This is a genomic window from Amycolatopsis echigonensis (assembly GCF_014174495.1).
GTDB lineage: Bacteria > Actinomycetota > Actinomycetes > Mycobacteriales > Pseudonocardiaceae > Amycolatopsis > Amycolatopsis echigonensis.
In genome coordinates this window covers 1-57,671 of the sequence record NZ_JACJHR010000023.1, presented here as the reverse complement: position 1 = coordinate 57,671, position 57,671 = coordinate 1, and the positions used below count along the sequence as shown (strand labels likewise).

The 57,671-nt window shown below is 70.1% G+C and carries 51 protein-coding genes and 1 pseudogene (1 of these 52 running past the window's edge); 20 read left to right on the top strand and 32 right to left on the bottom strand.

The window, feature by feature from the left end:
- On the bottom strand, positions 1-18 hold the 5' portion of the coding sequence (gene groES / locus H5411_RS17960) for a co-chaperone GroES (RefSeq protein WP_009072407.1). Its footprint begins 276 nt before the window's first position; only the first 18 of its 294 coding nucleotides appear in the window; its start codon is at positions 16-18; its stop codon lies beyond the left edge, outside the window.
- A gap of 349 nt (positions 19-367) precedes the next feature.
- Between groES and H5411_RS17955 the strand changes: the two genes are divergently transcribed.
- Complete coding sequence (locus H5411_RS17955; protein ID WP_183124377.1) at positions 368-2,290, top strand: peptidoglycan recognition protein family protein; 1,923 nt, start codon at positions 368-370, stop codon at positions 2,288-2,290.
- Between the two features lie 46 nt (positions 2,291-2,336).
- Here H5411_RS17955 and H5411_RS17950 read toward each other — a convergent pair whose 3' ends face one another.
- Together H5411_RS17950 and xrtP are read right to left on the bottom strand one after the other, a co-directional pair.
- A complete protein-coding gene (locus H5411_RS17950) occupies positions 2,337-3,665 on the bottom strand; it encodes a glycosyltransferase (RefSeq protein ID WP_183124410.1) in 1,329 nt (442 codons plus the stop codon).
- Positions 3,666-3,718: 53 nt separating this feature from the next.
- A complete protein-coding gene (xrtP, locus tag H5411_RS17945) occupies positions 3,719-4,225 on the bottom strand; it encodes an exosortase P (RefSeq protein ID WP_101435968.1) in 507 nt (168 codons plus the stop codon).
- Positions 4,226-4,615: 390 nt separating this feature from the next.
- Here xrtP and H5411_RS17940 point away from each other — a divergent pair, with 390 nt between their 5' ends.
- The 3 genes from H5411_RS17940 to wecB all read left to right on the top strand — a co-directional run bounded on the left by H5411_RS17940 (position 4,616) and on the right by wecB (position 6,802).
- A complete protein-coding gene (locus H5411_RS17940) occupies positions 4,616-5,368 on the top strand; it encodes a choice-of-anchor P family protein (protein ID WP_312878394.1) in 753 nt (250 codons plus the stop codon).
- A 21-nt stretch (positions 5,369-5,389) separates the two neighbouring features.
- Positions 5,390-5,569: an LPXTG cell wall anchor domain-containing protein gene (locus tag H5411_RS17935; RefSeq protein ID WP_101435970.1), complete on the top strand. Its 180-nt coding sequence runs from the start codon at positions 5,390-5,392 to the stop codon at positions 5,567-5,569.
- A gap of 69 nt (positions 5,570-5,638) precedes the next feature.
- Positions 5,639-6,802 (top strand): non-hydrolyzing UDP-N-acetylglucosamine 2-epimerase, encoded by a 1,164-nt coding sequence (wecB, locus tag H5411_RS17930; protein ID WP_183124408.1) that lies wholly within the window; start codon positions 5,639-5,641, stop codon positions 6,800-6,802.
- Here wecB and tsaD read toward each other — a convergent pair.
- Genes tsaD through tsaB form a run of 3 tightly spaced genes read right to left on the bottom strand, consistent with a single transcriptional unit; the run spans position 6,783 to position 8,973 of the window.
- The gene (gene tsaD / locus H5411_RS17925) at positions 6,783-7,829 is read right to left on the bottom strand and encodes a tRNA (adenosine(37)-N6)-threonylcarbamoyltransferase complex transferase subunit TsaD (protein ID WP_101435971.1); all 1,047 of its coding nucleotides are present in this window, start codon (positions 7,827-7,829) and stop codon (positions 6,783-6,785) included. The genes wecB and tsaD overlap by 20 nt on opposite strands.
- A complete protein-coding gene (gene rimI / locus H5411_RS17920; RefSeq protein ID WP_183124376.1) occupies positions 7,829-8,311 on the bottom strand; it encodes a ribosomal protein S18-alanine N-acetyltransferase in 483 nt (160 codons plus the stop codon). The genes tsaD and rimI overlap by 1 nt, the downstream gene beginning before the upstream one ends.
- Positions 8,308-8,973: a tRNA (adenosine(37)-N6)-threonylcarbamoyltransferase complex dimerization subunit type 1 TsaB gene (tsaB, locus tag H5411_RS17915; RefSeq protein WP_183124375.1), complete on the bottom strand. Its 666-nt coding sequence runs from the start codon at positions 8,971-8,973 to the stop codon at positions 8,308-8,310. The genes rimI and tsaB overlap by 4 nt, the downstream gene beginning before the upstream one ends.
- Positions 8,974-9,470: 497 nt before the next feature.
- On the opposite strand from tsaB, the gene H5411_RS48965 reads away from it, so the two are divergent.
- The 8 genes from H5411_RS48965 to H5411_RS17875 all read left to right on the top strand — a co-directional run bounded on the left by H5411_RS48965 (position 9,471) and on the right by H5411_RS17875 (position 17,956).
- Positions 9,471-9,962, top strand: coding sequence for a type VII secretion target (locus H5411_RS48965; RefSeq protein ID WP_183124374.1), 492 nt, complete (start codon positions 9,471-9,473; stop codon positions 9,960-9,962).
- Positions 9,963-9,966: 4 nt separating this feature from the next.
- Positions 9,967-10,557 carry a DUF3558 domain-containing protein gene (locus H5411_RS17905; RefSeq protein ID WP_101435974.1) on the top strand — a complete coding sequence of 197 codons (591 nt, stop codon included), beginning with the start codon at positions 9,967-9,969 and terminating at the stop codon, positions 10,555-10,557.
- Entirely contained in the window at positions 10,557-11,201 is a 645-nt protein-coding gene (locus H5411_RS17900; RefSeq protein WP_101435975.1) for a DUF3558 domain-containing protein, read from the top strand. The genes H5411_RS17905 and H5411_RS17900 overlap by 1 nt, the downstream gene beginning before the upstream one ends.
- Complete coding sequence (locus H5411_RS17895; RefSeq protein ID WP_220817074.1) at positions 11,201-12,586, top strand: hypothetical protein; 1,386 nt, start codon at positions 11,201-11,203, stop codon at positions 12,584-12,586. Before H5411_RS17900 ends, H5411_RS17895 begins: the two co-directional genes overlap by 1 nt.
- 2 nt (positions 12,587-12,588) lie before the next feature.
- Positions 12,589-13,335 (top strand): ESX secretion-associated protein EspG, encoded by a 747-nt coding sequence (locus H5411_RS17890; RefSeq protein WP_101435977.1) that lies wholly within the window; start codon positions 12,589-12,591, stop codon positions 13,333-13,335.
- Between the two features lie 109 nt (positions 13,336-13,444).
- The gene (locus tag H5411_RS17885) at positions 13,445-14,866 is read left to right on the top strand and encodes an acyl-CoA synthetase (RefSeq protein WP_183124407.1); all 1,422 of its coding nucleotides are present in this window, start codon (positions 13,445-13,447) and stop codon (positions 14,864-14,866) included.
- Complete coding sequence (locus H5411_RS17880; protein ID WP_183124372.1) at positions 14,863-16,179, top strand: carboxyl transferase domain-containing protein; 1,317 nt, start codon at positions 14,863-14,865, stop codon at positions 16,177-16,179. The genes H5411_RS17885 and H5411_RS17880 overlap by 4 nt, the downstream gene beginning before the upstream one ends.
- A 364-nt stretch (positions 16,180-16,543) precedes the next feature.
- Positions 16,544-17,956, top strand: coding sequence for an MFS transporter (locus tag H5411_RS17875; protein WP_101435979.1), 1,413 nt, complete (start codon positions 16,544-16,546; stop codon positions 17,954-17,956).
- A gap of 141 nt (positions 17,957-18,097) precedes the next feature.
- Here H5411_RS17875 and H5411_RS17870 read toward each other — a convergent pair whose 3' ends face one another.
- Complete coding sequence (locus H5411_RS17870) at positions 18,098-19,195, bottom strand: neutral zinc metallopeptidase (RefSeq protein WP_312878392.1); 1,098 nt, start codon at positions 19,193-19,195, stop codon at positions 18,098-18,100.
- 367 nt (positions 19,196-19,562) lie between these two features.
- On the opposite strand from H5411_RS17870, the gene H5411_RS17865 reads away from it, so the two are divergent.
- Positions 19,563-21,221, top strand: coding sequence for a DUF2207 domain-containing protein (locus H5411_RS17865; RefSeq protein WP_183124371.1), 1,659 nt, complete (start codon positions 19,563-19,565; stop codon positions 21,219-21,221).
- Positions 21,222-21,242: 21 nt separating this feature from the next.
- Here H5411_RS17865 and tsaE read toward each other — a convergent pair whose 3' ends face one another.
- From tsaE to glmS, 8 genes are read right to left on the bottom strand one after another with little or no spacing between them, the layout of a single operon-like run.
- A complete protein-coding gene (gene tsaE, locus H5411_RS17860) occupies positions 21,243-21,698 on the bottom strand; it encodes a tRNA (adenosine(37)-N6)-threonylcarbamoyltransferase complex ATPase subunit type 1 TsaE (RefSeq protein ID WP_279630330.1) in 456 nt (151 codons plus the stop codon).
- Positions 21,695-22,783 (bottom strand): alpha/beta fold hydrolase, encoded by a 1,089-nt coding sequence (locus H5411_RS17855; protein WP_167441906.1) that lies wholly within the window; start codon positions 22,781-22,783, stop codon positions 21,695-21,697. The genes tsaE and H5411_RS17855 overlap by 4 nt, the downstream gene beginning before the upstream one ends.
- A complete protein-coding gene (alr, locus tag H5411_RS17850; RefSeq protein ID WP_183124370.1) occupies positions 22,780-23,901 on the bottom strand; it encodes an alanine racemase in 1,122 nt (373 codons plus the stop codon). The genes H5411_RS17855 and alr overlap by 4 nt, the downstream gene beginning before the upstream one ends.
- Positions 23,902-23,930: 29 nt before the next feature.
- Positions 23,931-25,031 carry an ABC transporter ATP-binding protein gene (locus tag H5411_RS17845; RefSeq protein WP_183124369.1) on the bottom strand — a complete coding sequence of 367 codons (1,101 nt, stop codon included), beginning with the start codon at positions 25,029-25,031 and terminating at the stop codon, positions 23,931-23,933.
- 3 nt (positions 25,032-25,034) lie between these two features.
- The gene (gene xylB, locus H5411_RS17840; protein ID WP_183124368.1) at positions 25,035-26,468 is read right to left on the bottom strand and encodes a xylulokinase; all 1,434 of its coding nucleotides are present in this window, start codon (positions 26,466-26,468) and stop codon (positions 25,035-25,037) included.
- Positions 26,458-27,282 (bottom strand): DeoR/GlpR family DNA-binding transcription regulator, encoded by an 825-nt coding sequence (locus tag H5411_RS17835; RefSeq protein ID WP_183124367.1) that lies wholly within the window; start codon positions 27,280-27,282, stop codon positions 26,458-26,460. The genes xylB and H5411_RS17835 overlap by 11 nt, the downstream gene beginning before the upstream one ends.
- Positions 27,283-27,332: 50 nt before the next feature.
- Complete coding sequence (locus tag H5411_RS17830; protein WP_183124366.1) at positions 27,333-28,775, bottom strand: NAD(P)H-hydrate dehydratase; 1,443 nt, start codon at positions 28,773-28,775, stop codon at positions 27,333-27,335.
- Positions 28,776-28,786: 11 nt separating this feature from the next.
- Positions 28,787-30,649 (bottom strand): glutamine--fructose-6-phosphate transaminase (isomerizing), encoded by a 1,863-nt coding sequence (glmS, locus tag H5411_RS17825; protein WP_183124365.1) that lies wholly within the window; start codon positions 30,647-30,649, stop codon positions 28,787-28,789.
- Between the two features lie 194 nt (positions 30,650-30,843).
- Between glmS and H5411_RS17820 the strand changes: the two genes are divergently transcribed.
- Positions 30,844-31,680, top strand: coding sequence for a poly(ethylene terephthalate) hydrolase family protein (locus tag H5411_RS17820; RefSeq protein WP_183124364.1), 837 nt, complete (start codon positions 30,844-30,846; stop codon positions 31,678-31,680).
- On the opposite strand, the gene H5411_RS17815 is transcribed toward H5411_RS17820, so the two are convergent.
- The 6 genes from H5411_RS17815 to rplM form a co-directional block, all read right to left on the bottom strand.
- Positions 31,681-34,134: a WXG100 family type VII secretion target gene (locus H5411_RS17815; protein WP_101435990.1), complete on the bottom strand. Its 2,454-nt coding sequence runs from the start codon at positions 34,132-34,134 to the stop codon at positions 31,681-31,683. It abuts the gene before it with no gap.
- 2 nt (positions 34,135-34,136) lie between these two features.
- The gene (locus H5411_RS17810; protein WP_101435991.1) at positions 34,137-34,454 is read right to left on the bottom strand and encodes a hypothetical protein; all 318 of its coding nucleotides are present in this window, start codon (positions 34,452-34,454) and stop codon (positions 34,137-34,139) included.
- Positions 34,455-34,481: 27 nt separating this feature from the next.
- Positions 34,482-34,922 (bottom strand): hypothetical protein, encoded by a 441-nt coding sequence (locus H5411_RS17805; RefSeq protein ID WP_101435992.1) that lies wholly within the window; start codon positions 34,920-34,922, stop codon positions 34,482-34,484.
- Positions 34,923-35,001: 79 nt separating this feature from the next.
- On the bottom strand, positions 35,002-36,339 hold the full coding sequence (gene glmM, locus H5411_RS17800) for a phosphoglucosamine mutase (RefSeq protein WP_101435993.1): 1,338 nt from the start codon (positions 36,337-36,339) through the stop codon (positions 35,002-35,004).
- A 202-nt stretch (positions 36,340-36,541) separates the two neighbouring features.
- A complete protein-coding gene (gene rpsI / locus H5411_RS17795) occupies positions 36,542-37,030 on the bottom strand; it encodes a 30S ribosomal protein S9 (protein WP_009072362.1) in 489 nt (162 codons plus the stop codon).
- Positions 37,031-37,041: 11 nt separating this feature from the next.
- On the bottom strand, positions 37,042-37,494 hold the full coding sequence (rplM, locus tag H5411_RS17790) for a 50S ribosomal protein L13 (protein ID WP_009072361.1): 453 nt from the start codon (positions 37,492-37,494) through the stop codon (positions 37,042-37,044).
- A 254-nt stretch (positions 37,495-37,748) separates the two neighbouring features.
- Between rplM and H5411_RS17785 the strand changes: the two genes are divergently transcribed.
- Together H5411_RS17785 and H5411_RS17780 are read left to right on the top strand one after the other, a co-directional pair.
- Positions 37,749-38,654 (top strand): hypothetical protein, encoded by a 906-nt coding sequence (locus H5411_RS17785; protein ID WP_167441907.1) that lies wholly within the window; start codon positions 37,749-37,751, stop codon positions 38,652-38,654.
- 52 nt (positions 38,655-38,706) lie between these two features.
- The gene (locus H5411_RS17780; RefSeq protein ID WP_101435995.1) at positions 38,707-39,372 is read left to right on the top strand and encodes a DUF4333 domain-containing protein; all 666 of its coding nucleotides are present in this window, start codon (positions 38,707-38,709) and stop codon (positions 39,370-39,372) included.
- 85 nt (positions 39,373-39,457) lie between these two features.
- On the opposite strand, the gene H5411_RS17775 is transcribed toward H5411_RS17780, so the two are convergent.
- The 5 genes from H5411_RS17775 to eccCa form a co-directional block, all read right to left on the bottom strand.
- Positions 39,458-39,748, bottom strand: coding sequence for a WXG100 family type VII secretion target (locus tag H5411_RS17775; protein WP_101435996.1), 291 nt, complete (start codon positions 39,746-39,748; stop codon positions 39,458-39,460).
- Between the two features lie 65 nt (positions 39,749-39,813).
- On the bottom strand, positions 39,814-40,137 hold the full coding sequence (locus H5411_RS17770) for a WXG100 family type VII secretion target (RefSeq protein WP_101435997.1): 324 nt from the start codon (positions 40,135-40,137) through the stop codon (positions 39,814-39,816).
- A 242-nt stretch (positions 40,138-40,379) separates the two neighbouring features.
- Positions 40,380-40,739, bottom strand: a complete 360-nt coding sequence (locus H5411_RS17765; RefSeq protein ID WP_101435998.1) for a hypothetical protein — start codon at positions 40,737-40,739, stop codon at positions 40,380-40,382.
- A 10-nt stretch (positions 40,740-40,749) separates the two neighbouring features.
- Positions 40,750-42,762, bottom strand: a complete 2,013-nt coding sequence (locus H5411_RS17760) for a type VII secretion-associated protein (RefSeq protein ID WP_101435999.1) — start codon at positions 42,760-42,762, stop codon at positions 40,750-40,752.
- 40 nt (positions 42,763-42,802) lie between these two features.
- Positions 42,803-46,816 carry a type VII secretion protein EccCa gene (gene eccCa / locus H5411_RS17755; protein WP_101436000.1) on the bottom strand — a complete coding sequence of 1,338 codons (4,014 nt, stop codon included), beginning with the start codon at positions 46,814-46,816 and terminating at the stop codon, positions 42,803-42,805.
- 327 nt (positions 46,817-47,143) lie between these two features.
- Between eccCa and eccD the strand changes: the two genes are divergently transcribed.
- A complete protein-coding gene (gene eccD / locus H5411_RS17750) occupies positions 47,144-48,544 on the top strand; it encodes a type VII secretion integral membrane protein EccD (RefSeq protein ID WP_183124363.1) in 1,401 nt (466 codons plus the stop codon).
- An 8-nt stretch (positions 48,545-48,552) separates the two neighbouring features.
- Positions 48,553-50,187, top strand: a complete 1,635-nt coding sequence (locus H5411_RS17745; protein ID WP_101436002.1) for a type VII secretion-associated serine protease mycosin — start codon at positions 48,553-48,555, stop codon at positions 50,185-50,187.
- Between the two features lie 114 nt (positions 50,188-50,301).
- On the opposite strand, the gene H5411_RS17740 is transcribed toward H5411_RS17745, so the two are convergent.
- The 3 genes from H5411_RS17740 to eccB all read right to left on the bottom strand — a co-directional run bounded on the left by H5411_RS17740 (position 50,302) and on the right by eccB (position 53,352).
- Complete coding sequence (locus tag H5411_RS17740) at positions 50,302-51,327, bottom strand: WXG100 family type VII secretion target (protein ID WP_183124362.1); 1,026 nt, start codon at positions 51,325-51,327, stop codon at positions 50,302-50,304.
- Positions 51,324-51,632 carry a hypothetical protein gene (locus tag H5411_RS17735; RefSeq protein WP_183124361.1) on the bottom strand — a complete coding sequence of 103 codons (309 nt, stop codon included), beginning with the start codon at positions 51,630-51,632 and terminating at the stop codon, positions 51,324-51,326. The genes H5411_RS17740 and H5411_RS17735 overlap by 4 nt, the downstream gene beginning before the upstream one ends.
- Before the next feature lie 91 nt (positions 51,633-51,723).
- Complete coding sequence (eccB, locus tag H5411_RS17730; RefSeq protein ID WP_101436005.1) at positions 51,724-53,352, bottom strand: type VII secretion protein EccB; 1,629 nt, start codon at positions 53,350-53,352, stop codon at positions 51,724-51,726.
- A gap of 771 nt (positions 53,353-54,123) precedes the next feature.
- Between eccB and eccE the strand changes: the two genes are divergently transcribed.
- Positions 54,124-55,356, top strand: coding sequence for a type VII secretion protein EccE (gene eccE, locus H5411_RS17725; protein ID WP_101440822.1), 1,233 nt, complete (start codon positions 54,124-54,126; stop codon positions 55,354-55,356).
- Positions 55,357-55,438: 82 nt separating this feature from the next.
- Entirely contained in the window at positions 55,439-56,158 is a 720-nt protein-coding gene (locus tag H5411_RS17720) for a hypothetical protein (protein WP_101436006.1), read from the top strand.
- Between the two features lie 52 nt (positions 56,159-56,210).
- Here H5411_RS17720 and H5411_RS49795 read toward each other — a convergent pair.
- The 3 genes and pseudogenes from H5411_RS49795 to truA all read right to left on the bottom strand — a co-directional run.
- Positions 56,211-56,635 (bottom strand): annotated as a pseudogene (locus tag H5411_RS49795) (type II toxin-antitoxin system death-on-curing family toxin).
- Positions 56,632-56,778, bottom strand: coding sequence for a CopG family transcriptional regulator (locus H5411_RS17710; RefSeq protein WP_183124360.1), 147 nt, complete (start codon positions 56,776-56,778; stop codon positions 56,632-56,634). Before H5411_RS17710 ends, H5411_RS49795 begins: the two are co-directional and overlap by 4 nt.
- A gap of 58 nt (positions 56,779-56,836) precedes the next feature.
- Positions 56,837-57,671, bottom strand: an 835-nt coding sequence (truA, locus tag H5411_RS17705; protein ID WP_183124359.1) for a tRNA pseudouridine(38-40) synthase TruA, incomplete at its 5' end; no start/stop codon positions are given.

Genomic DNA, 57,671 nt, shown 5'->3' with positions numbered 1-57,671 from the left:
CTTGATGTTCACGCTCACCGGGTTGACCTCCACGGTCGTCGAAAGCGTCGGCATGATGACTGGTTACGGCTCATACCACCCCCGCCGTCGCGGGTGCCGGGGCGTGTCCGGGCCGTTCGATTAGCACTCTAGCCATGTGAGTGCCAGCTTCGCAAGGAGGGTCCGCCGGACCTGGCGAATCGGGTGACGGAACCCGCTGACCGGCCCGTTTGTTCCAGGCCGCGCGACGAGCGCCCGCCGCGGGGCGGCAGGCGGCCAGGGCAGCGCCGCGTGCCCGTTCGGCCCCATCCGGCGGAAAAAGCCCACCAGCTCCCCCTGCTCCTGGTTGGATCCGGACAGACAGGCATCTCACTCCTGGAGTCCTCCTATGCCCCGCTCACTCCCGTGGCGCCTGGCCGCCGCCACCACCGGGCTGCTGGCGTTGGCCGCGATCGCGGTCGCCGTGCCCGCTTCCGCGCAGCCGGCCAACGAAGCCCGCCAGCGTGCCTTCGCCGACGCCGCGTCCGAATTCGGTGTCCCGACGGACGTGCTGCTGGCCGTCTCGTACCTCGAATCCCGCTGGGACACCCATTCCGGCGCGCCCAGCACTGCCGCCGGGTACGGCCCGATGCACCTCACCGACGTCCGCACCACCGGCTTGCGCAGCAGCGAGTTCGACAACCCCGACGAAGACCCCCGAGGCGACGACTCGCGCCCGACCCTGCGCCTGCGTGCGCTCGAACCCTCGGCTCCCCCGCCCGGCAGCCAAACCATCGACAAGGCCGCCGAGCTCCTGCACACCGACGCGGCGAAGCTCCGTACCGACCCCGAAGCGAACATCCGCGGCGGCGCGGCACTGCTGGCCGAGTACCAGCGAGAGCTGGGCGTCAAGAGCGACAACGCGAAGGACTGGTACGGAGCTGTCGCGCGATACAGCGGCTCCGAAGACGTCACCGGCGCACGCACCTTCGCCGACGAGGTCTTCGCCACGATCAACAGCGGCATCGCGCGTACGACCGACGACGGCCAGGCCGTCAAACTCGCCGCGACCTCCGGCGTCACCCCGGACCGGGCGCAGGTGGACCGTCTCGGCCTGCGTGCCGGAGAGCCGCCGGCGACCGAGTGCCCGAGGTCGCTGTCCTGCGAATCGGTGCCCGCGCCGTTCCAGAAGATCGGCGACAGCTACGGCAACTACGACAAGGCTGACCGGCCGCGCGACCAGACGATCGACTACATCGTCATCCACGACACCGAGGGCACCTGGGACTCGGTCATGAAGCAGGCCCAGACCCCGGGCCAGACCGCGTGGCACTACACGGTCCGCTCCTCGGACGGCCAGGTCGCCCAGCACGTGCCGACCAAGGACGTCGGCTGGCACGCCGGGAACTGGTACCTGAACGAGAAATCCCTCGGCGTCGAGCACGAAGGCTTCGCCGCACAGGGCACCTGGTTCACCGAGGCGATGTACCGCCAGTCCGCGAAGCTCGTGCGCTACCTCGCCCACCGCTTCGGCGTTCCGCTGGACCGGGCGCACATCCTCGGCCACGACAACGTGCCCGGACCGAACGCGGACAAGATCAAGAGCATGCACTGGGACCCGGGTCCGTACTGGGACTGGGCGCACTACTTCGACCTGCTCGGCGCCCCGCTGGAGCACGAAGGCGAACCGGATTCCGGCCTGGTCATGATCGACCCGGAGTTCTCCGCCAACCGTCCGGTGTTCACCGGCTGCGACAAGATCGGGTCCGGGAATCCGTGCCCGGAGCGGGGTTCGGGATCCGTCGTGCTGCATACAGAACCGGACGAATCCGCGCCTCTGCTGTCCGATGTGGGCATGCACGGCCCTAACCCGTCCACAATGGACGTCGCGGACATCGGCAGCCGCGCGGCCACCGGCCAGAAGTACGCCGTCGCGGACACCCAGGCCGATTGGACCGCGATCTGGTACCTCGGCCAGAAGGGCTGGTTCCGCAACCCGGACGACGCGCCCACCGCGTACCCGGCCGACGGATTCGTCGCGACGCCCAAGGAGGGCAAGGCGACCGTGCCAGTCTACGGAAGCGCGTACCCGGAAGCCGCGGCGTACCCGAAGGACATTCCGGTGCAGGAACTCAAGCCGTTGCCGTATCAGCTCGGCGCGGGCCAGAAGTATTCGGTCGGCGGGCTGACCGGGTCGGAGTACTACTCGGCGTCCTTCGACGTCGCGACCAACAAGGTCGTGAAGGGCAAGGCGAAGTACGTGGAAATCCAGCTCGGCCACCGCGTGGCGTACGTCAGCCGCGACGACGTCGACCTCGAACCGGCGTCCTGACCTCAGCTCGCTGAATGCCCGGGCCGCCCGCGTGCGGCCCGGGCATTCACGCGTCCAGGGCCACTTTCACGCCGGCGCTGGCCTCGGTGTTGCGCCGGGTTTTGGCCCAGCCGTTGCGACCGCGCACGAGCCGGAACAGCGCACGCCAGGACGTGATGTAGAAGGTGTAGATGTAGGCCGCGTACAACAGGCCCATGCCGATGCCGCGGAAAATGTTCTTGCTGCGCAAGCATTTCATCTGGTAGATCGGGCCCCATACCACGAACGGCAGCAGCCCGAACGAACCGTAGATGGCGAACAGGATCCACGCGCCGCCGGTGAACCACGTCCACACCTGGCCCGGATCGCCCGCGGTCGTCACGAGAAGCATGATGAACGGAACCGGGTACAGCAGCGAGCCGAGCAGCTGCATCCACGGCTGCGCCAGGTAGTACATCATCTCCGCGGCGCCCAAAGTGGACAGATGCGGCGAGTCCCAGATCCGGCGCAGGTACCGCATGCACTGCATGGTCCCCTGCCCCCAGCGCGTGCGTTGCACCAGGAACCGGCGGAGGCTGTACAGACCTTCTTGCGCCACATACGAATCCGGCGTGAATCCGGTGCGCCAGCCCGCGGTGAGCAGGTGCACGCCGAGTTCGAAGTCCTCCAGCAGCGAACCGCGCCACGGGGCCAGCTCGTCCCCGGCGATCGAGTCCAATGCGGACAGCCGGGTGAACTGCCCGTTGCCACCCATGGAGATCGTGCCGGTGAAGCCGCGCGACGTCTGGATCGCCGCGATCGCGGTACGGAACTCCAAGTCCTGCAACTGGGCGAGCTTGAGCCCGAAGGCACGGGAGAACCACGTGCGGCCGGGCGGACGGCTGCGGGCGTTGCTCATCCGGACGTCAAGCTGGACCGCGCCCATGGTTTCGTCGCCGAACAGGTGGTCCGCCGCGCACACTTCGAGACAGTTGGGCGCGGGGCGGCCGTCCGCGTCGACCACCACGACCACCACCTGGTCCCGATCCGCGTCCGGGCCGAGCCACTCGTCCAGCTCGCGGTACGCGGCGTTGAGCGCGTCTCCCTTGCCCGTGCGCGCTTCCGGTCGCTGACGGGCGACCAGGTGGAGATTCGGGTCGTAGCCGCCGTTGCGTCGCCACACCGAGCGCACGACGCGGGCGGTGCGGTCGTCGGAATCGTCGTCCACGACCCACACGTGCGCGTGGCGGAACGTGCCGCGCAAGTACTTCACCGTCTCGCGGATCACCACTTCCTCGTCGCGGCAGGGGACGAAGAAGTGCCACGAGAAGTCGTCCGGGTCGCCGACCGGAGCAGGCTTGCGGCGCAGGTACGGCACGACGATCGCCACGACGTACACGAGGAACGCGACGCTCATGGTGAGCGCGAACGCCTGCGTGACCGACAGCAGGATCTTCAGGCCGGAGTCGCTCACGCCGCGGCCCGTTTCTCGGCCTTCGTCTTCCGCGTCGACAACCAGACGAACAGCACCAGCGAGATCGCGCCGCCGATGACGCTGACCAGCGAGCCGAGCAGGGTGTGGCCCCAGTAGTAGCCCTCGTCGGTGCCGAGGCCGTTGACCAGCCCGACGATGGTGAGAATCCGTAACTGATTAACCAAAATCACCGCGATCGCGGAAATTCCCAGCGAGAAAAAGAGCCGGCGGGCATTTTGCGGCCGGAACCACAGAAGAGCGGCCGTCACTAATAGCAACGGTAGAAGAAGGAATACCGACGAGCATTCCGGAGTCATCCGCAACCCGAATGGAGTATCGCCAGACAACCCGAAGTAGACCGATTCCCGGTTTCCGGCCACATAGACCCCCGATGAGGTGACAACCCGGAGGATGACCCCGGCCAGCTGCACCTCCAGCTCCCGGTACCCGCGTTCCACGAGCACCAGCACCACCCCCGCGGCGAGCACCCCGAACACCGCCATACGCAGCGGAAACCGGGGTGCGCCGGACACCGGCGCGTTGACTGCTGTCACGACGACCCTCTCGAGAAGAACCCAGCGGAACCGGGGCGGACCCGGCCGCGGTCGTGTCCGCGACGGTTTCCGCCCTTCGCCGGGCAGCCCCTTTGCGGGGACACCCGAGCAGCTTTCGGCATATTCTTACGCACACTTGCTAGTCCGTTCGGGTGATACTTCATCCAACCTGGGGAAAAGCGAATTCTTATCACCCGATATGGTGATCCAGCGAAAAATCTGTGCCATTTCTGGAACGTCCGCCGATAACCGATCCGCGTGCCGACTCTTGCTCAGCGGGATTCGTCCGTGCAGCGGCTCGCCCTGAGAAAAATCGGAGGACCAGTGAAGAGACACCTCGTGCGACGAGGCGGAATGCTCGCCGTCGTCGTGGCGAGCATCGCCTTGGCCGGAGCCGCTCCGGCCAGCGCCGCTCCCGGTGACGGGTCGGCCTACGGCGTCAACGTCAACGTGACGCTGCTCGGCCAGCCCGCGGTGCACGTCGGCCCGCTCGCGGCCGCGAACACCAATGGCCCGAAGGAAAACACCGCGGTCTCCGCGAACGTGCCCGGCGTGCTGACCACCGGCGTGATCACCACGTCCGCGGTGCGCGACGACAACTCCGGCGCGGTCACGTCGAAGGCGTCCGTCGCCGACGTCGGGCTCCCGCTGCTCAAGCCCGCGGTGGGCGATGTCGGCGCGAAGGCGATCGAAGCCGTCTGCACCGCGACGCAGGAAGGCGTCAAGGGCAGCACCACGCTGGTCGGCGCGAACCTCGGCAGCCTCGGCCAGGTCGACGCCAACCCGGCGCCGAACACCGAACTGCAGGTCCAGGTCGGCCCGCTGCACGTGGCGACGCTGATCCTGAACGAGCAGATCAAGAACAGCGACGGCAGCCTCACGGTCAACGCCCTGCACCTGAAGCTGCTCGGCGGCCAGGCGCTCGGCTCGCTCGGCTCGGGCGACGTGATCCTGTCGTCGGCGACCTGCGGTCCGGCCGCTCCGCCGATGCCGCTCGCCTCGGGCGCCGGCATGTGGATCGGCTTCGGCGTGCTCGCCGCGATCGCGGTGCCGGTCGGCCTGCGCTTCACCCGGCGTCGTTCGGCCGCCTGACCCCGGTGAGGTGATGCAGCGATGTACAAGATGCCTGGTGCCGGGGTCGGCGTCGCCGGTGGCGGGGTGGGCACCCTCGCCGCCACCGGTGCCGACGTCGGCTGGTGGCTCGCGGTCGGCCTGGCGCTGGTGATCCTCGGGATCGTCGCGCTGGTCGCCGTCCGCCGCCGGAATCGGCGGCTCGCCCGCCTGGACGGCTGAAGAATCCGGGCTGCCGGCGTTGTCCCGCCGGCAGCCCGGTTTTCCGGGACACTCGAAAGGGTGGAAACGTTGGACGTGATGCTGCTGGCCGGGACGCGCCCGGAGGCGGTCAAGCTCGCCCCGCTCGCGCTGGCCCTGGAGGCACGCCCCGGGCTGCGGCCGCTCGTCGTGCACAGCGGTCAGCACCAGGGCATGGTCGAACAGGCGCTGGCCCCGTTCGAGGTCGAGATCGACGCGTGGCTCGACGTGCCGCCGCGGGTGTCGGGCACCCAAGCGGAACTGGTGTCCGGCCTGCTGCCCGCGCTCGACGCCGCGCTGCGCCGCTACCAGCCGTCGGCGGTCGTCGTGCAAGGCGACACCACCACCGGACTGGCCGGTGCGCTCGCCGCGTTCTGGCTCGGTATTCCGGTGGTACACCTCGAAGCCGGACTGCGTACGCACGATTTGGCGTCGCCGTTCCCCGAGGAAGGCACACGGCAGATGATCTCGCGGATCGCCGCGCTGCACCTGGTCCCGACGGCGGCCGCGGGCGCGGCGTTGCTGGCCGAGGGCGTGCCTTCGGACCGGATCACGCTCACTGGCAACACCGTCGTGGACGCCGTGCTAGCGGTGGCCGCGCGCGATTTGCCCGCCCGTGATCCGGCGCTTGCCTTGCTGGAGATGGGAATCGCCGAAGCGGGTGAGCAACTGGTGCTGGTGACGTCGCACCGCCGCGAGTCGTGGGGCGAGCCGTTGACGCGCACGCTGACCGCGGTGCGGCAGATCGTCGACGCGCATCCGCGGGTGCAGGTGCTGTTCCCGGTGCACCCGAATCCGGCTGTGCGGCAACAGGTTGAGGACGTGCTGGGCGGGGTCGCGCGGGTGACGGTCACCGAGCCTCTGGAGTACCCGGACCTTGTGCGCGCACTGCGGTTGGCGTCGCTCGTGTTGACGGATTCCGGTGGTATCCAAGAAGAAGCGCCGACGTTTGGCACGCCAGTGCTCGTGCTGCGTGACACTACGGAACGCCCGGAGGCCGTCGAGGCCGGTTGCGCTTGGCTGGTCGGCACCGACACCGAGCTGATCACGGACACCGCCGCACGAATTCTTCGCGGCGAGATGAGTGCTGCTGTGTCAGCGAATCCCTATGGAAACGGCTCCGCCGCCGCGCTGTCGGCTTCGGCGATCGAGGCGTTGCTGGGGGTGTCCGCCCACTCCGCCGCTCTCGTGAGTCCTAAAGGGACACAATGTTGACCGGCAGGCCCGGGTTCGCCGAGAAGTCCAGCGGTGCCACCGATCGGCCTGCCGCCACCACATGCGCGCCCAACGCCGCGATCATCGCACCGTTGTCCGTGCACAAGCGGGGCCGCGGCACGCGCAGCTCGATGCCAGCCTCCGCGCACCGCTCAGCCGCCAGCTCGGAAAGCCGCGAATTCGCTGCCACGCCACCGGAAATCACCAGCGTTCCAATGTTTTGTTCGCGCGCGGCACGGATCGCCTTCGCGGTGAGCACGTCCGCGACCGCTTCCTGAAAGGACGCCGCGACGTCGTTCACCGGCACCTCGTCGCCAGCACGCTCGGCGTTCTCCACCCAGCGTGCCACCGCCGTTTTCAAGCCGGAGAAGGAAAAGTCGAACTTCGCGTCGCGCGGACCGGTCATCCCGCGCGGGAACGCGATCGCCTTCGGGTTGCCCTGCTTGGCCGCCTTGTCGATCGGCGGCCCGCCCGGGTACGGCAGCTCAAGCACGCGCGCGACTTTGTCGTACGCCTCGCCCGCCGCGTCGTCCACAGTGGACCCAAGCTCGGTGATGCTGGACGCGATGTCGTCCACTCGCAACAGTTGCGTGTGGCCGCCGGAAACCAGCAACGCCAACACCGGCGTCGGCAACGGGCCGTGCTGCAACGTGTCCACCGCGATGTGCCCGGCCAGGTGATTCACGCCGTACAGCGGCACATCCAACGCGGTCGCGTACGCCTTCGCCGCCGAAACGCCCACCAGCAACGCGCCGGCGAGACCCGGCCCCGCCGTCACGGCGATCGCGTCCACATCGGACAGTTTCAGGCCAGCCGTGGCGAACGCGCGTTCCGCGGTCGGCACCATCGCTTCGAGATGCGCTCGGCTGGCGACCTCCGGCACAACCCCGCCGAAGCGAGCGTGCTGGTCCACACTGGACGCGACCTCGTCGGCGAGCAGTTCCACCGTGCCGTCGTCGTGCAGGCGGACGAGGCCGACTCCAGTCTCGTCGCAGGAGCTTTCGATGCCCATGATGACGCGCGCCATCAGCCGGCCACCTCGTCTCGTGCCGGGGCCTGCGCGGGGCGGGCCATGGTGAACGCGTCGGCGCCGGAGGGCTGGTAGTAACGCTTCCGGATGCCAAGTTTTTGGAAGCCGTGCGCTTCGTACAGCTTCACGGCCGGGTCGTTGTCCGTGCGTACTTCGAGGAAGACCGCCGCTTGCAGCTCGTCGGCGCGCGCCAGCAACGCACGCAGCAACGCCTTGCCGATGCCCTGTCCCTGCGCCTCCGGAACCACGCCGATCGTGTGGACGCTCGCTTCGTAATCTCCGCGTCGACCGACCACTGCGAGCCCCGCGTAGCCCAGCAGGGTTTGCCCGTCGTCCGACCGCGCGGCCAAGTAGTAATGCCCCTGGTCCAGCTCGGAATGGAACGCGCGCGCACTCCACGGGTCGTCGCCGGGGAAGAGGATCTTCTCGATCTCCGCGCACCTCGCGACGTCAGCGCGGCGCAACTGGTCGAGCTTCACAGTACGGTCACCCTCTTGCGCGCCGTGGGCTCCACAGCGTCCGGACGGCGCAGGTACAGCGGCGTCAACGGCTCCGGCTCCGCGCGTCCGAGAAGCGCCGTACGCGCGACGCGCACCAACCCAGCCGGCGACGGAAACCGCGGCTCGATCGGCACCACGCCCACCGCTGCCGCGTACTGCAACGCTCCGTCGCCCGCCGCAACCCGGATGTCAGTGTCGATGTCCGCGGGGCGCTGTACGTGGGGACCGTCCGTGCGCGCGCCCGAAGCGTCGTACGCAGCCCAGTAGACCTCGCGGCGCCGCGCGTCCGTGAAGACGAGAAACGGCTTCTCCGTGCGCACGACGTCAGCCGCGATCGCGTCGAGACTGCACACCGGGTACGCCGGGATGCCGAGCGCGTGCGCGTACGCAGCCGCCGTGGCCATGCCAGCGCGCAGGCCGGTGAAGGGCCCAGGCCCGACGCCGCACACGATCGCGTCGAGTTCGCGCAACGTGACCCCAGCCGCCTCCGCGGCAGCCAGCGCGTGCGGGGCGATCAGCTCGCCGTGCGCCCGAGGATCCACCGTGACGCGGTCCGCCCGGGTGACAAGCTCAGCCTCGTCGACGGCAACGATGCCCGCCGTTACCGCCGGAGTAGCCGTGTCGATCGCCAATACCAGCACGATTTCCCAGGATAGCCCGGGTCCGCCGGGGACCGGGGAGCGGGTTTGGGGGTCCGGGAAGATACGTTCCGTGACGAAACTGCCTTTCGCGGCCGCGCTGGGCGGGGCGCTGGTTCTGGCGGGTTGTTCAGCCGCTCCCGCCCCGGCTGGGCCAGTGGTGTCTTCGGAGCCGTCCGCCGTGCGCGGGTGACCGAGCAGCGTCGAAAGAGCACCGGACACCGTCGGTTACCCGACCGTGCTCCCGCCCCGCCGACGACCGCGAACAAAGCGGCTGTCAGGCATCGTCGGCGTGAAGAACGACGAGACCTCCACCAGTTCGGCCATCCTGTGCACTGGCGATCAGGCCGCCGCAGCAGCCCTGACCACCATCAAGACCGGTTCCTGGCCCCTGCCCGGCTTGGGGGATTTTGTCCACACGAGGAACCTCGACCGATTAAGCTCAGTCCAAGCGGCGGCAGTCGGAGACAGTGCCGCCGGGAGCGAGGGGGAGCGTCATCGTGGGCAATGGGCAGTCGTCCAGCAGCAGCCAGCCAGTGGACGGGCGCGCCGGATACGTCGACCCGGAGGAACAGGCCAGGCGCGACCGCCAGGACAAGCAGTTCGGCGAAGCGATGAACTCCAACGGCACGCGCATCTACCAACAGCGCGCGGCCGAGGACGAAAAGGTCAACGCCGCGGCGGCTGGTGGCGGATTCAAGATGGACATCGCGGCGATGCGGAAGCTGCAGCCGAAATGGCAGGAGATCGCGGACAAGCTCGATGGCATGATCCAAACTGCGAGCCAGTTGAAAGTCGTGCCCCCGCCAGCCGACGATCCGGCCAGCACGCTGCAGAAAAAGGCCGCTGACGGCCACGCTGACGCGTATGTGGCCAGCCTCCAGCAGCAGCGGGATTACGCACAGGGCTACGCGGACAAGCTGAAAGACGCCATCTCCAAGTACGAGAATCAAGACCACGCCAACACCAATAGCCTGCGCAAGCAAGGATGAACCGGTGAAGCCCTTCGCTCTCGCCGCGACCGGCGGCCTCGTTCTGCTCGCCGTTACCGCCTGCTCGACCCCGGGCACCCCGGTCCCAGCGACGCCCGAGTCGTCGTCGGCACCGACGAGCACCTCGCGCAGCGTGCCCAAGGTCAGCAACCCGCTCGACGCCACCAAATACGAGCAAAACCCCTGCGCTCTCCTCAGCCAATCCCAGGCGACCGAGGTCATCAACGCCGTCCGCAACCGCCAAAGCCAGGGCCTCGTCGCGCCCATCTGCAGCTGGTACGACGCCGACAACAACCGGGTGGGCCTCGGGCTGCTTCCCGGGCAGGGCGGCCTCGCCGGCGCCTACACCAACAGCGACAGCGAATCCGGATACTTCGAGGCCGCGCCCGACGTCAACGGCTACCCCGCCGTCTTCGCCGGCACCACCGACGACCGCAAACGCGGCGGCTGCCAAATCGCCGTCGGAATCAAAGACGACGAAACGTTCACCAGTTCCGTCGCGCTCCGGTCTGCGTCGCCCCTGTACAACGACCCGTGCTCGCTCGCGGTGAAAACGGCTGCGGCTGCCATCACGACGATCAAAGCAGGTACGTGATGGCGACCTGCACCGTACTGGACGTCATCCGCCTGTCTAGAGCAGCAGAATCCGCGAAGCCCGCGCTCACTGCGACCGGCAGCCTCCTCCTACTCGCCGTGACGGGCTGTTCGTCTGCCACCGAAACACCGATCCAGACGGCCCCGGAGTCGTCGTCGGCACCGACGAGCGCCTCGCGCAGCGTGCCCAAGGTGAGCAACCCGCTCGACGCCGCCAAATACGAGCAGAACCCCGGCGCGCTGCTCAGCCAAGCCCAAGCGACTCAGCTCATCAACGCCGTCCGCCGCCGCCAAGGCCAAGGCCTCGTCGCGCCCAGCTGCGCCTGGTACGACGACAGGGACAACAGCGTCGGCCTCGGCCTGCTGCCTGGACAGGGTGGCCTCGGCGGCGCGTACACGAAAGGCGACAGCGAATCCGGATACTTCGAGGTCGCACCTGACCTCAACGGCTACCCCGGCGTCTTCGCGGGTACCACCGACGACCGCAGATGCGGCGGCTGCCAAATCGCCGTCGGAATCAAAGACGACGAGGTCTTCACCGCCTCCGTGATGCTCGACAAATCATTTCCCGGCCACCACGACCCGTGCGCACTGGCAGCTCAAACAGCGGCCGCTGCCGTCACCACTCTCAAGGCAGGTGCTTGATGGCTAACCTCAGCCCGCAGGAAATCGTTCACCTGGTCAAAACGGGCAAGGGTTCCGGCGGCATGTTCCACGGTTCCGACCAGTCGGCGGCCCTCTCCGCTCAGCACGAGGACATCGCGAGCGAGATGCGGCAGCTTCAGAGCTCGATGGACGAGTACTGGAAGGGCGACGCCGCCGGCCGGGCCTACGTCGGGGCCGGACCGCTGGTCCAGGCTTCCCAGACCAGTGGCCAGCACCTCGCGCAAGCCGAGGCGCTCTACTCCGGCCAGGGCAGTTCCTTCGACGGGCTGCGCAGCAAAATCGCGTCCGTCGGCGATCTCGGGGACAAACCGGCGGACGACTGGGTCAGCGACACTCCCCTGTCGTTCATGTCCAACCGGGCCGACGAAATCGACGCGTGGAACAAGAAGGCGCAAGAAGTCGTCAGCAGTTACGAGTCCTATCACGGGGAATCGACGGAAAACTCCGCCCGCTGGGCGGACCCGTCGCAATACGGGCAGCTTGCGATGCCCTCCGCGGGCGGTGACTTCACCATCACCCAGCCCGGCGGCACCGGCACCGCGCATTTGCCCGCGCACTACACCCCGGGCGGTCCCGGCGGCACCGCTGGCACGTACTCCGCTGGCACGTACTCCGAGGACGGCTACGTCGGCGACAACACCGGCAGCACCGACGGCACGAGCAGCAGCCCGAGCAGCAGCACCAGCCACCGCGACCACACCAACGATCGCACTGGGCCGCCGGGGGTGATGCCTCCTTCGGATACCCACGATTGGGGTCCGGGCCGCTACACGCCGCCGCACAGCAACCCGCCGGATGGGCCGGGTCAGTACGTTCCGCCGCACGACAGCAACCTGCCGGACGACACTCGTACGTCCAGTTATGTTCCGCCGGACCTGACGAGCACCAACAATCCCAGCTACACCGGCAATCCCAACTCCTGGTCGCTCAACACCAGCAACCCCGGCGCTGGTAATCCCAACGGCGGCGGCAGCAGTCTGTACACGCCAGGGTTCCCGGGCATCGGCGGCACTCCAGGCAGCGGCAACGCAGGCACCCCAGGCGGCAACGCGGGCAGCGGCACAGGCGGCAACGCGGGCAGCGGCACAGGCGGCAACGCGGGCAACAACGTCGGCCGAGGAGGGGGAACCGGCACCGGCCCCATCAGCAACGCCGAAACCGCCGGGCGAGGCGGAGCTACCGCCGGGGCCAACGGGCGCGCGGGTGCACCGGGCATGGGCGGCGGCGCGATGGGTCGCGGCGAGAAGGGCGAGGGTGAAGACGACCTTGTGCACGAGACCGCCGACTACCTGGTCGAGCAGGACCCGGACGCGGCGCTCATCGGTGACCTTCCCAAGGCGGTTCCGCCGGTGATCGGGCTCTGACGATGCTCGTGCTCGCCCGCGAGGTGGTGCTCCCGGCCGATTGCCTGCCCCTCGCGGCGGAGTTGGCTGGGGTTTCGCTCCCGACCGCACTCGCTCCCGACCCGCTCTGGCGCGACCCCGAGGAGGCGCGCGCTCACCGCGAAGCCGCGGTGAGCGCCATGGCCGACCAGGGCGTCTGGGGTCGCGGTGGTCTGGACGAGACGTTCGCCCGGACCATGACCGTGTTGTGCCGCGGGGCCAGCGAGTTGTCGGCGACCGTCGAGAGCGGGCGGGACCGGCGGTATCGGCTGGTCGTCGCGGCGTTGCGGAAGGACGCGGTGCTCGCCTGTCACATGCCGTCCACCAGCACGGTGGTGTTGCGGCCTGCGCGGCCCGAGGCGCTGGTTGAGGATTTGATTCAGGAGCTGCCGCGCGTCCGGCCCGCGCAGGGCCAAGCGGTGTCGGTGCCAGAATCGGCCTTGAATCTGGCGATCGACGGCGGTCCGGCGAGGCAGGACGTCCGGCATCTGCTCGACATCGCGGCGTTGCCTCGGGCCGGCGGCGGCCAGATCACCGCGGCGGTGCGCGACGGGCTCGGCGGACGGCGGATCAACGGGCGCGACATCTGCACGTACTACGACACCGAGCACGGGCGCTACCTGTTCTCGTTCTCCGAAACCGACGGCGGCGAACGGTACGTGAACGTCGCCCCGGCCCGGCACGAAACGATGGTCGAACGGGTGCGCGCGCTGCTCGATAATCTCGCCTGACCCCGGGGTACCCCTGACAATCGATAGCTGTGAATCGCGTCGCAGGTGGCGATCGCCACTAGGCGGTACGGTGCGGTTCCAGGTGCCGGTGACGCAGGAGGTCCGCGAAGTGCCCGATCCGCTGTTTCCCGCAGTCGCCGCCGGATCCGGCAAGGAAGCGCTGCGCTTCGGCGACCGAAAACTCACCTACGCCGAACTCGGCGCGGTCGCCGGGGCGCTGGCCGCCGACCTGCCCAAGGACCGTCGGGTCGCGGTGTGGGCGACGCCGACGCTGCACACGAGCGTCGCAGTGGTCGCCGCGTTGCTCGCCGGGGTTCCGGTGGTGCCGCTGAACCCCAAGATCGGCGAACGCGAACTCGGCCACATCCTCGCCGACAGCGAGCCCGCGCTGGTGCTCGCCGAGCCCGGCGTCGAACTGCCCGCCGCGCTCGATCTGCCGCGGCGCGACATTCCGCTGGAGGGCGACGGGAAGCCGCCGGCCAGCGAGCCGGACGCCGAGGCTCCCGCGTTCATCGTCTACACCTCCGGCACGACCGGCCCGCCGAAGGGCGTCGTCCTGCCTCGCCGCGCGATTTCGAGCACGCTCGACGCGCTAGAGGACGCCTGGCAGTGGACCGCCGACGACGTGCTCGTCCACGGTCTGCCGCTGTTCCACGTGCACGGCCTGATCCTCGGCATCCTCGGCCCGCTGCGCCGCGGCGGAACCGTCCGGCACCTGGGCCGGTTCTCGCTCGAAGGCGTCACCGAGGAACTCGCGAACGGCGCGACGATGCTGTTCGGCGTCCCGACGATGTACCACCGGATCGCCGAAGCGGTCGCGACCGACGAAGCCCTCGCCTCCGCGCTCAAGTCCGCGCGGCTGCTCGTCTCCGGCTCGGCAGCGCTGCCGGTGCACGACCACCAGCGGATCACCGCCGCGACCGGACAGCAGGTCGTCGAGCGCTACGGCATGACCGAGACCCTGATGAACACCAGCGTCCGCGCCGACGGCGAGCGCAAGCCGGGTTCGGTCGGAGTCCCGCTCGCCGGGGTCGACCTGCGGCTCGTCGACGAGTCCGGGGCCGAAGTCACCGAGCCGGACGCGGTCGGCGAGATCCAGGTCCGCGGACCGAATCTGTTCACCGAATACCTCAACCGGCCGGACGCGACCGCCGCCGCGCTCGACGGCGGCTGGTTCCGCACCGGCGACATGGCCACCCGCGACCCCGACGGCTACGTCCGGATCGTCGGCCGCAAGGCCACCGACCTGATCAAGAGCGGCGGCTACAAGATCGGCGCGGGCGAGATCGAGAACGCGTTGCTGGAACACCCGAACGTCGCCGAGGTGGCGGTCACCGGCGAACCGGACGACGACCTCGGCGAGCGGATCGTCGCGTGGGTCGTCCCGGACGGCGCGCGCCCGACCGTCGAGGACCTCGCCGACCACGTGTCGAAGCTGCTCGCCCCGCACAAGCGGCCGAGGGTCGTGCGGTACCTGGATGCCTTGCCGCGCAACGACATGGGCAAAGTCATGAAACGAGCGCTGGGATGAGGCCCACCGCGCGCGAACTGCTGGCCGCCATCTCCGCTGAGTTCACCGACCTGTCCCTTCCGGACGCTCCGGCCGACGATCCGCTCGGCTGGCCGGGATATCCGGAAGCCCGGGCGGCAGCCGCCGCGCGCACCGGCGAGACCGAGTCGGTGGTCGTCGGACAGGCCCGGATCGGCGACGTGCCCACGGTGCTGATCGCCTGGGAGTTCGGCTTCCTCGGCGGATCGATCGGACAGCAGACCGGCGACCGCGTCGAGGCCGCCTTCGCCCACGCGAAGGAACGAGGCCTGCCGGTGGTTTCGCTGGTCGCGACTGGCGGCAGCCGGATGCAGCACGGCATGCGCGCGCTTTCCCAGCTCCAACGAATCGCACGCGCCGCCGCGGAAGCACGCGCGGCGGGCGTCCCGCAGATCTCCGTCCTGCGCGACCCGTCCACCGGTGGTGGCTGGGCGACGCTCGGTGCCGGTTCCGACGTCGTGTTGGGACTGCCCGATGCACAGGTTGGCTTCGCTGGCTCTCGCGTACGGCCTGCGACTTCGCCTGCAGAGGCGTACACCGTCGAAGCGAAGCTGGAGTGGGGTCAGGTCGACAGTCTCGTTGAACCAGACGAGCTGGGTGACGTCCTCGCGCGATGGCTACAGCTCTTGGCTTCCCCGTCGACAGACCCCGCTCCCCCGCCCAAGGCCCGTCGCGATGTCGCGCTGCCCGAAACCGGCTGGGACGCCGTACGGGCCGCGCGCGCTCCTTCGCGAGCGCGCGCACCCGAGTACCTCGACGCGTACTTCGACTGGCGAGAGAACTTACAGGGCGACCGTGCCGGTCACGTGGACGAAGGCGTCCAATGTGGCTTCGGCTGGCGAGACGGCCGCGCGATCGCGTACGCAGCACAATGCGGCACTGCGACGCGTCCAGCGGGCTTCCGCACCGCTGCCCGACTCGTCCGGCTGGCCTCCCGGCTAGGGATTCCGGTGTTGACCCTTGTGGACACTCCCGGCGCGGCGAACGACGACGAAGCGGAAGAAGGCGGGATCGGACCAGCGATCGCGGAACTCTTCGAAGCGATCGCCACCGCCGCTGTGCCGGTCACCACACTGGTGATCGGCGAAGGCGGTTCCGGCGGCGCGCTGGCTTTCGCCGCTCCGGGCGCGACGTGGATCACCCCGGACGCCTACTTCTCGGTCACCTCACCGGAAGCCGCGGCGGCGATCCTGAAACGCCCGATGACCGACGTGCCGGCCGTGGCCGACCAGCTGCGGTTGCGCCCGCAGGACCTGGTCGGCCTCGGCCTGGCAGCCGGGATCGTTCAGCCTTAGGACAGGTCAGGCCTCGGCCCGGACCCGCCACTTGCGCTGCGCGTAGGACGCGAGGGTGGCCGCTACAGCGACTCCCGCGGTTGCACAGCTTGCGATGGCCACGAATACTGCCGTCATTGCGGCTCCTCCTCACGGGTTGCATGCGTCGATGCCCGTCGGCGAATCCGGATGATCCGCTGGCCGACGCGTGCGGGTTGATGGGGTTGAACAGGTATCTACCTGCTACAGCGCATGGTCCCCGGTCTGTGTTACCGCCGCTACCCCTGTGCGTAAGTGAGACGCATCACGTTAGGCTTTGACGCGCTCGCGGTAGGTGATGGCGGGGGCTCTGCGCAGTGAGTCCTGAAAACGCGAAGGGAGCGATGTGACAGAGGCAGCAGACGGGAGGGGGCCGTCGGGCGGCGCCACCGTCACGGACGACGCGACAATGCGCCGGGCGGTCGGCGCGGCCGCGGTCGGCAACATCACCGAGTGGTTCGATTTCGGGGTCTACGGCTACCTCTCCACCACCATCGAGGCGCAGTTCTTCCCGCCCGGCAACCCCGCGCTGGCCCAGCTCGCGACGTTCGCGACCTTCGCCGTGGCGTTCCTGGTGCGTCCGCTCGGCGGCCTGTTCTTCGGTCCGCTCGGCGACAAGATCGGCCGGACCAAGGTGCTCGCGGTGACGGTCATCCTGATGGCGACCGGCACCTTCCTCATCGGACTGATCCCGTCGTACTCCTCGATCGGGCTGGCCGCGCCGATCCTGCTGGTCTGCGCGCGGGTCCTGCAGGGCTTCTCCACCGGCGGCGAATACGCCGGCGCGATGACGTTCATCGCCGAGTACAGCCCGGACCGCCGCCGCGGCTACTTCGGCAGCTTCCTGGAGTTCGGCACCTTCATCGGGTACGCGCTGGGCGCGACCGTCTCGTCGGTGCTGCCGCTGGTTTCGACGCCGGCCTTCATGGACACCTGGGGCTGGCGGATCCCGTTCATGGTGGCGCTTCCGCTCGGCATCGTCGGGGTCTACCTGCGGACGAAGCTCGAGGAGACGCCCGCCTTCCAGCAGCTGCTCGACGAGTCCGGCAAGCGCGAGGACGCCGAGTCCAAGCACGTGGTCCGCACGATCTTCGCGAAGTACTGGCCGACGATGCTGCTGGCTGGCGGCCTCGTGGTGACCTGGAACGTCACCAACTACATGCTCACCAGCTACATGCCGACCTACCTCAAGGACGACCGCACGATGTCCGCGCACGGCGGGCAGGCGATCTCGTCCACCGCGGCGGAATGGCTGCAGATCGCCGTGCTCTGGCTCGGGGTGCTGCTGATCCCGCTGCTCGGCAGGCTCAGCGACAAGGTGGGCCGCAAGCCAATCCTGTGGGTCGGAGCCGGCGGGCTGATCGTGCTCGGCCTCCCGATGGTGCTGCTGCTCAAGAGCGGGTCGCTGATCTCGGTGCTGCTCGGCCTGGTCCTGATGGGACTGCTGCTGATCTGCTTCTCCTCGACCTGCCCGTCCACGCTGCCCGCGCTGTTCCCGACCGAGGTCCGCTACGGCGGGCTGTCGATCTCGTTCAACATCTTCGTGTCCGCGTTCGCCGGGACGGTGTCGCTGGTGATGAGCGCGCTGGTGCTGGCGACCGGGGACCTCAAATGGCCCGGGTACTACCTGATGATCGCCGGTGCGGTCGGCGTGCTCACGCTCGTGAAGCTGAAGGAACCCGCCAAGAAGCCGTTGCCGGGGTCGGCCCCGTCGTTGACCGCTTCCGAGGACGCGGCGGCCAAGGCCAGCCAGCAGTAATCGGCCGACAGCGCTGAAGGGCTCCTTGAGGAAATCAAGGGGCCCTTCGGCGCGTTCAGGCCGCTTGCAACCGGTCGACCCGGGTGGTCCAGGAGCCGTGCGGTTCCAGGACGACGGTCCGGGTGTCGTCGTCGTGGCGGGTCAGGCCACGTCGGTGGAGTTCGCTGCCCAGGTGTTGCACTGCTGGGCGCGGTTCTTCGTCGCGCCCTGGCGCCACCAGGAGGCGGAGTGCTCGTCGGTGCCGTGGTCGCGCGGACCGCCGCCGTGGTCCCCGCGGTCCTCGGAGTTCCAGGCCTCGTTGTAGATGTTGCGGTCGATCGAGCCGCCCGCGGCCGACGACGCACCGAGGAACATGCCGGAGAAGCACTGCGCCTGCAGTTCCAGACGGCGGGACAGCTCCAGCCCGGCGTCGGAGTCGGCACCCGCGTCGTACCGCTGTTCGCTCATCGCCTCCTCGACGCCGGACAGGTTCTGCACGTGGTGACCGTATTCGTGGGCCAGCACCGCGAGGTAGATGCCGGGATGCGCGCCGTATTCCTCGATCTGGAGCTTGTCCATCGGCATGTAGATGGTCTCGTTCGTCGGGCAGTAGTAGGCGGCGAAATTGTCACCGGACGAACTGCACGGGCTTTGCATCTGGCCGGACTGCGCGACCACCAGGTTCGGGCTCTCGAACGGAAGGCCGGCGTCGCCGAGCACCGGTGCCCACACCGTGTTCAGGCAGCGGATGCCGGACTGGAAGAACCGTTCCGCGCCGGCCCGGTCCGAACTCCAGCGGCTGAGCGGGCACGCCACGTTCTGCAATCCGGCGTCGGCGCTGGCGAACAGCGGGTTCCGCGCGGTCTCCTTCACCGGTCGCGGGCCGCGGGGCGCCGGCGGGGCCTCGGACGCCGGTTCCGAGCCGCTGGTGGTTTCGCGGATTTCCCTGGTTGTCGAGGTGGTCGTGGTCGAAGTGCTGCTTTCGGTGGTGTACCGGGTGGGCGGCGTTTCCCTGAAGATCGAGGAATACGTCGGCGGCGTGGTGCTCGCCGCGTCGACGCGCTTGTCTTTGTGCACGGCCGCACCGAGTGCTGCCAGTCCCCCGACGACCAGCACGATCGCGCCGAGCACGGACACCAGCACGATCACCCCGGCGTGCGATTTCTTCGGCGGACGCCCGGCGCGATAGCCGTCGAGCCGGGCGACCGGACCGAATGCCGGCGCGGGCACACCAGGGGACGCGGCGAATGGTCCCGGCACCGGAGCGACCTGCGGCGGCGGCAACGGCGCGGCCGGCGGCGGCAAAGGAACTGCCGGTCCGGCAGCGGGAAACGGCGGTCCGGGAGGGAACTGCTGTGCCGGCGGAATCGGCGGCCCGCCCGGAAACTGCTGCCCCGGCGGCATCCCCGGCCCCGCCATTCCGCCGCCTGGCATCCCGGGGCCCGGCGGCATCCCGGGCGGCAGCGGCCGCGGCGGCGGGAGCGGGGCGGCTCCCGGCGGAACCGGATAAGGACCGCCTTGCGGTGGCCAGGTCATCGTTCCCCCTGCGATTGCGTGATTCGCGTAATCCGGCTTTTTTCACTGCCGGGGCGCCCAGCCTAGCCGGTGTGCTCTAGGCTCTGCTGCCGTGGCGAGGAAATGGGTTTCCGCGGCGGCGATCGCGGCATTGGCGGTGCTATCCGCCCCGAGTCCGGCGGCGGCCTTCTCCGGAACCGGGTGGCATTCCGAGAATGCGCAAGCGTCCTCCGAAGCGACTGCGGAAATCGCACTGAAACTGTTGCGCGACGGCGGCTTCCAGGTCACCGAGAAGGTGACTGTCCCAGGTGGACAGCGACTGGTGTCCACGTTGCCGCTGCGGCTGCCCGCCGACGACGGGCAGGACCTCCGCTACACGGTGCGGGACGCGAAGGCCACCGGCGGCAGCGCCGTCGCGCAGGCCGACGACCAGTTGACGCTCACCTTCGGCGCGGGCGAATCCACCGTCGTCTACACACTCACCGGCGCCCTCGCCGACCAGGGCGGCGGCCAGCAGGTGCGCGCGCTCGTCGCGGGCGGCTTCGACCGGCCGGTGAAGGAAATCAAGGCGTCCTTCCTCGCCCCGGCCCGGCAGATGGCTCCGGTGACCTGTTCGATCGGCGCGAACCAGCCGTGCACGCTGTCCGAGGTCGACCACACCGGCGTGCTGCGGCTGCAGCAGAACGATTTGCCGCCGGGCGCGCGGATGGAACTGTCAGTCGGGCTGCCACCGGGCACCGCGCCGGCGAATGCCGATTTCGTGCCGGCCAGCGCATTGGCGGCGGCATTCTCGCTCACCTTGCCGTCCGTCATCGGCTTCGCCGCGGTTGCCGTTTTGCTGATTGCCACCGCGCTATTCGTATGGCGACGCCGAAAGCAAGACGAGCTCGCGACCAGCGTCGGCGATACCACAATCGAAGTTCTGTTGCAGGAAAACGGCCGAACTTGGTTCGCTTCTCCGGACGGGGTGCTTCCCGGGCAGATCGGCACCGTGATGGACGAGTCGGTGGACCCGGTGGACATCGCGGCCACTGTCGTCGATCTGGCGGTGCGGAATTACCTGTGGCTGGCCGAGCTTCCCGGTCCGGACTGGCAGATCTCCCGGCGGAACCCGCCGGACGAGCACCTGCGCGATTTCGAGCGGGTGGTCTGCGAAACGCTGCTGCCGGAAGGTACCGACACCGTCCTGCTGTCCCGGCTGAACGATCTCGACGCGGCACCGATCCAGGACTCCATGTACCGGGACGTCGTTGCCAGCCAATGGTTCTCGCGTCGTCCGGACACCTCGCGCGGGGTGCTGGCGCTGCCCGGCATCCTGCTGTTCGTGCTCGGCTTGGTCGCGACGGCGGTGCTTTCGTTCACCGTCGGGCACGCGCTGCTGGGCGTCGCGGTCGCGCTCGCCGGCCTGGGTCTCGCCGCGGCTCGCGCGCTGCTGCCGTCCCGCACCGCCCGCGGCCGCGCGGTCGCCGGCCAGATCCGCGGGCTGTTGCGCTACCTGCACCGTCTGCGCGCGGAAGACATCGAACGCCCGGCGGACCGCGAGATGGTGTTCTCCCGTTCCCTGCCGTACGCGGTGGTGCTCGGCGACACCGAACGCTGGCTCGGCGCGTTCGCCGACTTGGACCCGGACGCCGACGGCCAGGCCGGCCTCTCCTGGTACGGCGGCGTCGAACAGGACAATGACCTGCGTCGCTTCGGCCCTCGGCTGCTGGCCTTCCTGACCGCGCTCAACCACGCGCTGACGAAGGAACCGTCGAAAACCGGGTCGTAGAGGATTGCCGGACGGTCAGCGCTAGGCCGCTTGCAGCTCGTCGACCCGGGTGGTCCAGGAGCCGTGCGGTTCCAGGACGACCGTCCGGGTGTCGTCGTCGTGGCGGGTCAGCCGAACGACCAGGTGGTCCTCCGACAGCCGCTCCGCACTGCCCTCGCCCCATTCGACGACCACCGCGGACGACTCCAGGTCAGTGTCCAGATCGAGGTCGTCCAGCTGGCTCAGATCGCCGCCGAGCCGGTAGGCGTCGACGTGGATCAACGGCACCCCGGCCGCCCCCGCGGCGTGCACTCGCGCCAGCACGAACGTCGGCGAACTGACCCGTCCGCCGACCCCGAGACCGTCCGCGATCCCGCGGGTCAGGGTGGTCTTCCCGGCTCCGAGCGGGCCGTCCAGCAGCACCAGGTCGCCCGCGCGCAAGGCCGCGCCCAGCGTCCGGCCGAAGGCCATCGTGTCCTCGGGGGTTTCCAGAATCACCTTGTCCACCACCAGTTTCGCCGGTTCGGCGCGGCGCTGCCACCACAGCGCTGCAGCAGGTCGATGAGATGGCTGTTCACCAGCTCGGGCTGTTCGAGCTGCACCATGTGCCCGGCTCCGCGCACGCGCACCAGCTCGGCGTCCGGCAGCTCGGAGACGATCCGCTCGGCGTGCGCGAACGGCGTGAAGCGGTCCGAGTCGCCGCCGATGACCAGCACCTGTGCGTGTTTCAGCCCGGCAAGCACAGCGTAGCGATGGTGGCTGCCGAGGGTGTCCACGAAGTTGAGCAGCCCGCGCACCGGCGTGACAGCCAGCATTTCCAGCATGAAGTCGACCAAGCGCGGCGAGACGTCGCGGCTGCCGAACGCGAGCCGTCGCACCGCTTGCCGAGTGAGCTGGCCGCCAGCCGCGCGGACGAACTCCACCAACCCGGGTTGCCATTCCGCCAGCTCGCCGACGCCGCGCGTGAGCGGGTTGTACTTGGACAGCAACGGCCTCGGCAACCCGCGTGCGCCGACTTCGCCCGCCGCGGTCGCGATGAAGGCAACGCCGCATACGCGGTCCTCGAAGAGGTCTGGCCGTTGCGCGGCAAGCTCCATGATCACCATGCCGCCCATGGAATGTCCCATGAGGACAATCGGTCCCTCGGGCACCATCGCGCGCAGCACGCTGTCGAGGTCGTGCGCGAGCTGTTCGATCGTCGACGTCTCAGCGGACGCTTCTCCGGACAGACCGTGGCCGCGATGGTCGAAGTAGACCTGCCGTACGCGCGGCAGTCGCAGCGAAGCGACGTCGCGGCGCTGAAAGTGCCACGAGAGCCGCGAAAGCGCGAAGCCGTGTACGCCGACGAGAGTCAGCTCTGGCGTTCCGCCGTCCTCTGGGTCGATCTCCTCGACCGACAGCGGCGTACCGTCTTCAGCCGCGACAGTGGACGTACGGTCCGGTTTCAACTCGCCCAGCGGCTCGTCGGCGAACGGGTCCTCGGTCGATTTGCGTTGCTGCGTCGCGACAACTGCCGCTGCTGCCCCCGTCACTACCGCTCCGACTCCGCCAGCGATCGCCCACAGCCGTGCCGAAGGAGTCACGCCTGCTCCCCCACATACCGGCGGCGCACACGCGGCCGGTACATCGAGGTGACGATCTCGTAGTCGATGGTGCCGAGCTTGTCCGCCCATTCGCGTGCGGTGGGCTCGCCGGACCGGCCCGCGCCGAACAACACGACCTCGTCGCCGATGTCAGGGACGTCCTCGTTGCCGACGTTGACCACGAGCTGGTCCATGCAGATCCGCCCGACGACTGGCCGCCGCCGGCCGCCCAGCCAGACGTCCATCCGGCCGGACAGCGTGCGCGGCACCCCGTCCGCGTACCCGGCGGGAACGAGCGCGAGCGTCGTGTCCTCCTGCGCCGTCCAGGTGTGCCCGTAGGAAACGGATTCTCCAGCCGCCAGCGGCTTGGTCAGCACCACTGTCGAACGGAACGTCATGACCGGGCGCAGGTCGTCGTCGGTGGGCACCGGGTTGAGGCCGTACATCGCGATGCCCGGGCGGACCAGGTCGAAATGCAGGTCAGGCCGGGTGAGTGTGGCCGCGGAGTTCGCCAGGTGCCGGATCGGGTCGAGGCCAGCGGCTCGCGCCGCGTCGTAGGCCTCGGCGAACAGCTTCGCCTGCGCGTCGATCGAGGCGTGCCCCAGCTCGTCGGCGCAGGCCAGATGCGACCAGATGGCCACTACCTCGACGCCGCGCGCCTTGACCGCCGCCTCGACCAGCTCGGGCCAGGCCGCGGGCGGGCAGCCGTTGCGGGCCAGCCCGGTGTCGATCTTGAGGTGCACGCGGGCGCGCTTTCCGGCCCGCTGCGCCGCGGCGTCGACCCGGGCCAGCTCGCTGAGGGAGCTGACGCCGAGGTCGATGTCCGCCTCGATGCCGGGCGTGAAATCCAGCTCCGGCACGTCCAGCCAGCTGAACAGCCGCACCGACAGCCCGGCGGCCCGCAGGTCGAGGGCTTCCTGCAGCGAGCAGGTGCCGAGCCAGCTCGCCCCGGCCTCGACCGCAGCACGGCTGACGGGTACCGCGCCGTGGCCGTACGCGTCGCCTTTGACCACGCACATGACGGCCGCACCGGGGGCCCGGGCGGCCAGCAAGGAAACGTTGTGGCGCACTGCGCCGAGATCGACCACGGTCTCGGCGTGCGGGAAACTGACAGTCATAACGACTGCCAGTTTCCCACGTTATCGGCTCAGGAGAGACGCTGCCCGGAGGTACCGGAGAAGACGTGCAGCTCGTCCGGACGGATCCGCAGGTGCAGCGTGTCACCCATGGCGGGCGGCGTACGCGGGTCGACCCGGGCGACCACGTTGCGTGACGTGCCCTCAGCGGTCGCCTCGACGCCCGCGCCGAGCTTGCCGTACATGTACGCGTCCGAGCCCAGCTCCTCAACCAGCTCCACCTTGATCGGCAGCGCGCCCGCGGCGTCGGTGGTGACCTCCAGCGCCTCCGGACGGAAGCCGATGGTGACCGTGTCGCCGTCGGCCGCGGACCGGACCGAGGGGGTCAGCGGCACCTGCACGCCGCTGACCTCAGCACCGTCCGCGGTCAGTTTCGCGGTGACCAGGTTCATCGCCGGCGAGCCCATGAAGCCCGCGACGAAAACGTTCGCGGGCCGGTCGTACAGCGCGCGCGGGGTGTCGCACTGCTGCAGCAGACCGTCCGACAGCACCGCGACGCGGTCACCCATCGTCATGGCCTCGACCTGGTCGTGGGTCACGTACACGGTGGTGACGCCGAGCCGGCGCTGCAGCGCGGCGATCTGCGTACGGGTCGAGACGCGCAGCTTCGCGTCGAGGTTCGACAGCGGCTCGTCCATGAGGAACACCTGCGGCTCGCGCACGATCGCGCGGCCCATCGCGACGCGCTGCCGCTGACCGCCGGACAGCGCCTTCGGCTTGCGGTCCAGGTACTGCTCGATGTCCAGCAGCTTCGCCGCGTCGAGCACCTTCTGCTTGATCTCCGACGCGGGCCGACCGGCGATCTTCAGCGCGAAGCCCATGTTCTGCGCGACCGTCATGTGCGGGTACAGCGCGTAGTTCTGGAACACCATCGCGATGTCGCGCGAACGCGGCGGCAGCTGGGTGACGTCGCGGTCGCCGATCCAGACCGCGCCCTCGTCGATGTCCTCCAGGCCCGCGAGCATCCGCAGCGCGGTGGACTTGCCCGAGCCCGACGGCCCGACCAGCACGAGGAACTCGCCGTCGGCGATCTCCAGGTCCAGCGCGTCGACCGCGGGACGCTCGGTCCCGGAGTAGCGCCGGGTCGCCTTGTCGTAGGTGATGCTGGCCATCGGTCAGTCCTCTCCCAATTTCGCGGAAACCCCGTGCGCGGCCTCGCGCGCCTCGAGGTGGCGGTGCTGGATCTCGATGCCCGCGGCGCGCAGCGCCCCAGCCGGCTCGTCCAGCTCGAGCCGGTTTTCCGTTCCGTGCCACGTCGGCGGTTCCGCGGTGCCGGCCAGCGCCCACGCGGCCTGTCGAGCGGCACCCAGCGCGACGTACTCGCCGACCTCGGGAATCACGACGGGCAGGCCGAGCACGATCGGTGCGATCGCGCGCACCGCGGCGGACTGCGCGCCGCCGCCGATGAGCAGCACGCGCTTCACGGCCATGCCCTGTGCGCGCACCGCGTCGAGCCCGGCGGCCAACCCGCAGACCATGCCCTCGACGGTCGCCCGCGCGACGTTCTCGGGCGTCATGTTCGCCCTGGTCAGACCGTGCAGCGAACCGGTCGCGCCGGGCAGGTTCGGCGTGCGCTCGCCGTCCAGGTACGGCAGCAGCGTGAGCCCGCCCGCACCCGGTTCGGCGCTCAGCGCGAGCCGGTCGAATTCGGCCAGGTCCACCCCGAGCATCGCCGCGCCCGCGGTGAGCACGCGGGCGGCGTTGAGGGCGGCCGTCAGCGGAAGGAACCGGCCGGTGGCGTCGGCGAATCCGGCGACCAGGCCGCTCGCGTCCGCCGCGCCGGTCTCGGTGACGCCGAAAACCGTGCCACTGGTGCCGATCGAGATCACGGCGTCGCCCGGGGCCAGTTCGAGGGCGAGCGCGGCGGCCATGTTGTCGCCGGTGCCCGCGGACACGAGCATGCCGTCGCTGGTGTGCCCGGCGACGTCGGACGGGCCGAGCACGGTCGGCAGATCCGGGGTGCGTCCGCCGAACGCGTGCGCGAGGACGTCGTGCCGGTACGTGTTGTCCGTCGGCGAGAAATAGCCGGTGCCCGAGGCGTCGCCGCGATCGGTCACCGCGGTTTCCGGGCGGCCGAGCAGCCGCCAGGTGAGCCAGTCGTGCGGCAGCAGAACGCGGGCGACCCGGTCCGCGTTCTCCGGCTCGTGCTCGGCGAGCCAGCGGAGCTTGGTGACGGTGAAGCTGGCGACCGGCACCAGCCCGACCGACTTCGCCCACACGCCGGGTCCGCCCAGTTCTTCGGTGAGGTCTTGGGCCGCCTGCGCGGAGCGGGTGTCGTTCCACAGCAACGCCGGGCGCACTACCTCGCCGGCCTCGTCGAGCGTCACCATGCCGTGCTGCTGACCGCCGACGCCGATGGCCTTCACACCGTCGAGAACGTCGCGAGTGGCGTCCGCAAACGCTTGCGCCCACGCCGCGGGGTCGACCTCGGTGCCGTCCGGGTGCGGTGCCCGGCCGGTGCGCACGACCTCGCCCGTGCGTGCGTCGCAGACCACGACCTTGGTCGACTGGGTCGACGAATCGACCCCGGCCACCAGCTCAGCTGTCATAGGGCTGTCCCTCCTCGACGTACTCCGCGGCCTCGACCGCCGTTCCCTCGTTCAGCGCGGCCTCGATCTCCTCGGTCGGAGTGGCTTCGCTGGTGATCAGGAGGTCGTAATCGCCGACCGTGCCGTGCGCGTAGGTCGCGGTGCGGCCGAACTTCGAGTGGTCGAGCACCAGCACGTTGCGGTTCGCGGCGCGCAGCACGGCCTTCTTCAGCTCGGCGTAGTCGCGGACCGGGTGGAACAGCCTGCCCACCGCGACCGCGCTCACCGAGACGAACGCGATGTCCACGCGAACGCGCCCGAGCAACTCGAGGACATCGGGGCCGGAGCAGGAGTCGTACTCGGGGTCGTAACGACCACCGGCGAGCACCACCTCGACGCCGCTGCCCAGCAGCCGCGCGGCCTGCAGCGAGTTGGTGATCACGGTGAGGCGCTCGACCTGGGCCAGCCGCTCGACCAGCGGGAACAGCGTGGTGGAGTCGTCCACGAACACCGTCTGGCCGGGCTCGACCTGCTGGATCGCGAGGTCGGCGAGGGCTTCCTTCTCGGCCGAGTGCAGCGTGAACCGGCTGGCGGTCTCCATGGTGAGCGCCGGATACGCCTCGACCTTGCCCCGGAGCTTCCGCAGCAGCCGCTTGTCGGCGAGCTCGTCCAGGTCACGGTGCATCGTCATCAGGCTGACGCCGAACCGGGCGGTGAGGTCGTCGATCCGGACTTCCCCCTGGTCGATGACGTAGTCGAGGATCTCCTGCCGCCGCTGCTCCACCGCGGCGTCGGACGGGCGCGTCTTCGGCCGTCCTGGCGTGTCTCGACTCACATCTTGTTCTTACCAGATATCGCGAGCCGAGTTAACACGTAACTCGATAACTATGCGATCGCACGAACCAGCCGGAGCGCGGCGGGGATAGCGTCGACCAGACCGGACGCCGACGTCGGCACGTCCTCGGCGGCGAGCGCGCCCGCCAGTGAATGCACCTGCGCGGCGGCCGCGGCGGCCAGCCACGGGTCTAGTCCGGAGGCGAGCAGCGAGCCGATCAGGCCGGTCAGCACGTCGCCGGAGCCAGCGGTGGCCAGCCACGAACCGCGTGGGGTGTTCACCGCGACGCGACCGTCTGGAGCCGCGACGACCGTGCAGTGGCCTTTGAGCAGCACGACCGCGTCGTACTTCTTCGCCGCTTCCCGCGCCGCCGCGACTCGATCCGGGCCTGGGCGGCGGCCCATCAGCCGCTCGTACTCGCCGGCGTGCGGAGTGAGCACGAGCGGAGTGTCCGGGTCGCGGGCGTCGAGGACTTCGGGAGTGTGCGCGATGATCGTGGTGGCGTCGGCATCCGCGCACACCGGGACGCCCTGGCCGAGGATGTGCCGCAGAATTTCCCGGCCTTCCCCGCCGGTGCCGATGCCCGGGCCGACCACCCACGCCTGCACCCGCCCCGCGTCGGTGACCGAGCCGGTCGCGACGATCTCCGGCCAGCGGGAGCGCACGACGTCCGCGGCGTGTCCGGCGTAACGGACCATGCCCGCCGTCGCGCGAACCGCGGAACCGGACGCGAGCACCGCCGCACCCGGATACGTCGCCGATCCGGCCGCGATGCCGACGACACCCTGGGTGTATTTGTCGTCCTCCGGCCCGGGAATCGGCCACACCGCGGCGATGTCGGACAGTTCCAGCCGCCAAAGATCCGGCTCGTCCAGCCAGGGTCGCAGGCCGATGTCGACCAGCACAACGTCGCCGCATTCCTGCGGGGCCAGCACGTGCACGGGCTTCAGCGCACCGAACGTGACCGTGCGCGCGGCGGTGACGTGCGGACCGTCGACCGCGCCGGTGTCCGGATCGACACCGCTCGGCAGATCGACCGCCACCACGGGCGCTTCGATCCGCGCGACCAGCTCGGCCGCTTCCGGACGCAACGCGCCGCGGGCCGAAATGCCGACGATGCCGTCGACCACGACGTCCGCCTTTTCGATCCACTGTGGACCGTCCGCTATGGACACCACTCGGCCGCCGGATCGCCGCAGCGCAGCCAATCCGGCCGGGTGCGCCTTCTCCGGTTTCAGCAGCACCGCGGCTACCGCGACCCCGCGTCGACGCAGGAAAGCGCCGGCCCACAACGCATCGCCGCCGTTGTTGCCGGAACCGACCAGCAGCACGACCCGGCGACCGGATACGCCACCGGTGTTCTCGGCCAGCAACCCGGCCACCTCGGCAGCGAGGCCGAAGGAGGCCCGGCACATCAGCTCGCCGTCCGGCGTGCGCGCGAGCAGCAGGTCTTCCGCCGCGCGAATCCGTTCAGTAGTCCAGATTCCTTGCACGGCGGCTCCCGCTACTCGACAGTGACGGACTTCGCCAGGTTACGCGGCTTGTCGATGTCGTACCCGCGCGAACTGGCGATCTCCGCCGCCAGCACCTGCAGCGGCACGGTGGAAACCAGCGGCTGCAACAGCGTCGGCACGGCGGGCACCTCGATCAGCTCGTCGGCGAACGGGCGCACGGTCTCGTCGCCCTCCTCGGCGATCACGATCGTGCGCGCGCCCCGCGCCTGGATCTCGCTGATGTTCGACACCAGCTTCGAGTGCAGCACCGCGCGGCCCTTCGGCGACGGCATCACGACGACGACCGGCAGGCCCTCTTCGATCAGCGCGATCGGACCGTGCTTCAACTCGCCCGCCGCGAAGCCCTCCGCATGCATGTACGCGAGTTCCTTCAGCTTCAGCGCGCCTTCCAGCGCCACCGGGAACCCGACATGGCGGCCGAGGAACAGCACCGCGCGCGAATCGGAGATCCGCCGCGCGATCTCGCGCGTCGGCTCCACAGTGGACAGCACCTTCTGCACCGCGGCGGGCATGGCTTCCAGCTCGGCGAATTCGCGGGCGACCTCGTCCGGGTACTTGGTGCCGCGCGCCTGCGCCAGCGCGAGGCCGACGAGGTAGTTCGCGGCGATCTGCGCGAGGAACGCCTTGGTCGACGCGACCCCGATCTCCGGCCCGGCGTGCGTGTACAGCACCGCGTCGGATTCACGCGGGATCTGCGCGCCGTTGGTGTTGCAGACCGCCAGAACGCGGGCCTTCTGCTCGCGCGCGTGCCGCACGGCCTCGAGGGTGTCCGCGGTCTCGCCGGACTGGGAGACCGCGACGACGAGCGTGTCGCGGTCGAGAACCGGGTCGCGGTAACGGAACTCCGACGCCAGCTCCACCTCGACCGGAAGCCGGCACCAGTGCTCGATGGCGTATTTGGCGACGAGACCGGAGTGGTAAGCCGAACCGCAGGCGACGACGAAGACCTTGTCGACGTCGCGCAGGTCCTGGTCGGAAATGCGCTGCTCGTCGAGGATGATCCGGCCGGCCTCGAAGTGCCCGCGCAGCGTGTTCGCCAGCGCCTCCGGCTGCTCCTCGATCTCCTTGAGCATGAAGTACTCGTGGCCGCCCTTCTCGGCGGCCGACAGGTCCCAGTCGACGGTGAACGGCTTGGCCTGCGCGGCGTCGCCGTGGAAGTCGGTGACCTGGTAGCCGTCGCGGGTGATGACGACCAGCTGGTCCTGGCCCAGTTCGACGGCCTCGCGGGTGTGCTCGATGAACGCCGCGACGTCGGAGGCGACGAAGTGCTCGCCCTCGCCGACCCCGACCACCAGCGGCGACGACCGGCGCGCGGCGACGATCGTGTCCGGCTCGTCCGCGTGCGTCACGACGAGCGTGAACGCGCCCTCCAGCCGGCGGCAGACCGCGGCGACGCTGGCCGGCAGGTCGCCCTTGGTCTCGCCCTCGGAGTAAGCGAGGGAGACCAGGTGAGCGGCGGTTTCGGTGTCGGTGTCGCTGGCCATCTCGATGCCCGCGGCCTCGAGCTCGGCGCGCAACGCGGCGAAGTTCTCGATGATCCCGTTGTGCACCACCGCGACGCGGCCGGTGGTGTCCCGGTGCGGATGCGAGTTGCGGTCGATCGGAGCCCCGTGCGTGGCCCAGCGGGTGTGGCCCATGCCCGCGGTCCCCGCGAACGCGTCGCGGCCGACCTCGTCGAGCCGGGCTTCCAGGTTGGCCAGACGGCCGGCCTTGCGCTCGACGGTCAGCGCACCGGCGCCGTCCAGCACCGCGACGCCCGCCGAGTCGTAGCCCCGGTACTCCATGCGGCGGAGCCCACCGAGCACGACGTCCAAAGCCGGGCGGTGTCCGACGTATCCCACGATTCCACACACGCGAACTAGCGTAACGAGACAAGTCCAGTCCCCTACTCCGGTCCCTAGAGCGGGGTTTTCACTGCCGCTGAGCTGGGCGAGCTGTCTCCCGGACAACCGTTGACCGGGTCGGCGCGCAGTGTGGCGGCGGACCCCTGAACCGATCGGGGTGGCGCACCGGGCCGGGGCGGGGCGCGGGCAGTAAGGTCAGCCGCATGGCCAGCAAGCCCAAGCAGCTGCTCACGGAGCTGTCCCACCCGGGACCCCACGAGGTCGTGCGCGGCAACCTCGCCCTGGTCGGACTGCCCGGCGTCGTGTTCACCCCGCGCCAAGGCCTCGGCCTGCCCGCCATCGCGTTCGGGCACGGCTGGATGCAGCCCGCCACGCGCTACCGGCAGCTGCTGCACCACCTCGCGAGCTGGGGCGTGGTCGCCGCGGCCCCCGCGACCCAGCTCGGCCCGCTGCCGTCGCACCGCCTGCTGGCCGGTGACCTGCTGACCACGCTCGACATCATCACCACAGTCCGCCTCGGCCCGGACGGCATCAGCGTCGACCCGGAGAAACTGGGCCTGGCCGGCCACTCCACCGGCGGCGGTTCGGCCGTGCTGGCAGCCGCCCAGGCCGCCGGAGCAGGCGACGAAGCCCGCCCGAAGGTCCGCGCAGTGGCGACAGTGGCCGCGGCACAGACCTTCCCGCCCGCGACGGACGCCGCGAAGGTGATCAGCGCCCCCGGCCTGCACCTGGCAGTGGACGGCGACCTGGTCGCACCAGCGGTCGGCCACGCGGACGCGATCGCCCAGGCATGGGCCGGTCCGGTGCAACTGCGGACGCTGGCGAAGTCGTCCCATCTGGCGGTGACGGAGGGCCGGCACTGGAGCCAGCTGCTGCTGCAGGGCAAACCGCAGCGCGCGACTCAGCAGCTGACGAAGGCCCTGTTCACGGCGTTCTTCCTGACGCATTTGACGGGTACGGAGAAGTACCTGCCACTGCTGGACGCGAACGTGAAGCGGGCGCCGATCGAGGTTCCGGAGGACGAGGAACCGGCTGCCTGATCAGCGCCGCCCCTCGTCCTCCTCAGACAGCGATCCGCTGATCCGGCTGCCGCCCGGCGCGGTGCCGAACAAGCCGCCGTCGGCCCGGTAACCGCTGGTCCCGCGCTCCTGGTCGCCGGAATTGCCTTGTCCGCCGCCCATCATCGGGCCGCCCATCATGCCCATCGACTGGTCGTGCTGCTGATCGGTGGTGGTCGGCGCGGTGCCGAGTTCGGCCGGGTGTTCCGCTCCGCCCTGCTCCCATCCAGCCGGAACCGCCGAATCCCCGTGTCCGGGACCAGCCGGAACGTGGCCCAGCCCGGGATCGCTGCTGAACGGGTCCAGCACCGACTGCGCGGTGGTCGACTCGTCCGGGCCGCTCGCCGCGGGCGTTCCGTATGCCGGAGTCGCGTCTGCCTGCGCCGCGACCGGCTGGGCATAGTGCCGTCCCGTCTGCTCTCCAGCGGACTGATCGTGCCCGTCGGCTGCTGCCGATTGCCCGGTCGTCGAGTGCTCTTGCGTCGCGGCAGCGTGCTCGGCGACCGGCTGGGCATGTCCAGCAGCGCCAGCGTCCGCCACGACCTGCTGACCTTCGCGGATGTGCTCCGCGGGCAGTTCAGTGGCAGGCGCGGCCGGGCTCGCGGCACCGCCGCCGTGCTGCTGAGCGGTCAATCCGTCGACCGGCCGTCCGGTCGCCGGGTCGATCTTCCCGTGGTCGTCGAGCGTGTACTTCGTCGGCTCACCGGATCCGTCGTCCACCGTCACCACGGTCGGACCGTCCGGCCCGCTCGGGCGCTCAGCCGTGATCTTGAGGTTGCCGTCCTCGATGTGGATCTTTCCGTCCGGGCCAGGGCGGTGCACCTGGTTCGGATCCGTCGTCGGAGCCGTGCCGTCCGGCTGTTTGTGGACCGGGCCGCCGGGTGCATCGTGCGGCTTCGCTGCCGGGCCTTGGCCGTCGTGTGCGGGCTGCGCCGACCCGTCGTGCGGACGAGCAGCCGAGTCCGCTTGCGCCGCGCCAGCGCCGGTTCCAGGGGCCTTGTCGGCCTGGTCTGCCTGGTCGCCGAAATCGAGCTGGTACGCCTTGTCGTGCCCGGACCCGTCGCCGACCGAGACCGCCATCTTCCCGTGGTCGTCCGGCTCCGACATGGTGATCTTGTGCTCGCCGTGCTGGACCGTGACGGTGTCCGGCGCTTCGCGCTCGGTCTTGACCGCTTCACCGGTTCGCGGGTCGATCGGGTACGGCTGCCCGGTCGACGGATCCACCTCGAGCGGCTTGTGCGTGACCGGATTCTGGTTCGGATCGGGCTGCGCGGGCGGGGTCGGTGTCGGGGTGGGGGCCGGTGTCTGTGCTGGGGCCGGGGTCGGGCCGACCTGCGGAGGAACCGTGGCCTGCTGCGGTTTTGTATCGCCGCCGCCCCCGTTGGACGGCGGTTTGCCGTCCCCGCCGTCGTTCCGGCCGGACGGTCCCTTGTCATGCCCGCCGCTGCCGCTGTCGGCACCGAGCTGCAGGCGGCCGAACGGATCGGTCGGCACGTTCAGCCCATCGGAAAACGCGCGAAGGGCGTTCGTCGCCGCTGTGTGCGCGTTGCGGATGTACTGCCGGAAGCAGTCCATCGCGTCCGAGTACTGCTGGCAGTACTCGTCCATCTGACGGCAGAACATGTCGGACCACTTGGAGTCGTAACCGGTGTCCAGGTCCACCGACATGCTCCGGATGTCCTGCGCGTTGATCGGGCCAGTGCCGGAGCTCTCGCTCCGCGCAACTTCAGACGGCCCACGTGGATTGACATATGCATCGAAGCTGGTCGCAAACTGCCAGCCCACCGAATCCTGACGGCCCCATTTGATCGCCTCGTCGAGCCGGTCCATGAACATCAGCAGCCCGTCGGTGTCCTCGGGCTTGTGCGCGTCCAGGAACTTCTTGGGCGCCTGTCCGCCGTTTTCGGGCAGCTGTCCCAAATCGAGGATCGGCTTGCGCACCGTCTGCCACAACTGCTGAAGCAGCTGGCTGAAACCGTTGACCGTGCCGAGGTATTCGCCGGAGGCCTTGCTGAAATCGTCCAGCTTCTCGGCGGCCGAATCGGCGGCCTTGCCCTGCCAGGCGGCGGTGAGGCTCTGCTTGACCTGAGCGGTGTCGTCCTGCGCGGCTTTCGCCGCCTTGCCGAGGTTCGCCGCGCGTTCCTGCGCGCCCCAGAAATAGCCGAAGCCGAACCCGCCGAGTTCGTTCAGCATCCGGTTCTCTTCGTCCCCCTGGCCGTACGGCGGGGAGAACCGCAGCCCGAGGTTTCGCGACGGATGCTGGATCCACCTCGTGTACGGCTGCACGAGTTTGCCGGTCATCTTCTCCCGGAAACCGGCCAGCGGCTTGAGAATGTTGTCGGACGTGTCGTCGAGATGGACGTCCGCGGGAGGCTGCAGCGGGGCGATGATCGTGTCGCCGAGACGACCGGCGCCCTGGTCCGCCGGAGGAGTCACGGTCAGGCTCCCTTGCCGGCGTTCGTGACGCCCCAAGCGTTCTCTTGCTCGTTCTCGCTGTGCAAGGTCACCGAGGTGTTGAGCCGTTCCGCGAAGCCGCCGAGAAACGTGCTGCCCTTCGCCGCGGAGTCGCCGAGTGCCTGCATCTTCGCCACATACGCGCCCGCGGCCTCGGACAGGCCGGGAATCTTGCCGAAGTGCCCTGGGGCCAGCTGGGACTGCGCGGTGTAAGTCTTGATCTCCTTGAACGACGTGCTCATGGTCGAGACGTCGTTCGCCACCTTTGTGACCTGGTCCGGCTCAATGTGGAATTTCGCCATCGTCGCCCTCTCCCCTCGCGCCCGCGGCTACTCTGCGTCAATCCAGTTGGTGGCCGAGAAGTCGTCGTCCTCCCATGCCCGGTGCCGGGCCGCCGAGGCAGGCGGAGGAGGCGGTGCGGCTGGCGCCGGCGCGACCGGTTCGGTGTCGTCCTCGACCCGGAACATCGCGGCGGCCGCGTCGTCCTCGGCGACCTGCTTGGCAACCCGCTGGGCTGTCCGTTCTGCCTGTTCCGACGCGGCGCGGTCTTCCTCGGTTCCCTCGGCGGCGGCAGCGATCGCGGCCTCGCGGTCGGCTTGCGACTGCGCGTCCTGGGCGCGATGTTCCTCGAGAAGCTTCGCGAACGCGGCCTGCCTGGCCTCGTCATCGGCGATCGCGCGCTCGTGGTCGGCGCTGTACTGTGCGCGGACTTCCTCCATCGCCGCCAAGCTTCTGGCGAAATGCGGAGGCACCTCACTCTGGTCGTACATCGCCCCTCCCCGGTAGATCCCGCATTGCGGAATGTACCTGCCGGATCATTGGTGGCGCAGAGTATTCACCAGATTTCGGTCAGGAGACCGCGGACACCACCCCGGCCAGCCGGTCCGCCGCCGCCTGGGCGGTCGCGTGGGCCGGGGCCTCCACCATCACCCGCACCAGCTGCTCGGTGCCCGAGGGGCGCAGCAGGACCCGGCCTTCCTCGCCGAGTTCGGCTTCGACCTCGCCTACCGCGTCGCGGACTTCGGCCGAGCCTGCCACCGCTGCCTTGTCCGCGACCGGGACGTTGACCAGCACCTGCGGCAGCCGGTTCATCACCGCGGCCAGTTCGGCCAGCGGCTTGCCCGTGGCGGCCATCCGGGCCATCAGCCGCAGTGCGGTCAGGAGGCCGTCGCCGGTCGTGGCGTGGGCGGGGAGGACCACGTGGCCGGACTGTTCGCCGCCGAGGGCCAGGCCTGAGGCGCGCAGTTCCTCCAGCACGTAGCGGTCACCCACCGCAGTCGTGACGACCGAGATGCCGTGTGCCTTCATCGCCAGGTGCAGGCCGAGGTTGCTCATCACGGTGGCGACCAGGGTGTCCTTCACCAGCGCGCCCTCTTCGGCCAGCGCCAGGGCCAGGACGGCCATGATCTGGTCGCCGTCCACCAGCTCGCCGGCCGCGTCGACGGCCACGCAGCGGTCGGCGTCTCCGTCGTGGCCGATGCCGAGGTCGGCACCGTGTTCGACGACTGCCGCGCGCAGCAAGTCCGGGTGGTTTGAGCCACAGCTGTCGTTGATGTTGATGCCGTCCGGCTCCGCGTGCAGGGCCACGACCTCGGCTCCGGCCCGGCGGTACGCCTCCGGGGCGGCTACGGACGACGCGCCGTTCGCGCAGTCCACCACGACCTTCAGGCCGGTCAGCGGATGCGGCGTCGCGGCGACCAGGTGCTCGATGTACTTGTCGAGGGCGTCCGGGACGTCCGTCACCCGGCCGACGCCGTCGCCGGTCGGGCGGGTGACGCTCGTCGCGTCGAGGCCGCGTTCGATCTCGTCCTCGATGCTGTCCGGCAGTTTGTGCCCGCCGGCGGCGAAGAGCTTGATGCCGTTGTCCGGCATGGGGTTGTGCGAGGCGGAGATCATCACGCCGAGGTCCGCGTCGAGCGCACCGACGAGGTACGCGACGGCGGGAGTCGGCAGCACGCCGAGCCGCAGGACGTCCGCACCGGCCGACGCGAGGCCCGCCACCACGGCGGCCTCCAGCATCTCGCCGCTGGCGCGCGGGTCGCGGCCGACGACGGCCACCGGACGGTGCGAACGGTCGTGCGCCGCCAGCACCCGGGCGGCGCTCGCCGCGACCGAGAGGGCCAGCTCCGGGGACAGGTCGGCATTGGCCAGACCGCGTACCCCGTCGGTGCCGAACAGTCGAGCCATCTCGACCTCCTTGTCTAGATCCACCAGCCTCGGGGCGCGCCGGCCCTCGACAAACCTAGCGCCGGACCCGGCAAGGGCGATCCCCTGCCCTACCCCAAGACAGTCGTGCCAGCGGCGGAAAACGCATCACCTGCCCGCAAACGCCGGAAGCGCCCATCCGATGGACGGATGGGCGCTTCCAGGGTTGCGCCAGGCGCGAAAATCAGCGCTTGGAGTACTGCGGGGCCTTGCGGGCCTTCTTGAGGCCGTACTTCTTCCGCTCCGTGGCGCGCGCGTCACGGGTCAGGAAGCCGGCCTTCTTCAGGGCCGGACGGTCGTCGGCGTCGACCTCGACCAGCGCACGGGCGATGGCGAGACGCAGCGCGCCCGCCTGGCCCGAGATCCCGCCGCCCTTGAGGTTGGCGAAGATGTCGAAGGAGTCCGGCTTCTCGACGGTCACGAGCGGCTCGCGGATGAGCTGCTGGTGGACCTTGTTCGGGAAGTACTGCTCGAGCGACTTGCCGTTGAGCTTGAACTCACCGGTACCCGGCACGACGCGGACGCGGACCACGGCCTCCTTGCGGCGGCCGACCGTCTGCGCGTTGCCGCCGGCGGCCCGCGAGGGACGCGGAGCGGCGGCGGACTCGCTGGTCGCCACGGCCTCGGCGGGGGTCTCGGTCGAAGCGACGACCTCGGTCTCGGTGCTGGTCAACTGTTCCTCACTCACTGCGCGACCTGCGCGATCTTGGTGATCTCGCGCGCCTGCGGCTGCTGCGCGGCGTGCGGGTGCTGCGGGCCGGCGTACACCTTCAGCTTCTTGGCCATGGCGCGGCCGAGCTTGTTCTTCGGCAGCATGCCCTTGACCACCTTCTCCACGAGGTGCTCGGGCTTGGTGTCGAGCAGCTCGCCGAAGGAGCGCTTCCGCAGACCGCCGGGGTAACCGCTGTGCCGGTACGCGAACTTCTGCTCGCGCTTGTTACCGGTGAGAGCGACCTTCTCGGCGTTGACGATGATGACGAAGTCACCGGTGTCCACGTGCGGGGCGTAGGTCGGCTTGTGCTTGCCGCGCAGCAGCGTGGCGACCTCGGTCGCGAGCCGTCCGAGCACGACATCCTCGGCGTCGATCACGTGCCAGGCACGAGTGACGTCGCCGGGCTTGGGGCTGTACGTGGGCAAGGGTCTACCTCGTCGTCATTGCGTGTGGGTAATGTGCGGGCCGAGCGCTGACGCGCCGCAACGCACAACGACATATGAAGATACCCCTGTGGTCCCTCTGCTCTGCAGCGGGGGGTGCGAAGGCGCCTCGTCGGCCGGTCGCAGCTTACCCGACCAGCGGCCGGGAACCACCATCCCGCCCCGCGCGACGCGCCGGGATGAGACGATTCGCCACGCGCATCCGCGCGAGCACGACGAGCACCTGGGGACCGCAGTTGAAGACACGAGCGTGGACGACCCGAGCCGCACGCACGGCAGGAGCCGTCGCCGCCGTGCTGGCACTCGCGACGGCGTGCGGGCAGGCCCGCGCCGGCACCGCGCTGCCCGACGGCGACCAGGCCGCCGCGTACGTCGGCGCGAAGTTCGAGAAGGCCATGTCGAAGCTCGGCGACACGATCGTCGAGCCGCGCAATGTGACCAACTCCGCGGACCGGTACTTCAAGTTCGACGACAAGTACCTGCACAACATCGTCACCTCCGCGCGCACTGGCAGCCCCGAGAGCCGCATCGTGCACAACCGGTCGCAGAAGAACCCCAACGAGTTCCTCGACTCGTTCACCCCGGCCGAGGGCGCCGTCGAGTACCTCTACCTCGGCCCGGCCTACAAATCGCTCGCGCCGACGCCGTGGGTGTCGATGCCCAAACCGGAGGCCGGGCTCATCCAGCCGTGCGCGTGGGCCGGGGTGCAGATCGCGTGCAAGATGGGCGACGCGGTCGACAGCGCGTACAAGGCGGACAAGAAAGCGCTGCGCGGCGCGAAGAGCTCCGCGGACGGCACCGAGCAGCTGACCGTGAACGTGCCGTTCCCGATCTTCCTCGACCGGCGCGTCGAGCTCCTGCCGGACAAGGTGGTCAACCAGGTCGGCCCGGAACTGCGCAAGGCCGTCATCCCGAGCACGATCACGCTCAAGCCGGACGGTTCGCTCGCCGAGTTCACGATGGCGGCCAAGTTCGAGGGCGACGGGCACAAGGTCGAACTGCGCTACGACTTCAAGTTCACCGGCGAGGCCACCTCCTCGGACCTGCCGACGGTGCCGGACGCCTCGCAGGTCACCGTCCTCGCGGACGACGCGGCCAAACAGGACTTCTACCGCAGGCTCGGCGAACTGCAGGGGCGCTGATGCGCACCCTTCCGCCGACCCCCGCGCCGACCGATCCCCGAGGTGACCTCCGATGACCCAGCCTCCCGACCAGCACCCTCATGGCCAGCCGCAGTGGTGGCAGCCGGGGCCGAACGCGCCGCAGCAGCCGGGTTATCCGTCCCATGTGGACGGATCCGGCGGCCAGTGGGCGCAACCTCCGGCGCCGCAGCCGTTTCCGCCGCCGCAGTATCCGCAACAGGGGTATCCGGCCCAGCCCTACGGTCAGCCGCAGAGCCAGCCGACGCCCGTTCAGCCGTACGGCGGGCCCGGGCAAGCGCAGGGCCAGCCGGGACCGCAGCCGTCCGGAAGTCCTTACGGCGGCGGATTCCAGCCGTCCGAATACGGCGGGCTCGGCGCGTTTTCCTCGGCGAAGCCAGGAAAACCGCGGTCGAAGAAACCGTTCCTGATCGCCGGGGCCGTCGTCGTGGTGCTGGCCGCCGCGGCCGGGATCTCGTGGGCGACCGGAGTGTTCAGCGGGGACACCCTCGACCAGAAGTCGTTGCAGGAGGGCGTTTCCCGGGTGCTCAACGAGAACTACGGCGAGCCGGACGTGAAGAACGTCGCGTGCCCGTCGGGCCAGGCGATCGAGAACGGCACCACCTTCGACTGCACGGTGCAGGTCGGCGGGCAGCCGAAGAAGGTGACCGTGCGCGTGCTCAACGACAAGCCGGAATATTCCGTCGGCGCTCCGCACTGATCAGCCCGCGAAAGCCTTTCCGGGCAACGAAAACGGCGGGCCGGCACCCGAAGGCGCCCGGCCCGCCGTGGTTTCGGAGCTTGGCTCAGAACAGGTTCTGCACCGAGCGGTCCGTCGCCGTGTAGCCGTCCGCGATCTGCGGCAGCACGGCGGCGATCTGCGCCAGCAGCTGAGTGAACTCCTCGAACTTCTGGTTCCACTCGTTCTGGGCCTGGTGGTACTGGTCCTTCGCTTCACCGGTCCAGCTGTTGGTCAGCGGGCTGAGGTCACTCTGCAGGTTGTCGAAGAGGGTCTTCAGCTCGCCGCCGGTGGCGGTGCAGTCCTCCGCGGCGCGGTGGATGGTACCCGGATCAACAACAATGCGGCCGTCAGGCATGTCGAACTCCTGTCAGAAGAAAGAATGAAAGAGGAAGGCGAATCTGGAACGGAAAAAGAACTGGATCAGCCGAGAACGCCGAAGCCCTTGTTCAGCGAGCTGATGTGCTCGTGCTGGGCCGCCTCGCTCTTGGCGTAGGTGGAACCCGCTTCCTGGAGCAGCTCACCGATGCGGTGCAGCGCGTCGTTCAGGCCGCGACCACAGTCGTCAAAGCGGCGCATGACGTTGTCGAAGGCGCGCTGGGCGTCGCCTTCCCAGCCCGCGCGGGTCGCTTCGATGTTGGAGCGCAGGTCGCTCAGGTTCTTGTTCATCCGGCTGGTCGCGTCGACGACGCGCCCCTCCGCCGCGGTGAATTCCTTCGGATCCCCAGTGAAACCGCCAGCAGCCATTGGGAGCTACCCCCTTCGTGAGTGGTTGTGCGCGCCGGCTGGTGTTTCCGGCACTGCACCTACGACGAAGACATTGCCAGTTCGGTTCACGCTTGTCGCGACTTCTTCGCAAGTAGTTGCTTGCGTGAACGCGAGGTCAGGGAACCGCCCGGCAACGGCCGGGTGAACAGCACCGGAGTACCCCCGAAAAAACCTTGTCCACCAGCGTGGTTAGCACACGCACAGCCGGTTCCCGGACAGTTTCAGGACTCCCGGCTCATGATTCGCGACTGCGAAAAGTCCTCGTCCTCATCACTCGTCCGTGTCTGTTCGGGCGAAATCTTGGGCCGATCGGGAACCGGCTCGGACGAGACAGGCTCGGCGGGCATCGGCAATCCGCGGGCCGCGCGGAACCGGCGGGCGGCCCCGCGCAACGCGGACGGCGCGGGTTCCGCGGCGCCGGAAAGCCGCCGCCTGCCGAACTCTTTCAGCAATTCCCGGTTTTCGCTGCGGTGCCGTTGACTCCGCGCGAGCGCCGTGCCCGCGACCCGGCGCGAGAAGGTGACGGCATCCTGGCCCGCTCGGATGAACGCCGCCGGCGCGGATTCCGGAACGGAGGCCACAGGTGCTCCTTCAGCTGGTGATCTTCAACGTGCGCACCACTTGCTCGCACGCGGCGTCGACGCGCTGCTGCACCGCGGGTGACTGGTACTGGCAGCCGACATGCACCCGGATCCGCCCCTGCACGAGCACATACCAGCGGACGGTGATCCGTTCCGGTTTGCTCTCGACGTAGCCGATCACGGTCCGGCCACCGTAAGTCAGATCGGAGCTGAACGCAGTGTAGTTCGCGTTTCCGCTGACCCCGGACCGCAAAGCGTCGACGAGTTTCTGCCGGTCGGCCGTCGCGTCGTAGTCCATCACGAACTCCTGCGCGAGCACGAGGTCGTTGCCCTTCTCGGCGTCCTGCGGGTGCAGGATGACCTGCCGGTCCGCGACTTCGTCCGTGGTCTGGACCCAGTCGCTCGGCGCGACGAGGCTGAAGTCGTATTGGGAGAACGAGCGGCCCTGGTCGGAGTTGTCGCCGCTGCTCACGAAGTACACGACTCCGCCTGCGATCAGCGCCACGACCGCCACCGCCGCGGTGATCAGCCACAGCCGTTTCTTCGCCTTGCCCGCGGATTTGCCCGGCGCGTCCACGCCGGGAACGGCGAACCCTCCGCTCGCGGAACCGTTCTGCCCTAACGCGTTCTGGCCCGGCGCAGTCCGCAATGGACTCGCACCGGCGGGCGCTGCGGCACCGAACGGCACGCTTTGCGGGCCCCTGGCCGGATCAGCGGGCGAGAATCCGCGCGGCGGCACCGGAGCATTGCGCGGATTCGGCGCGTGGGGCACCGGCGGAAGACCGCGCCGGATCGGCGCGTCCCCTCGGACCACCTCGGTGCGATGCTCGGATTGCCCCGGGATCGACGAACCGGGCAGCACGCCGGTGCGATCCGGTTCCAGCAGCACCGCACGGAGCGCACCGCGCGCGACGACGGTCTCCGGCTGGTCCAGGCTCGTCGGCACCACCCCGGTGCGCTCGTGCACCAGCCGGGAGATCATCGGGATCCGGCTCGAACCGCCGACGAGGAAGATCGCCGCGAGCTGCTTCGGACGCAGGCCTGAGTCGGCGATCGCGGCGCTGGTCAGCTCGACCACCCGGCCGAGCGGAGCCCCGATCAGCCGCTCCAGGTCCGCCCGCGTCACGTGCGCGTCCGCGAACGGCGGCGGCAACGGCACATCGGTGTACGTGTGCCGCGACAACGTTTCTTTCGCGCCGCGGACGTCCTGGCGCAGCACCCGGCGCCGCCGGCGATCAGCCAGCTCCCGGCCCTCGACCAGCTGCTGCCACGCCTGCGGATCCGTGCCGGACACCAGCGACCCGACGTGCTCCAGCAACGCCTGGTCGATGTCCGCCCCGCCGAAACTCGGGTCGCCGCGCGTGGCCAGCACCTGGAACCCGCCCCGCTGCGGAGGCGCGCCGGGCACTCTCGCCGCGCGCGCGGCCTCCGGCGACCGCTGAACGACGCTGACATCGACCGTGCCGCCGCCGAGGTCGAGCACCGCCAGCGCGTCGCCCGGACGGCCGGAGAACTCGACCGTCCGGCCGCCCGGCGAGGCCTCCGGGGCGAACGTGGCCGCGTGGTACACCGCCGCGGCCACCGGTTCCGGCACCAGCGCCACCTCGCGCGCCAGCCGGCCCGCGGCCTGGCGCAGCAACCGCGTGCGGATCGCGCCCCAGTCCGCCGGGTGGGTGAGCACCAGCAGGTCCACCTCGGCGTCGCCCGCGACGCGCCGCGCCTCGGCGACCGCCCGGTCCAGCACCGCGTGCACGACGTCGATGACCCGCAGCACGGCATCACCGAGCAGCAGATCGCCCTCGTCGATCCGCCGCTTCGGATTCGGCTCGTACCGCGACGGGTCGACGGCCGCCTGCCGCTCGGCCTCCTGGCCGACGAACAGGGTGCCGTCGGACGCCGCGTACACCGCCGAGGACATCAGCGGCTGCCCGTCGATCACCACGACCTGCGGCTCGCGGCCGTTGACCGACACCACGACGCAAGTGCTCGAGGTCCCGAAGTCGACCGCGACCCGCACCGTCACCGGGCGCCCCTTCCGTCAACCGCGACGGCTCCCCGGTCGGTCAGTCGGGCTGGATCCACGACACCTGCACGAGCTGCTTCCCGTTCTTGCGGCTCAGCATGTTGCCCCGGCCCGGCGGCATGGCGCTCGGCCGGATGTTGCCGATCAGCACGCCCTCGTCGCGGGAACCGTTCATCACCATGCCGGTGGCCGCCAGCTCCTTGAGCTTGCCGATGATCGGGTCGTACGCCGCCCGCGACGCACCACCGGTGCGCCGGACCACGATCAAGTGCAGGCCGACGTCCTTCGCCTGGGCGAGGAACTCCGACAGCGGCTTGAGCGGGTTGGTGGACTGCGTAGCCACCAGGTCGTAGTCGTCGACCAGGATGAACAGCTCCGGACCGGTCCACCAGGAGCGGGTCTTCAGCTGTTCCTGGGTGACGTCCGGACCCGGCAGCCGCCGCGTCATCGACCCGACCACGTCCTGGACCATGCTGTCCAGCTGCGCCGACGACACGGCGTAGCCGAGCAGCGAATCGCCCTGGAGGAACCCGAGCATCGTGCGCCGGTAGTCGACCAGCAGGATCACGGCCTCCTGCGGCGTGTAGCGCTCGGTGATGCCGCGCGCGATCTGCCGCAGCAGGTTCGTCTTGCCGGACTCGCCGTCGGCGAAGGCGAAGAAGTGCGGGTCCGCGTCGAAGTCCAGGTAGATCGGCTGGAGGTCTTCCTCGTTGACGCCGATCGGGATGAGCTTCGTGTCCCGCTTCTGGTCGATCTGCAGGACCTCTTCGTAGGTGATCATCTCCGGCAGCAGGCGCACCTGCGGGGCCACCCGGCCGCGCCACGCCCCGCGGATCTTCGCGACCGCGTCCGCGACGCCCGCCGCCACCGTCTCCGGATCGCTCGACCCGTCGATCCGCGGCAGGCCGGTGAGCAGGTGCAGCTTGTCGCGGGTGAGACCGCGGCCCGGCCGCCCGGCCGGGACGTTGACCGCGATCCGGCGGTCCATTTCGGACTCCGTCGGATCGCCGAGGCGCAGCTCGAAGCGCGTGCCGAGCATGTCCTTGATCGCCGGCCGGAGGTCGGCCCACCGGTTGGCCGAGATGATCACGTGCACGCCGTAGGCGAGACCCTGGGTGGCCAGCCGCGTAATCGACGTCTCCAGCTCCTCGAAGTCGTCGCGCAGCGCCCGCCAGTTGTCCACGATCAGGAACGCGTCGCCGAACGGGTCCTGCTCCGGCGTGATCTCACCGCGGCGCTTCCGGTTGCGGAACTCCGTCATCGAGTCGACGCCCAGCGCCCCGAACCGGCCTTCGCGCTCGGTCAGCAGCGTGGTCAGCTCCGCCACGATCCGGCGGGCCTTGTCCGGCTCGCGCCGGGCCACCGCGACCCCGCCGACGTGCGGAAGGTCCGCGAGGCCGGCGAGAGTACCGCCACCGAGGTCGAGGCAGTAGAACTGCGCTTCCTCAGGCGTGTGGGTGAGCGCCATCGACATGATCAGCGTCCGGAGCATGGTCGACTTGCCCGACTGCGGACCGCCCGCGATCACGCCGTGGCCCTGCGCACCGGAGAAGTCCGCCCACAGCAAGTCGCGCCGCTGCTCGTACGGCCGGTCGACGATGCCCAGCGGCACCTGCAGCCTGCCGTTGCCGAAGAACCCGACCGGGGACAGCCCGCGGTCGTCGGTGGGGTTGAGGTTCGGCAGCATCGTGTCGAGCGAGTTCGGCTCGTTCAACGGCGGCAGCCACACCTCGTGCGCCGGCGGGCCCTGCCCGACCAGGCGGCTGACGATCACGTCCAGTTCGCTGGGCTCGACGGCCTCTTCGGACTCCTGCTGCTTCGGAGCCTCTTCCTCGAGGACCGGCTCCGGCTCGGGTTCCTTCGGCAGTTCCACGAAGTCCGGCACGAACAGCTGCGGCCGCTTGTCCGCGCGGACCACCGTGGCGGCCGGTCCGGCCGCCTTGATGCCGGCCGGCCGGTACGGGCCCGAGACGTAGGAGGCCTTGAACCGCACCAGGGTCGAGGTGTCGTACTTCAGGTAACCGCCACCGGGGACCGACGGCAGTTCGAACGCGTCCGGCACGCCGATCGCCGCTCGGGATTCCGCCGCGGAGAACGTCTTCAGGCCGATCCGGTAGGACAGGTGCGAGTCGAGACCGCGCAGCTTGCCCTCTTCCAGCCGCTGCGACGCGAGAAGCATGTGCATCTGCAGCGACCGGCCCAGCCGTCCGATGGCGACGAACAGGTCGATGAAGTCCGGCTTCGCCGCCAGCAGTTCGGAGAACTCGTCGCAGACGATGAACAGCGCGGGCAGCGGGTCGAGGTCGGCGCCGTTCTCGCGCGCCTTCTCGTACTCCCAGACGTTCTTGAAGTTGCCGCCGTTCTTCAGCGCTTCCTGGCGGCGGTTCATCTCGCCGGCCAGCGCGTCCTTCATGCGGTCGACCAGCGTGACCTCGTCCGCGAGGTTGGTGATGACCGCGGACACGTGCGGGGCCTTGTCCAGGCCCAGGAACGTCGCACCGCCCTTGAAGTCGACGAGGACGAAGTTCAGCGTGCTCGACGAGTGCGTGGCCAGCATGCCCAGCACCAGCGTGCGGAGGAACTCCGACTTGCCGGAACCGGTCGCGCCGATGCACAGGCCGTGCGGGCCCATGCCCTCCGCCGCGGCTTCCTTGATGTCCAGCTCCACCGGCTGGCCGTACTCGCCGACGCCGAACGGGACCCGGTAGCGGTCGCGGATCGGCCGGGGCCGCCACGCCTGCTGCACGTCGAACGTCATCGGGTCGCCCGGGATTCCGAGCAGTTCCAGCAGCGACGGGTTGGACAGCAGCGGCTCTTCCTCGCTGACGTCCTGGCCGCCGCCCCCGCCGACGCGGTACGGCGCGATGAGCCGGGCCAGCGCCTCGACCTCGACCACGCTCAGCTTGTCCGGGCGGCCGAACCATTCGACCCCGCCCGCGCTGCGCGCGCCGAGCCGCTCTTCCTCGACCACGAGCCGCAGGCCGCGCCGCGCGGCGAGGTTGCCGATCGAATCGGAAAGGTCGACCAGGGTGACGCCGACCAGGCCCTCCTCGAGGATGATCTGCTCCTCGCGGGTCACCTCGGCGTCGTCGATGACGATCACGACGTGCGGCTGGTCCGGCGCGGGCGTCGCGTTGCGGGAGAACCGCTGCCGGTCGCGCAGCTCCTCGTCCAGCCAGTCTTCGATCTGCTTGAGCGAGCCCGCCATCATGCGCAGCTGGCCGATGCCGTCCGACAGCGTGGGGTGCTGGGCGTGCGGGAGCCACTTCGCCCACTCCCACTCCTGCTTCGCCCGGCCCGCGGTCGCGACCGCGATCATGACGTCGTCCGGGCTGTGGAAGGTGACCAGCTGCGCCAGCATCGCGCGGGTCAGCGCGCGGGTGAGGCCGCGTTCGCCCTGCATGCTGACCGCCGCGAAGCCGCGGAGCGTGATCTGGGTGGGCAGGTCCGGGACGATCGAGTGCGCACGCACGAACCGGCGCAGCGCGAGGGTGGCGATCGGCTCCAGTTCGTCCACCGGGCCGGTCTGGGGCGGGACCAGCCGGGTGGCGAGGCGGTGCGAGCTGCGGCCGACGCGCAGGTGCAGGAAGTCCTGGTCGTTCTGCCTGCGCTCCCACATCCGGCGGCTGGCCGCGAGCGACCACAGCGACTGCGGGTCCGGGTGCACCCATTCCAGCGCGGCACGCTGGTCGACCATCGCCTCGCGGGCGCGGTCGCGCATCTGGCCGAGGTACCGCAGATAGTCCTTGCGGTCCTCGTCCATCTCGGCCTTCTTCTGGCCACCGCCCTTGCCGCCGCCCCCGGCGAGCATGCCGACGGTGCCCATCAGCATCATGCCGCTCATCATGATCGTGGTCGGGTTCTTGCCGCCCGCCGTGAACATGAAGACCATCATCCCGAGCGACGCGAAGATCATCACGCCCGGAATCGCCTTGGCGACGATGTTTCCCGGGATCGTGCGGGGCACCTCCGGCGGCGGCTCGAGATGCACCTCGCCGCCGGGCGGGCGCGGCGCGGCCAGCCGCGGCGACTTCTTGAACTGCAGCGTGCTCATCGAAGGACCCCTCTATTCCTGCTCGACGCCTGCACCCGGGTGCGCGGGACAACCTATCGAACGTCGCCCCGGAAATCCGGCCAACTCCAGGATCGGCATCTCGCACCCCCTCTTCGGGCCCCGCGACGGGACCCGTCCTCCCAGTGCGCCCGAGTGTAAGGACCGCCACCGACAGTTATCGGACCAGGCGGGCGAACCCGCTGGTCGATCTGGCCCAACCCGGCCTGGACGGGTACTTTCGCCGACTATTTGCGGAGACGCGCTGAAACCCGTCACCAGGTTCGGTATAAGTTCCCCGGGAGCTGACTCTTCAGAGCGGGGGATCTAGTGGCAACGGGCACGACGGTATTCAGCAGGGTCACGGTGGTCGCGCCGACGACACGCATCGACGTCGCCCTTCCGGCCGACGTGGCGGTGGCCGACCTGCTGCCCATGCTTCTGGAGATGGCCAAGGAGGTCACTCCGGACGGCGGGGCCCGGCACGGCGGGTGGGCGCTGGCCAAGCTCGGCGACGCCCCGCTCGACCCGAGCCGGACGCTCGCGTCCCTCGGCGTGGTCGACGGCGAACTGCTGCAGTTGCGCAAGCGGAACGAGAACCCGCCGCCGCCGATGTACGACGACGTGGTCGACGCCATCGCGGAGGCCGACCCGGACACCTTCCGCCCGTGGACGAAGGAAACCGCGCGCCGGTTCGGCCACGCCGCCGGCGGGCTCGCCCTGTTCTTCTCCGCGCTGGCTCTGTTCTTCAGCGGTTCCCTCTACGGCGGCTCCGCGCTCGGCCCGGCGATCGCCGGCGGCCTCGGCGCGATCGCCTGCGTCGCGGTCGGAGCCACGCTCGCCAAGGCCTACCAGGCCGAGGCCACCGGTGTGCTGATCGCCTCCGCGGGCGGCCTTCCGTTCGCGTTCGTGAGCGGGTTCTACATCGTGCCCGGCCTGTCGGTCCGGGCGAACCTGCTGCTCGGCGCGGTGCTGGTGCTGATCGTCTCGGCGGTCTGCATCCTCGTGGTCGGCGCGGGCATCCGGGTGTTCATCGCCACCGCCACCGCGGGCGTGTTCGGCGCGCTCGCCTTCCTCGTCGCGACGCTCGTGACCAGCGCCGACACCGCGTCCGTCGCGGCGGGCACGGTCGCCGTCGCACTGGGCTGCATCTCCTTCCTGCCGCGCGCCACCATCTGGCTCGCCAAGCTGCCGCTGCCGTACGTGCCGAGCACCGCCGAGGAACTGAAGGAAGACTCCGGTTTCCCGGACTACCAGGCGATCGAGCAGCGCACCGCGGTCGCGCACGACTACATGACCGGCCTGATGATCGGCTGCGGCGCCACCACGGCCGTCGCGGCGGTCCTCGCGGCCACCGCGCCGAACGTCTTCGGCATCATCCTCGGCGTCGTCGCCACGCTGGTCCTGCTGCTGCGCGCCCGCGCCTACGCCAACGGCGCGCAGGCGATCGCGCTGCTCACCACCGGCATGGTCGCCGCGGCGGGCATCCTGCTCGGCTGGCTGTTCTTCTCCGCCACCGCGGAGCAGCGGCTGCTGTACGTCTTCGGCGCGCTGATCCTGATCGCCGCGGCCGCCCTCGTGGTCGGCGTGGTCTTCCCGGACCAGCGCTTCTCGCCGCCGCTGCGGCGCACCGTGGAAATCATCGAGGCGATCTGCATCGCCGTGGTGCTGCCGCTCGCCCTCGGCGTGATGGACCTCTACTCGACGCTGCGCCACCTCAACCTCAAGTGAGCCGCGCGATGGGCTCCCGCCGCTCCTTCCCCCGCAAGCTCGGCCTTCCCGGCCGGGCCGGCGTGGCGCTGTTCGCCGCCGGGCTCGGGCTGGCTTCCCCGTTCGCCGCCGCTCCGGCGTCGGCGCAGACGGCGGACGCGCCCGCGGGCACCTGGGCCACTCCGCCGCCGCTGGGTCCCGGCGACGCGCCGCCCGCCGACACCGGCCACTCGGACACCACGTACAAGAAGAAAAACGAGTGCGTGCAGCGGAGTCTCGGGCAGAACGTCGAGATCAACTTCCGCCCGTGGGGCCAGGACTACCTGCAGCTGCAGAAAGCGCAGGAGATCGTCCGCGCGGCCACCGGATCGGTCGGGGGCAACCAGAAGGTCGCCGTGATCGACACCGGCGTCACGCCGCATCCGTGGTTCCAGGGCCGGGTGGAAAGCGGCGGGGACTACGTCGCCACCCCGGACAACGGCGCCGAGCCGGGCCTGCAGGACTGCGACGGCCACGGAACCGAGGTCGCCGGGATCATCGCGGGCAATCCGCAGGACCCGAAGGTCGGCTTCATCGGCGTGGCCCCGGACGCGCACATCGTGTCCTACCGGCAGCTGAGCGAGAACTACGCCAAGGACGACAGCCCGCAGCAGCCCTCGGCTCCCCCGTCCGGCAGCAACAGCCAGCAGCCCCCGGCGGGCGGCAGCAGCAACAGCCAGCTGCCGCCGTCCTCGGGCGGCGGAACCGGTGGCGGAAGCGGCACTGCGCCCCAGCAGGACAACAAGGGCGACAACCGCCAGCTGCAGAAGGAAGGCACCGCGGGCACGCTGAACACGCTCGCGCAGATCATCCGCGGCATCGCCGACAGCGGCCGGGCCAAGGTGATCAACATGTCGGTCGACCACTGCCGTGCGGGCACCGCGCCCGGCGACATCCAGGAGGGCGAGCGCAAGGTTCAGGCCGCGGTGCACTACGCGGTCGAGCGCGACATCGTGGTCATCGCGGCCGCGGGCAACGTTTCGGAGAACTGCCCGCAGAACGACCAGGCCGACCCGAACAAGCCGAAGTCGATCGTCACGCCGCCGTGGTTCTCCGACGACGTGCTGTCCGTCGGGGCCATCCAGGAGGACGGCAGCGTCGCGCCGTTCAGCGTGCACGGCCCGTGGGTCGGCGTCGCCGCGCCGGGCACCAAGATCGTGTCGCTCGACCCGGCGGAGCATTCGACCGGACTCGCGAACCTGACCATCGCGAACGGCAACCCGTCGCCGATCCAGGGCACCAGCTTCGCCGCGCCGTACGTGGCCGGCGTCGCCGCGCTGGTCCGTTCGATGTACCCGAAGCTGAACGCACGCGACGTGGTCAAGCGGCTCAAGGCGACCGCGCAGCATCCGGCCGCTCCGGGCGGACGCGACAACTTCGTCGGCTACGGCGTGATCGACCCGGTGGCCGCGCTCACCGCGAACCTTCCGGGCGACACCGGCAACCTCTCGCTGCCGAAGCCGGTGGTGCAGGAGGCCACGCTGCCGCCCGCCGACGGCATCAGCTCGACCCCGATGATCGTCGCGCTCGCGGGCACCGGAGGCGGCGTGGCGGCGTTGCTGATCACGCTGTTCGTGGTGCACACGATCCGGCGAAACCGGTCCGGGTCGCCGCCAGCGCGATAACTTCTGGCACCAGAAAGGGCCGCTCTCCGCGATCGCTGCGGGGAGCGGCCCTTTTTGTTCGTCCGTGCGCGGGAAGGCCATTCGCCGCGGTTGTCGCGACGGCGGCCTCCTTGGTCACTTTCCAGGTTTCGGCGGCTTCCCGTCCTTCTCCGGCCGCCGCGCGGGCGGGTCCTGGCCGATCACCGGCGGAGTCACCTGTGCGGGCTCGCCGAAGATCTCGGACGTCTTCGCCGCCCCGCGCTGCCTCGGCTTGTGCTGCGAACCGCCGTCACCGCCTCCGCCGCCCAAGCCGGCGAAGCCCATCATCGGCATCATCGACGTGCCCTGATCCGCCGCCGCGGGCTGCGCCGCCGGGGCGACCGGCTCGGCGGGCGGAAGGCCCGCCTGGCCCTGTTCCAGCCGCGGATCGGCGGCGGTTTCCTTGCCGTGGTGGGAATCCTCCGCGGCGGACGGGGTCACCGAATCGTCCGAAGTGGACGCCGAAGCGGCCACTGTGGACTCTCCGGCGGCAGCGGAGGTCCCCGCCGGAGCGTTCGCGGGAGCGTCAGCGTCGTGCAGCCGGAACTGCTGCGCTGGATAGTGGTGCCGCAGTTCGATGCTCGACGGACTTCCGGCGGGTGCGTCGACGCCAGCACACAACCGGCCGAACTCGCGCAGCACGTCCTCCGCGGCCTCGTGCAAGGACTTCAGCGACTGTTCGGTCTCCCGCATCTGCGACCGCGCCCGGGAGGCGCCGCCGCTGGGCAGCATCGCCGATTCGGACAGCAGGTCAGCAGCGTCGACCAGCACCTCTTCCGCCGCGCCGACGATCTTGCGCAGCGATTCGGTGAGCTGATCGATCGCGTCAGCGAGCGCGTCGAGCGCGTCCTCCGCTCCCTCGCTCGCCGCGCGAATTTCGCCGAGGTAAGCGACAAACGCGTCCGCGTCGGGGCCGGACCACGACGCGTCGATCCGGCCGAGATCCTCCGCGAGGCTCGTGGACACCCTGGCCGCCGTACGAGCCGCGCCGCGCAGGCTCTCGGCCTCCGCGTCCAGTTCTTCCCAGCGGCCGGTGAGCGGCCGGTAGTAGGCGGCGACCGGATCGGTCACGCCCAGCTCGCGGGCGAGCTCGGTCACGTAGGCCAAAGACGGCTCCGTCACGAGATCCTCCCGGCGCGCTCGATCCGCTCGGCCGCGTCGGCGTCCCGTTGAGTGTGGCCCGCGGTGAGCTGCTCCAGCGCCGCGGCGACCGACCGCAGCGCGGCCACGCCGGCAGTGAGCTGGCCGCGCAACGCTTGCGAAGCCTGTGCGTACGACTCCGGCACGCCCAGCTGCGCGGCCACCTCGCCGTACGCCACGGAGGTGGTCGCTCGCGCGCCGACCTCGCCCGCGGCGGTCTCCAGTTCGTCGGCCGCCCGCGCGACCTTCGCCGCGTAGCCGCCGACGACCGCGCCGTCGATCCGCACGGCGCTTGTTCCCGGACTGCTTCCCGCCGCTGCCACGTTCGTCCCTCCGCTCACCCGGTGCGTGTCCGAGTGTGACGGACGGACTCCGCCGTCAGTTCCCGGCGGGTTGCTGCTGTCCGGCCGCCTGCGGTTTGTACGAGCCCGCGTTCGGGTCGATCGGCACCGAATCGAATTGCTTCATCACGTTCTGCACGTTCAGCGACGCCCCCGTCGGCAGGAGCCCGATGATCGACTCCGGCGCGGGCAGCCGGTTGTTCAGCCCCAGTTCCTCCGCGGTCGCCGCGTCCGGCACGCCGTAGCGGATGCCGCGGTCGGAGATCAGCTGGATCGGGCCCTTGCCGAAGGTCTTGTCCGATTCGGTGGCCGACTGCACCACCGCGCCGTACCCGGTCGGCATGTAGAAGCCGGTGATCGGCACGCCGTTCGGGCCGGTGTTGCTGACGCTGAGGATCTTCGAGGTGCCGTCGGCGTTCTTCTCCACCGGGATCTGCTTGTTGATGTAGACCGAGGTGTGCGCCTGGGTCTTGTCGGCGCTCAGCGACCAGCCGAGGCACGCGACGGGCGAGCCCTGCGTGGCGTCGAGGACGGTCGGGACGACCTTCGGGTAGTCGTCGACCTTCACGTAATCGGGGTCGCCCTGCTGCAGCACCTTGACGTTGTTGATCTTGTCGAGAGTCAGGGTCGGCGTGGTGGCCGAACCGCCGCTCTTGGCTGTGCGCACGATGTCCGCGACGGCGGGCGACACCTTCTGGATGCCGGACTTGGCGATGAGCCAGAACTCCAGCGGGCCGCCGGAGGGCTGGGTCGAGAAGACGTCGCCGACGGTCAGGCCGTCGAAGCTGCTCGGCGGAGTCGTCCCCTCGCCCGCCACCGGCGGCGGGACCAGCTTGCTGACCTCCGGGATCGCGTTGAGCAAAGCCTGCGACACCTTGCGCGACTTCGTCGGCAGATGCAGCGCGGACCGCACCGGATCGCTGGAGCCGGACGGCACCTCGGCGCGCACGGTGTTCGCGTTCGGCCGGCTCTGCGTCGCGGGCAGCCGGTAGATGAGGTAGGTCTTGCCGTTGCCCGCGTCGCCGAGCAGCGCCTGGTTCTCCTGCAGTTCGTTGCCGAGCTTGTCGATGCCGGCGATCACGTCCGTGTTGGTCTTGTTGACCGAGTCCTGCTGCGGCAGCGACGGGTCGAGCACCACCTCGTCGCACACCGCCCAATTGGGGGTAATCCGCTGGTCCGCCGACGGGATCAGCTGCGGGCCGTCCGGAATGCCGGTGAGCTTCTCGCGCGGCATGTTCTTCAGCTGTTCATCCGAGACGACAGTCGGGTTCTTCACCTCCGCCGCCTGCTGACCGCCTTGGCCGCCCTGCTGTCCCTGTCCGCCCTGCTGCTTCTGCGCCATGAGGATCAGCCGCGCCGACGCGAGGTTGAACGTCGGGATCAGCCGCGCCGGGTTCCCGGTGACGACATACACGGTGCCGGACTGCTCGCCGATCACGATGTTGTCCGACGACGGCACCGACGGCGAGGGGCTCAACAGGCCCCACAGCACGAAAACGACGGCGCCCAGCACGCCGAGGATCACGCCGACCGCGGTCGCGCGCCCGTGGGAGCGCATCGGGTCGTGCAACATCACCGCGTCGCGGCGGACCAGTGCGGACTGCATCCGGCGCAGGACGAACTTGTATGCCTGAACCTGAGACTTAGTCGTGGGTGTTGATGGCATTCTCGACCTACAGTCCTCCCCGTCGCGGTACGGTTCCGCAGGATAGCCGTACGGGGACCGTCTGGTGTGGGGTTTCTACCAACTCCGGTTAGGGTCAGGCATCCCGGGACCGGCTTTCCGGGTACGCAGCACTCACGAGGGGAAGAGAACGCGCGGATGTCCGTCAGCACGCCTCCACGTCCGCCTGGTCCGCAGGGGCCGCCACCGCCTCCCGGGGGACGTCCCCCGGGTCCGCCGCAGCGGCCCGGAAGAACCGGCGGACCCGGCGCGGCTCCCGGCGGTCCCGGCCTGCCCCCTCGCACTCCCCCTCCCGGTATTCCGGGCGGTCCCGGACGGCCCGGCGGACCGGTCACCCCCGGACCCGGCGTTCCCAAGCCCGGCGTGCCTGGCGCCCCCGGTGCTCCAGGACCGGGCGGTCCCAAGCCGGGCGGCCCCGGCGGTCCCGGCGGCCCCAAGCCCGGCGGCCCCGCTGGCCCCGGCGGTCCGGGCGGTCCTGGTGGTCCCACCGGTCCGCGGACCGGACGTCCTGGCGGCGGCGGACCTAACGGTCCTCGGCCGGGCGGTCCCGGTGGCCCTGGTGGTCCCGGTGGTCCGGGCGGACCCGGCGGCCCCGGCGGCGGTGGCCCCGGAGGCCCGGGCGGACCTGGCGGCGGCGGACCCGGCGGACCCGGCGGACCTGGCGGTCCCGGTGGCCCCGGCGGCCCGAACAGCGGTGGCGGCCCCGAAAGCGGCGAACCCGCACCGACCGGCGGCACCGCGACCGCGCTCCGGATGGCCCCGCCCTCGCGGCGGCGTTCCGGCGGCATCACGCTCGGCCCGCTGCCCGTGGTCAACCTCGTCGTGCTGGAAGTCGGCGTCGCGATCGGGCTCGTGCTGCTGGCGATCAACACGCAGCTCAAGTACGTCGCGATCGGCGTCGCGGCGCTCGGCCTGATTCTCGCGTTCCTGCGCGTGGGCGGACGCTGGTTCACCCAGTGGCTCTCGCTGACGCTGCGGTACCGGTTCCGCTCGCACGGTCGCGTGGCGACCCCTCCGCCGCCGACCAGCATCGAGGAACTCGCCGAGGAAAGCGCGGTCACCGGCCCGGAGGACGCGCGCGTCAGCCTCCTGCGGCTGGCCGTTCCGGACCTCGTGGTGGCACACGCCGTCGACCACGAACGGCAGGAAGTCGGCATCGCCTGGAACGACGGCACCTGGACCGCGGTCCTGCTCGTCGAGCCGATGCCGGCGATGATCTCCCAGGCCGGCGGCGCGCCCAGCCTTCCGCTGTCCGCGCTCGCGCCGTGCCTCGAAGACCGCGGCGTGCTGCTGGACTCCATCCAGATGATCTGGCACAGCTACCCGGGTTCGGCCGCGATGCCCGCGGACGCCCCGGCGCTCAGCTCCTATCTCGAGGTGCTCGGCCCGCTGCCCGCGGCCGCCCGGCGGACCACGTGGATCGCGGTCCGGCTCGACCCGCGGCGTTGCCCGGAGGCGATCCGGGAACGCGGCGGCGGCGTCGTCGGCGCGCACCGCGCGATGATCGGTGCGCTGTCGCGGGTGCGCAACGCACTGGAGTCCCAGGGCGTGCCGACCCGGCCGCTCGACCCCGACGAACTGCTGCGCGCCAGCATTTCGGCGGCCGAGCTCACCGCGGTCGCCGGTTCGAACGAAAAGGTCAGCCTGCAGGAGAGCTGGACCGGCGTCACCGCGGCCGGCATCGGGCACTCCAGCTACGCGATCACCGGCTGGCCCAAGGGAAAGATCAGCGGCAGTCTCAACGGACTCACCAGCGTGCGCGCGCTGTCCGCGACGGTCGCCATGGCGATCTCGCCGTCGGCGGACGAGGGCCGCATCGGCCTGCGCGGCGTGGTGCGGCTCAGCGCCCGCAACCCGCGCGAGCTGGACGCCGCCGAACAGCGGCTGCAGAGCATCGCGGAGCGGCTCGACGTCGACCTGACCCCCATGAAGGGCATGCAGGTCTCGGCGTTCTCCGCGACGCTGCCGATCGGAGGCACGGCATGAGCGCCGCTTGCCAGCGAACCAACGTTATTCATGCCGTCGCCTGCCCGGCGATCAGCGTGAAACTCCTCGAGGAGGCGGCGGCATGAGCACGCGTTTGCGCGACGCCGGGCGGAACACCGGCGTCGCCCCGGAGTTCACGGTCGACCCGGCCATGCTCGACGCGATCAGCCCGTCCGGCGACCGCGGCGGCGTGGTCCTCGGTTCCGGCCTCAAGGGCGAGCCGCTGACCGTGTCGGCGCTGCGCTCGCAGCCGACCCGCATCGTGCTCGTCGGCGGGCTCTACCTCGCCCGTCAGGTCGCGATGCGCGCGATGGCGACGGGTGCGTGGGTCGTCGTGGCCACCGGACGTCCCGCGGCGTGGCAAGTGCTGCAGCAGGCAGCCGGAACCCGCGACGGACGCCCGTCGCCGCTGGTGCAGATCCGCCGGCTCTCGCCGGTCGAACTGCCGCGCCCGTCCGAGGACGCCCCGCTGCTCGTGGTCACCGACGGCGGACCGACCCCGCAGGACCTGTTCCCGCCCCGGTCGCCCTGGCAGACCACGGTGTACGTGCTGCCGTACCTGCACCCGCAGGCAGGCACCACGGCGAACGCCGCGGACCTCGTGCTGATGCAGCGGCTGCCCGCCGGACAGGCCGAACTGGCGGCCCGGATCTGGCGGCTGCCGCCGCAGATGATGCGCCAGCTGACCACACTGAAGGACGACCAGGTCGTGGCACTGGGCACGAACCTGTGGCGTCCGCTGCGGCTGGTCACGACGCAGAAGGAACAGCAGCTGCTCGGCCCGGTTCGCCGAGGCGACTGAGAGCCGTCAGCACGGTGAAGGCCTCCTCGCGGGAATTCCGGCGAGGAGGCCTTCACCGTTTCGAGTGGTCGGCAGCGCTCAAGGTTTTCAGATTCGGCGGCGGGACGACGGCGCTGGCCCACTCCGCCAGACGCTCAGCCACCGACTGATACGGCAAAGTCCCCGTCGCGGTCGCGATCACCAGGTCGTACGCGTCGTCCTCGGGCGCGTCCAGGTCGAAGCCGTTCAGCCCGGAGAACACGAACACCGACATCCAGCCGAGACGCTTGTTCCCGTCGCTCAGCGGATGGTCTGGACGATGGATTCCAGCAGCACCGCGGCTTTCTCGTGCTGGCCCGGATACGCGTCCTGCCCCATCAGCGAGGACTGCGGTCGATGCGCCGCCGCGTCGAGCAAGCCCAGATCGCGCACCCCGGGCACCCGCGGGTCCGCCGACAGCAGGAGCAGGTCGTCGAGCGTCAGGTATTCGAATTTCACCGCGCCAGGCGATCAAGCAGAGCGGCGTAGCGGGAACGGCCCTCGCTGGAAAGGTCGCGAACCCGGTCGTCGCGGACCCGGCGAGCCGCTGCGTCCGCGAGCGCGCGCTCCAGCTCGTCGTTCAATCGCAATGTCATCGCCATGAAGTCGGTGATATCACCTTGGTATCACCAGGGCCTGCTCTTTTCGGCCCGCCCCGGCCTAGAGCTCGTTCGACGACCGCACATTCCGCGTCTGCTCAGCCCGCGCGGCCAGCAACTCATCCGGCGGATAATCCACCGCCGTCAACGTCAGCCCGTGGGCCGGGGCGACCGCGCTGTCCCGGGTCCCGCTCGCCAGAACCTCGCCCGGCCACTCGGTTCCGCGCCGCCCGTCCCCTACGAGCAGCAACACCCCGACCAGGCTGCGGACCATCGAATGGCAAAACGCGTCCGCGCTGACCTGGACTTCCAGCAGATGCTCGTCGATCCGAGTCCACTCCAGACGCTGCAGCTCGCGGATCGTCGTGCCGCCCTCGCGCTGTTTGCAATACGCCGCGAAGTCCTGCAGGCCCAGCAACGACTGCGCGGCAGCGTTCATCCGCTCTGTCGACAGTGGACGGCCCCAAGCTAGAGTGTCGTTGCGGCGCAACGGATCGACGCCCCACGGGGCGTCGGAGACGCGATAGCGGTAATGCCGCCGGATGGCCGAGAACCGGGCGTCGAAACCCGCCGGGGCCACGCGTGCGTGCAGAACCCGCGCGTCGGCGGGCAAAAGTTTGTTCCAGCGGCCGCGCATGCGCGTCAGGTCCGGGATTCCCAGCGAGTCCACCGGAATCCGGCCCGGCGCACCGGGCGCGAACGGGACGACGTCGACGTGCACGACCTGGCCCGTCGCGTGCACCCCGGCGTCCGTGCGGCCCGCGACGACCACGGATTTCGGCACCGACTCCCCCGGCGGCTGGCGGTGCAGCGCCTGCTCCAGTTCAGCCTGCACGGTGCGGCGGCCCGGCTGGCGGGCCCAGCCGGAGAAGTCCGTGCCGTCGTAGCTCACGTCC

Bases quoted from the DNA above. Each gene is read 5' to 3' on its own strand.
- H5411_RS17770 (WP_101435997.1), bottom strand. From the start codon at position 40,137: ATGGCTGCTGGCGGTTTCACTGGGGATCCGAAGGAATTCACCGCGGCG.
- eccCa (WP_101436000.1), bottom strand. From the start codon at position 46,816: ATGAGCACGCTGCAGTTCAAGAAGTCGCCGCGGCTGGCCGCGCCGCGC.
- H5411_RS17845 (WP_183124369.1), bottom strand. From the start codon at position 25,031: ATGGCCAGCATCACCTACGACAAGGCGACCCGGCGCTACTCCGGGACC.
- H5411_RS17775 (WP_101435996.1), bottom strand. From the start codon at position 39,748: ATGCCTGACGGCCGCATTGTTGTTGATCCGGGTACCATCCACCGCGCC.
- H5411_RS17820 (WP_183124364.1), top strand. From the start codon at position 30,844: ATGGCCAGCAAGCCCAAGCAGCTGCTCACGGAGCTGTCCCACCCGGGA.
- eccB (WP_101436005.1), bottom strand. From the start codon at position 53,352: ATGCCATCAACACCCACGACTAAGTCTCAGGTTCAGGCATACAAGTTC.
- xylB (WP_183124368.1), bottom strand. From the start codon at position 26,468: ATGACAGCTGAGCTGGTGGCCGGGGTCGATTCGTCGACCCAGTCGACC.
- glmM (WP_101435993.1), bottom strand. From the start codon at position 36,339: ATGGCTCGACTGTTCGGCACCGACGGGGTACGCGGTCTGGCCAATGCC.
- H5411_RS17805 (WP_101435992.1), bottom strand. From the start codon at position 34,922: ATGTACGACCAGAGTGAGGTGCCTCCGCATTTCGCCAGAAGCTTGGCG.
- H5411_RS17810 (WP_101435991.1), bottom strand. From the start codon at position 34,454: ATGGCGAAATTCCACATTGAGCCGGACCAGGTCACAAAGGTGGCGAAC.
- H5411_RS17720 (WP_101436006.1), top strand. From the start codon at position 55,439: ATGAGCACGCGTTTGCGCGACGCCGGGCGGAACACCGGCGTCGCCCCG.
- H5411_RS17935 (WP_101435970.1), top strand. From the start codon at position 5,390: ATGTACAAGATGCCTGGTGCCGGGGTCGGCGTCGCCGGTGGCGGGGTG.
- H5411_RS17950 (WP_183124410.1), bottom strand. From the start codon at position 3,665: ATGAGCGTCGCGTTCCTCGTGTACGTCGTGGCGATCGTCGTGCCGTAC.
- H5411_RS17745 (WP_101436002.1), top strand. From the start codon at position 48,553: ATGGGCTCCCGCCGCTCCTTCCCCCGCAAGCTCGGCCTTCCCGGCCGG.
- H5411_RS17895 (WP_220817074.1), top strand. From the start codon at position 11,201: ATGGCTAACCTCAGCCCGCAGGAAATCGTTCACCTGGTCAAAACGGGC.
- H5411_RS17780 (WP_101435995.1), top strand. From the start codon at position 38,707: ATGACCCAGCCTCCCGACCAGCACCCTCATGGCCAGCCGCAGTGGTGG.
- H5411_RS17955 (WP_183124377.1), top strand. From the start codon at position 368: ATGCCCCGCTCACTCCCGTGGCGCCTGGCCGCCGCCACCACCGGGCTG.
- tsaD (WP_101435971.1), bottom strand. From the start codon at position 7,829: ATGGCGCGCGTCATCATGGGCATCGAAAGCTCCTGCGACGAGACTGGA.
- eccE (WP_101440822.1), top strand. From the start codon at position 54,124: ATGGCCCCGCCCTCGCGGCGGCGTTCCGGCGGCATCACGCTCGGCCCG.
- H5411_RS17880 (WP_183124372.1), top strand. From the start codon at position 14,863: ATGAGGCCCACCGCGCGCGAACTGCTGGCCGCCATCTCCGCTGAGTTC.
- xrtP (WP_101435968.1), bottom strand. From the start codon at position 4,225: ATGGCGGTGTTCGGGGTGCTCGCCGCGGGGGTGGTGCTGGTGCTCGTG.
- H5411_RS17900 (WP_101435975.1), top strand. From the start codon at position 10,557: ATGGCGACCTGCACCGTACTGGACGTCATCCGCCTGTCTAGAGCAGCA.
- H5411_RS17890 (WP_101435977.1), top strand. From the start codon at position 12,589: ATGCTCGTGCTCGCCCGCGAGGTGGTGCTCCCGGCCGATTGCCTGCCC.
- H5411_RS17710 (WP_183124360.1), bottom strand. From the start codon at position 56,778: ATGGCGATGACATTGCGATTGAACGACGAGCTGGAGCGCGCGCTCGCG.
- alr (WP_183124370.1), bottom strand. From the start codon at position 23,901: ATGACTGTCAGTTTCCCGCACGCCGAGACCGTGGTCGATCTCGGCGCA.